This window comes from Xanthomarina sp., from assembly GCF_035306605.1.
Lineage (GTDB): Bacteria > Bacteroidota > Bacteroidia > Flavobacteriales > Flavobacteriaceae > Xanthomarina.
Genome location: NZ_DATGNR010000027.1, coordinates 1 through 57,671 on the forward strand (window position 1 = coordinate 1; position 57,671 = coordinate 57,671).

A 57,671-nucleotide genomic window follows, 5' to 3' on the forward strand; every position below is an offset into this window, starting at 1 on the left:
TTAAAAAGAAAATTGAAATCACAGATGAGTAATTTCGTTTGAGTTATCTATCCAATATTTCGATAAATGAATCGAAAATTAAGTAGAATTTAGCACCTTCATAGTATAGAACTAAGGGTTGCTAAGGCTTCAGCGGGTCTATTCCCTCCACCTTTCTTGATAACATTTCAGTAAGTTTTTGAACTTTGTGAGCACAAATATTGCGTTAGAAAAAGTTATAATCCAAATTTTATGCTAAAAAAAATAAAAACAATTTGCATTCGATTTAATTTTTCTACATTTGCAATTCAATATAAAGAGGAAAAATTTGTCTGATTGCAACCTCTTCAAACGATGGGATTTAAAAAAAAAAAAATCTCAATCAAGTTTGGAATTAAATGCTAAAGCAGTAACACTCTACTCCTCTAGCAGCTCGCAATCAAACGACTTTTTCGTATTTTAACAGTTTAAAAAACAAGTAATTATGCCTTATTTATTTACTTCTGAAAGTGTTTCAGAAGGACATCCAGATAAAATAGCAGACCAAATTAGCGACGCTCTAATAGACCATTTTTTAGCTTTCGACAAAGATGCAAAGGTAGCCTGCGAAACATTAGTTACTACAGGACAAGTTGTATTAGCTGGGGAAGTTAAATCGAACACCTATTTAGATGTTCAGAAAATTGCAAGAGATACCATAAACAAAATTGGCTACACAAAAAGCGCCTATATGTTTGATGGAAATTCTTGTGGGGTTTTTTCTGCCATTCATGAGCAATCCGAAGATATTAATCGCGGTGTAGACAAAGCAAATAAAGAAGAACAAGGTGCAGGAGACCAAGGAATGATGTTTGGTTACGCCACTAATGAAACAGAAAACTACATGCCTTTGGCTTTAGATCTGTCTCATAAAATTATGATTGAACTTGCTGCTTTACGAAGAGAAAACAAGGACATTACCTATTTACGCCCAGACTCAAAAAGTCAGGTAACAATAGAATATAGCGATGACAATGTACCGCAACGTATAGAAGCCATTGTTATTTCTACACAGCACGATGATTTTATAAAACCAAAGTCAAATTCTAAAAAAGATATAACTGCTGCTGACGATGCTATGTTAGCAAAAATTAGAAAAGATATTGTAGAGATTTTAATTCCAAGAGTTATCGCCTCATTACCTGAAAACATACAGGAGTTATTTACAGACAATATTAAATATCACATCAATCCAACAGGGAAATTTGTTATTGGTGGTCCACATGGAGATACCGGACTAACTGGTAGAAAAATTATTGTAGACACTTATGGTGGAAAAGGTGCACATGGTGGAGGTGCTTTCTCAGGAAAAGACCCGAGTAAAGTAGATAGAAGTGCTGCTTACGCAACAAGACATATTGCAAAAAACCTAGTGGCAGCAGGTGTGTGTACCGAAGTTTTAGTCCAAGTGAGTTATGCTATTGGAGTAGCTAAACCAACATCAATTTATATTGACACATTTGGCACTTGTGAATTTAATATGACAGATGGCGAGATTGCTGAAAAAATAACAGAAATTTTCGATATGCGTCCAGCTGCTATTGAAGAGAGATTAAAACTGCGTAACCCTATTTATAGTGAAACAGCTGCTTATGGACATATGGGTAGAGAAAATAAAGTAGTTACAAAAACATTTGAGCAAATTAACGGAAGAAAGAAAAAAGTAGAAGTAGAATTATTTACTTGGGAAAAACTAGATTACGTTGATAAAGTAAAAGCTGCCTTTGGATTATAATCCTTAGCAAGTTATGTAATATTTAAAGCTCTATAATTAATTTTATAGAGCTTTTTTTGTTTGGATTTTTAAAAAATACAAACAAATCCTTTTATTCGTTTTACAAATAATAGAATTTACTAAGCAACCATATTAGTTTTATAAACCTTCAATTCAATGCTTATAATATTAATATGTTCTGAATGATGTTTATTTAAACTTGAAAATTAGAACTACAATACTTCAGCATTTATACTTGACTAGAAAAGATAATAAGTACTAAAACAAAAAATCCACACGTCTGTGTGGATTTTCCTAGTTAAAGTGGGGAGAGCAGGATTCGAACCTGCGAAGACGTAGTCAGCAGATTTACAGTCTGCCCTCGTTGGCCGCTTGAGTATCTCCCCAAAACCGAGTGCAAATATATTATAGTTTTTATTCTTTTGTAAATAAAAAGAGAAAAATTTCACTCTTAAAATTAAAAAAACTCATAATAACATGTTTATCAATGTCATTATGAGTTTTAAATAAATTGATTTTTTTACAAATCAGTTAAGTTTTTAAACCTAATTCATAAAAAAATTGTTTCTATTTAGTTTAATCCACCCTTTCTTTCTGGTGAACGTGGTTCTGGCCAAGTACGCGGCTCTCCTGTTCTAGAATCTATTGGTAAAACTATTTTCTCAGTAGATGTTCTATTTGGATCTTCACAAGCCATATACACTAAAATAGCTGTTAAAATAGCATTGCTTCTTACATCGTCAAAAACAATTTTATCGTATGTGTCTCTGTTTGTATGCCAAGTATAGTTCCAATATGACCAATTTAACGAACTCAAGTTAAATGCTGGTGCTCCTGCAGCCAAAAATGAGGCATTATCCGATCCTCCTCCACTTGGCGAACCCGGGAATTTTGTTTCAATATGTTTGGTAATATCTTCTGGGACTGCTGATAACCATCTTGATAAATAATCATAAGAATGTAAGAATCCTGCTCCTGAAAGGTTTACTACTCGTCCAGTACCATTGTCTTGATTAAATACAGCTTGGATATTTTTTACTATGTCTGGATTATCTTCAACAAAAGCTCTAGAACCGTTTAATCCTTGTTCCTCACTTCCCCAGTGACCAACTAATATAGTACGTTTTGGATTTGGGTATACTTTCTTAAGAATTCTCATAGCTTCCATCATAACTAAAGTTCCAGTACCATTATCTGTTGCTCCTGTACCTCCATCCCAAGAATCAAAATGTGCTGAAAGTATCACGTACTCCTCTGGCTTTTCACTTCCTTTAATCTCTGCAATAGTATTTAAACTTGGTGCAACACCTAAATCCTTAGATTCAGCAACAATTCTTACTACTGGCTTATTTCCAGATTCCACTAATCTGTATAACATTCCGTAATCTTCTAATTCAATATCAACCGTAGGAATTTTTTTTGTTCTTGCAGCAAAAATTTTATTTGACCCAAAACCTTTCGACCAATATGATGAAATAATTCCTGCAGCTCCAGCTTCTTCTAAAGCTTGATCAATTTCTCTTGGACCAAACCCAGTTCTACTTATATTAGCACGCCATTCTTTGGTTAAAGTATCTCGCTCCCTTTTCATTTTTTCAAAAGACTCTTCTGTGGCAAACTCTTCCCAGTTGTAATCTGGGCGTCCTGTTGGCTGATACATCGAGGTCATTACAAATTTACCCTTAATGGTTTTCATCCATCTCTTAAATTCTTCAGCATCTTTTACAGTAGGTATTGTAACTACTTCAGCTGTTACTCCTTTAGATTTTGTACTTGGACTCCATGCCAACTGCATCCCACTTAAAGTTTGAACTCTTGGTTCTAACATGTCGATATGTGAGATTCCTCGTTCCCAAGATTTCCACTCTCCCCATTGTTCGTTTCTGGCCGAAATTCCCCATTTAGAATATTTTGCAACCGCCCAATCGTTTGCTTGCTGCATTTGTGGCGTACCAACCAATCTTGGCCCAATAACATCCATTAATTCATGACCTAAATTTTCTAATTGTGAATTGTTTGTAGCTTCTTCAATAATATTTTTTACAACTACATCCGTTTCTTGTGCTTGTAAATGAACTGTAAAGAGCGACAAAAAAAAGATTAATAATAAACGATTGACTGTTCTCATAATAAGTTTTTAAAAGTTAATTTTGAAGGAAACAAAATACAATTATTTAACTAAACCCTCTCTGATTTTAAGAGGACTTTCACAAATTAAAAGTTAAAAGGAATTTTGTACATTTCAATTTACAATGAAAGCATTTTTTTACATTTTAATTCTTATTTCCTTTTCCACTGTTGGACAAGAAACTATAGAAACCACTTTTGTCTCGAAAAACCCTTTTGAAGCCGATTCGGTTATAGGTATTGACAATTTTGGAACATTTTATTTTATTAAGAAAAACACGCTTTACAAAATAGAAGATAAAGGGAACTACTCGTACAGTAATGTGCAGTTCGGAAAGATTACATCAGCAAACAGTTTTAACCCTTTAAAGGTAACCGTTTTTTATAAAGACTTCAATACTGCTTTTATATTGGACAATCGTTTTACTGAAATTCTTAAAATAGACTTCAGCACTTTAGAATATTACAAAAATGTATCCTTTGTTTCCACGGCAAACGACAATGCCTTATGGGTTTTTAATGAAGACATTCAACAATTGGAACTTTTTGATTATAAAACCAATAAAACCAAGGCTACAACCCTACCAACCCAGTCTAAAGTTTTAGATTTAAAAAGCAATTATAATTATGCTTGGTTACTTACAGAAAAGTTTCTGTACAAGTACAATTACTTCGGAAGCATGATATACAAGACAGAAAACACAGGATATACATCTCTAGTTGAAAGCAATAATAAAATTTTCCTCGTAAAAAATAACAGCCTTTCTATTTTTGATGAAACTGAGAAAGTTTACCAAATAATTGAAACCCCAGAATTGTTGACAAAACAGTTTTTAGTAACCAATGAAACCTTGTATATTTACGATTCTAAATTTTTACATAAATTCCAACTTAACAATAATTAATTATGCACGTTGCTATAGCCGGAAACATTGGTGCTGGTAAAACCACCCTTACAAAATTGCTTGCTAAACATTACAATTGGGAATCGCAATTAGAAGATGTGGTGGACAACCCATATCTAGATGATTTTTACAACCAAATGGAGCGTTGGAGTTTTAATTTACAGGTATACTTTTTAAATAGTAGATTCCGCCAAGTATCTCAAATTCGTGAAAGCGGAAAAGATATTATTCAAGACAGAACAATCTATGAAGATGCGCATATTTTTGCACCAAACCTTCATGCTATGGGCTTAATGACTAATCGCGATTATGAAAACTATCGTTCCTTATTCGATTTAATGGAGTCCTTTGTTCAAGGTCCAGATTTATTAATTTATTTAAGAAGTTCCATTTCTAATTTGGTATCTCAAATCCATAAACGAGGTCGTGATTACGAAAACTCTATTAGCATTGATTATTTAAGTAGATTGAATGAACGCTACGAAGCTTGGATTCATGGGTACGACAAAGGAAACCTTTTGATTATTGATGTTGACAACATAGATTTTGTGGCTAATCCAGAAGATTTAGGAGAAATAATAAATAGAATTGACGCCGAAATACACGGTTTATTCTAGATTACTATTTAATAAAACCATGTTTTCTAGCATGTACTATGGCGTCCTCGGTTTTTTCAACCAATAAAACTGGAGTTTTTTTATAATTTTTAAATAAGTCTTTTACACGTAACATTTTCTTTTTGTGATTTACACTTCTTAAGTAGATAGTTAAAATACGGTTAGGATATGTATTAGCTATTTCAATGTAAATATCGGCATCATATTCACCACAATCTCCAAGAAGAATGAATTTAAAATCGGGGTAAGCGTTTAAAATATGGATGATTTCCTTTTGCTTTTGAGGTTTTTCATCTTGACTTTTCTTTTTGAAAATAGCGTTCATGCTTCGTAATAAAATGGGACCTTTTGGAAAATCATTTTTCTTTAGGAAGTATTCCAAGTAACGATACATGTTCCACGGACTATGACTTACATAAAATATGGGATTTGCCTTTTCACCCGATTTTCCACGGTGTAACATATGATAGAATTTAGCTGTCCCTTCAAGAGGGGTCCGGCTAAAAGCTCCTTTAAAAAAGGTATTGAATAACACACGCCATTTTAATCTAGAAACTACTCCTGTGTGTAGAATTGTGTCATCTATGTCACTTATTACTCCAAATTCAGAATCATTTGCGGGAATTAATATTTCTGCCGGAAACCGATTACTATTAATTATATTTCGTTTAATAGAAACATCGCTATAGGAAGCTACCACAGGCAACCAACCCTCTTCATTGGTAAGAGTAGTTAAATCATCCAAATACTCTTCACATTTAAAATAGCCATGCTCATCGGTTTTTGCTTTTAAAACTTTATCATTTGGAAGTCTAAAGTTTATTTCTACATTCTTGACCTCATCACTCTCAAATCGTTTAAAGGCATTTACCAACAATTTAAACCACCCCTTATCTTCCAAATTTATGGAATCGTCCTCAAGAGCCCTACCACGTATGTAAAAATGACGATTACTTCCATAGCTATGAAAGGCAATAATTTGTAAAGGATCTTTTTTTAACATTTTTAAAACTAGGAAAGATTTAACTAATAAAAAAACCACGTACCCTTCAAATTAACAAAGGAATTACGTGGTTTTTATTCTACTTACTAATTAGTAAGATTTTTATTTTATAATCTCAACAGAAAATTCTTCTTCAAGTTCCGCTCTATTTGATTTTATTTTAATTGCCGAAGCTCCTTTTTTCATCTCATCGACCTTCGCTTTTACTTGATCAAAATTACCCGTAATTACACGTTCTTCAACGTTAACCTTATCATCAACCATTGTTGTGATGCTTATCACAGCTTTTGTATGACCATCATCTCCTACTTCAATTTCAGCAAACACTTTTTTAAGATCTTGTTGAATTGATAAACTAGTTTCTGTTGAAGAAGTTTTACTAGTAATAGCATGGCCTCCTAAAATTGGAGCTATTACAAGACCAATTAAACAAGTTAACTTAATTAAAATATTCATTGATGGTCCAGAAGTGTCTTTAAACGGATCACCAACTGTGTCTCCAGTTACTGCCGCCTTATGAGCTTCAGAGCCTTTATAAGTCATTTCACCATTAATCATAACACCTGCTTCAAAAGATTTCTTGGCATTGTCCCAAGCTCCACCTGCATTATTTTGGAAAATTGCCCAAAGAACTCCTGAAACAGTTACTCCAGCCATATAACCGCCTAACATTTCGGCAATGGCCAAGTTATTCATTCCAAAAATCATAGGCACAAAAGCAATTACTATAGGAAACCCGATAGTTAATAAGCCTGGAAGCATCATTTCTCTTAAAGAAGCTTCGGTTGAAATAGCTACACATTTGTCGTATTCTGGCTTTCCTGTTCCTTCCATAATTCCTGGAATATCTCTAAACTGACGACGAACTTCCTCAACCATTTGCATAGCTGCTTTTCCAACCGCATTCATAGCTAAAGCGGAAAACACAACTGGAACCATTCCACCCACAAATAGCATGGCTAAAACAGGAGCTTTAAAGATGTTAATTCCATCAATTCCTGTAAACGTTACGTAGGCCGCAAATAATGCTAACGACGTTAAGGCAGCTGAAGCTATGGCAAATCCTTTTCCAGTTGCAGCGGTAGTGTTTCCTACAGAATCTAATATATCTGTACGTTCTCTTACAATAGGATCTTGTTCGCTCATTTCAGCAATACCACCAGCATTATCAGAAATAGGTCCAAAAGCATCAATAGCTAATTGCATAGCAGTTGTTGCCATCATTGCAGAAGCAGCTAATGCAACACCATAAAATCCTGCAAATGCATAAGATGCCCAAATTGCTCCAGCAAATAAAAGAACTGAAGGGAATGTAGAAATCATACCTGTAGCTAAACCAGCAATGATGTTAGTTCCTGCTCCTGTACTAGATTGTTGAACAATTTTTAAAATAGGTTTTTTACCTAATCCGGTATAATATTCGGTTACTGAAGAAATACCCGCTCCCACAACTAAACCTACTAAAGTAGCATAGAATACTCGAAGTGAAGAAATTTCTTGTAAACCTTCACCAAAGAAGTTCATTTGCATAGTTTCAGGCAGCATCCAAGTTACTAAAGCAAAGCAAGACACAGCTACCAAACCAATGGAAGTCCAGTTACCTACGTTTAACGCTCCCATAACTTGACCTTCCTTAGCTTCGTTACTATTTATTTTTACTAGCATCGTTCCAATTACCGAGATAATGATTCCTACACCAGCAATTGCCATTGGCAGTAAGATAGGTCCTATTCCGCCAAATCCATGACTAGAAATATCTCCGCCCATATCTTTTATTACATAATTTCCAAGAACCATAGCAGCCAAAACTGTGGCTACGTACGAACCAAATAAATCGGCTCCCATTCCTGCAACATCACCTACATTATCTCCAACATTATCAGCAATCGTGGCTGGATTTCTTGGGTCATCTTCTGGGATTCCTGCTTCCACTTTACCAACTAAATCTGCACCAACATCGGCTGCTTTTGTATAGATACCTCCACCCACACGAGCAAATAAAGCAATAGATTCTGCTCCTAAAGAGAATCCCGCTAGGGTTTCAAGTACAATGGTCATGTCCATAGTGTTAGTCCAAGCACTATCCATAAATACCCAGAAAAATATTATAAAGAATAAAGTTAAACCTAAAACGGCTAAACCTGCTACTCCTAATCCCATAACGGTACCACCTCCAAAAGAGACCTTAAGTGCATTTGGCAAACTTGTTTTAGCAGCTTGGGTAGTTCTTACGTTCGTTTTAGTTGCTATTTTCATTCCAATATTTCCAGCATAAGCTGAAAATACAGCTCCGAAAATAAAAGCAATAGCTATTAACCAATGTGTAGTTGGTACTATAAAAGAAACTGCAGTTAAAGCCACACTTACTACAACCACAAAAATGGCCAAGAGTTTGTATTCTGCAGTTAAAAATGCCAAGGCACCTTCGTAAATATGATCTGAAATTTCTTTCATTTTGCCATCTCCGGCATCTTGTTTCATTACCCAAGATTTCTTATAGACCATATAAATAAGTCCTAAGAGCGCCATTGCAATTGGCATATAAATCATTATTGAATCCATACTGTTTTGTTATTTGGTTAGTTTTTAATAAAAGCTAATGTAACAAAATCAGTTTACAATTAAAAACCCTTCTACATGTAATGCAGAAGGGTTTTAAAATATTGATTTCAAGCAGTAATTAGATAGTAAAATCACCGTTGGTTTTATGTTCACTACTTTCGTAACGATCTACACATTTATTTAGAATTTCATAGGCTTCTTTAGCATCTCCCCAACCACCAACATCAACTTTCTTCTTTTCTAAATCTTTATATACTTGGAAGAAATGTTCAATTTCTTTTATTTGATGAGGATTCATATCGGATAAATCTTCAAGTATATTCCAAATTGGATCAGAAACTGGCACACAAATTATTTTCTCATCTGGCCCCTTTTCATCAGCCATATGGAATACACCAATAGGTTTCACCTCTACAACACACATAGGGAAAGTTGGCTCACCTCCTAGTACTAATACATCTAACGGATCTCCATCTAGAGCTAAAGTTTCAGGGATGAAACCATAATCTGCTGGATACATCATAGATGAAAACAACATTCTATCAAAACGGATTTTCTTTAATTCAAAATCGTATTCGTATTTATTTCTACTACCTTTTGGTATTTCAATCAGTACATCGAAAGTTTTTTTTCCTTTTGGACTCATATTTTTATTTCTTATATATTATATGTAATTTATTTCTTTAAAAAAGCAATGGCCTAAAACTGCAACCTGCAATTTTTAAAGGGCTGCAAAGATACATAAGTCTTTGGGTTTAGGCAACTAAAATTAATTTTGTTGTAAAAAGGATGGCTACTGGGTTTTAATATACCCATGTACGTAATAGGTTAAAACTGGAATCCAAAACTACCTGTAACTCCAAAATTCCTTGCATCTGGATTATCAAAGTAGTTTCCTCTAAAATTGAAATCTATTCTAAACACTCTAAAAATATTCCCAACACCAATACTGTATTCGTAATAAATTTCATTTGTTGGTGCAATTAAAGGAATGCTAGATGGTGCGCTTATATCTATATTATCTTGCCCTAAATCGCCCCAAACTGCTCTAAAACCAATAATTTCACGCCAATTAAGTTTTCTTAAAAAAGGAATTCTTGAAAACAATCGTCCGTTAAAGTTATGTTCTAAATGCATAGCTGCATAAGTATCGGTTACAAACTCGTAATAATTTAATTGTGAAAATGAATTATATATAGAGAAATATGATTGGTTTCCTGGAACGACACTTAACAATCCAAGCGGCACTGCTCCGAAGGTTTTCCCTGCCTCCAAAGTAGATTTAAGCCTCCCTATACCGCCTAACTGCCATGGTTGTATGTATGACAGTTGTAGTTTGGTGTAATTAAAATCACTATTAAAAATATCTTTATCACCAATACTAAATTGTGCAAAAATAGAGGCATAAGTATCATTTGCATTTGTACGCTCTACGCCATGTCCTGTCATTTTTCTTCCAGGAAAATACGATACTGCAAAAGTGCTTTCAAATTGTTTTAAATCGGATGAGACACCAGTTGATGATTCCGGATCTATATAATCCAAGCTAAAAGCATCTGAAGCCGAAGATAAAGTTCTATAATCTCCACCAAGCCTAAAAAGCACATTTTTAATTGGCTCTAGTTCTATTGCTAAAGCAGTTAATTTGATATTTGTTAGTTTATCGTTAGGAGCTGTAGTAAAAACAGCACTTGATGCTAAACTTCTTCCAAGCACATCGGTTGAATTGGTTAAACTAGCTCCTATTTGCTCAATGTCTCGCCTATGTCCCGCAGAAATAATAAGTCTGTTTTTTTTATTCAACAGCCATTTTACCGAAAACCCATATTTAAATTTATCATCTTTAAGTCCATAAGCCAAAAACCCCTGCATACGCCACAGGTCATTTGGTCCAAAATAGGTTCGTCCCCCCGCTCTTAATCGTAATCCTTCAACATCATTATAGCCAAAGCTTGAAAAGATAGGTCCATAATCTAAATTCAATTTATCTATTTCAATATAACCTGAGGCTAAAATACTTCCAATGTTATAAAGTCTTTTAAATTTACCTACCGTTTTTAGGGTGTCCAACATTTTATACACTCCTTTTTCATCTTTACTAAGAGCTTCCATTCTATTTTCTTCCCAAAAGGCATCTTCACGATTGTATGCATCTTTATTATAATCGAAAACTTGATCTTTATAGAATTTTTCGTCTTTCACTTCATTAAAGACATAGTTGTCATAAAGTGTTGTTCGTTTTCCGTAAATACCGCGAGATTTCTCCTTTTTATTAAAGGTGAAGTCAGACATGAAATAATCACGTTTTACTAGAAACACGGAATCGTTTAATACATCGAATTCCTGTTCAATATAAATTTCTTTAACCCAGTTTATGTTGGCACTTTTGGAGGCTTGCATATTAATATCCTTAATAGCATAAGTGGTATCTGCTACCCAAAAATCGCCTTTAAAGGTGAGTTCGTTTTTTCGTCTCGGGTAATAAATAATATTATAACACCATTTATTATCTATATAAGCACTGTCTGACAACACGTAATTATAAGTATTAATTCCAGTTGTAGAAATGGGACTAACAAAACTTTTATCGAAGAATTTTAAGTAATTATTATAAATATCATATTCCGAATACAAGTCTTTTATAAAGTCTATAATAGATTGGTTGTTACTAAAACCGGAGTTTTTATTTCCTTTTAGTTCAACTTTTTCTTTTTTAAGAATATTATCTCCATATACTCTTGCAACTTCTTCATTTATAAAAATGGGCAAGTATGTTTTTCCTGTAACTTTTGATGTGTCCACATGCTCAAAAACAAACTCCATACCTTTAAATAAATTACTATTCATTAAAGCACTGTCAACAGTATTTATGTCGAATTCTACTTTTTCGTACCTGTCGTATTTATATTGCTTAAATTTTCTGAGTCCGTTTTTACGTTTATGTTCCCAAATTTTCTGCATGATGGCAATAGCAGGGTTCTCTTCAGCTTTTTTAGATTGTTTTCCAGAAACTATAAGCACTTCGTTTAAAGCCGAGGCCGACTCTATTAGGTTAAATCTTAAATTATAGTTAACCCTTTTATCTAATGGGTATTCTATGGTTTCATAACCTATAAAAGAAACTATTAAGGTTTCCCAGGTAGTTGGGGATTCTAGATAAAAAGTCCCGTTTTCATCCGTGATAGTACCTTCAGAAGAACTTTTGAATATAATATTTGCGTAAGCAACGGGTTGATTGTTCTCGTCATACACATGACCACTAACCTTTGTTTGGGAAAACAAGAAACAACTGTTGAGGAAAAAAAATAAGGTTAGGAAGTTATATTTCATGTACTTTTATTTAAACATTGCTATAAAACAAATCTCGTTAATGACATTCTTGCAATTGCAGATGGGTAAGAAATTTTTCAAATAAATAAAAAAACTTCATCAACAATATTGCCAATGAAGTTAATTAAGTAAGTTAAAATATGAAAATTTTATTTGTATAAAACTTTTTTAACCGCTTTTACCACATCATCACTATTTGGCAACCAATGTTCAAATAAAACTGGTGAATATGGCGCAGGGGTATCTGCTGTATTAATCTTTATAATTGGAGCATCTAAATAATCAAATGCTTCAGATTGAATTATATAAGTTATTTCAGTAGCTACATTTCCAAAAGGCCAAGCTTCTTCTAACACAACCAATCTATTAGTCTTTTTAACCGATTGTAAGATGGTTTCCTTATCTAACGGACGAACTGTTCTAAGGTCGATAATTTCACAAGAAATCCCTTCTTTTTCTAACTCGTCAGCTGCTTTGTAAGCTTCCTTGATAATTTTTCCAAAAGAAACAATAGTTACATCTTTCCCTTCTCTTTTAATATCTGCAACCCCTAATGGAATAGTATATTCTCCTTCTGGCACTTCACCTTTATCACCATACATTTGCTCGCTTTCCATGAAAATAACTGGATCATTATCACGAATAGCCGATTTTAAAAGCCCTTTTGCATCGTATGGATTTGATGGGACAACTACTTTTAAACCAGGTGTATTTGCAAACCAGCTTTCAAAAGCTTGTGAGTGCGTTGCTGCTAACTGCCCAGCAGAAGCTGTAGGCCCACGAAAAACTATAGGACAAGAAAATTGTCCACCAGACATTTGTCTAATTTTTGCTGCGTTGTTTATAATTTGATCAATTCCAACCAAGGAGAAGTTAAAGGTCATAAACTCTACAATAGGTCTGTTTCCTGTCATGGTAGAGCCAATAGCTATACCAGCAAAACCTAGCTCTGCAATTGGCGTATCTATAACACGTTTTGGACCAAATTCATCCAACATTCCTTTAGATGCTTTATAAGCACCATTATATTCTGCTACTTCTTCTCCCATTAAGTAAATGCTTTCATCTCTGCGCATTTCTTCACTCATGGCTTCACATATAGCTTCTCTAAATTGAATTGTTTTCATTCCGGTTTCATGTCTTTCAAACTGAAAGAACTTTTTAATTAATACTTATTATAAAGGAGGACAAAAATAGGAATTATTCATAATTAAATCGACATATAACAATACTAAAAATAAAACCCTGAAAAATATTTTAATACATAAAACAACGCACGCCTCAAAATATTTTGTTTTTTTCAAATTTATTATGCGTGCATAGCAAATATTTTGAATAAAATAAGTAACTTCGTCACCTCAATCTAGTTGGCAGTATTTAGTGTGCTATTTTTAGCCTGAATTTCAAATTTTACTAACTAGTTAAAATAGAAATATAAACATATAAATTATTCAAAAAATGAAAATATTAGTATGTATTAGTCATGTACCTGATACGACTTCAAAAATTAATTTTACTGAAGGAGATACCAAGTTTGACACTAATGGCGTGCAGTTTGTAATTAACCCAAATGACGAATTTGGTTTAACTAGAGCTATGTGGTTTAAAGAAAAACAAGGCGCTAGTGTAGATGTAGTGAATGTTGGAGGTCCAGAAACAGAGCCAACTTTACGTAAAGCATTAGCTATAGGTGCAGACAGTGCTATTAGAGTAAATACCGAAGCAACAGATGGTTTTGCTGTAGCACAACAATTAGCTAAAGTTGTTCAAGATGGAGGTTACGATTTAGTAATTGCTGGACGTGAATCTATTGATTATAATGGTGGAATGGTTCCAGGAATGCTTGCTGGTTTAATTAAGGCAAACTTTGTAACTAACTGTATTAGCTTAGAGGTTGACGGAACAAATGCCAAAGCTGTAAGAGAAATTGATGGTGGAAAAGAAACTGTTTCTACATCTTTACCTTTAGTTATTGGTGGACAAAAAGGTTTGGTTGACGAAAGTGATTTACGTATTCCAAACATGAGAGGAATTATGATGGCTCGTCAAAAACCTTTAAAAGTGGTTGAGCCTGTAGATGCAAACACAGAAACGGCATCTGTAAAATTTGAAAAACCTGCTCCAAAGGGTGCTATCAAATTAATCGATCCAGATAATATAGACGAATTAATAAACTTACTTCATAACGAAGCAAAAGTCATTTAATAACCAAATTTCGAACACAATTCCAAGATTTTAAAATTTGGAATATGTTTTTTGAAATTTATATTTTGAAAAAATTATGTCAGTTTTAGTATATACAGAATCCGATAAAGGAACCTTTAAAAAAACAGCTTTAGAAGTTGCTTCTTATGCAAAAACAGTTGCAGACCAAATGGGAACAACCGTTACTGCAATTACTTTTAATGCAGACGACACATCTATTCTTGCTAATTACGGGGTAGATAAAGTTTTGAAAGTAAACAACTCGCAACTAGAATCTTTTAATGCTACTGCTTACGCAAGTGCTATTGCTCAAGCAGCTAAGCAAGAAGGAACAAAAGTAATTGTAGTAAGTTCAAGCGCTGATAGTAAATATTTAGCTCCGCTTTTAGCTATAGACTTAAACGCTGGTTATGCGTCTAACGTAGTTGAAGCACCTACAAGTACCTCACCTTTTACAGTAAAACGTACTGCTTTTACAAACAAAGCATTTAATATGACTGCTATTAATACAGATGTAAAAATAGTTGGAGTATCTAAAAATGCATTTGGAGTTAAAGAAAATTCAGCAAGTGCAACTGCTGAAGATTTTTCACCTTCAATTCCAGAATTAGGAGTAAAAGTTGAATCTGTAGATAAAGTTACCGGACAAGTAACCATTGCAGACGCAGAAATAGTTGTTTCTGGTGGACGTGGTCTTAAAGGTCCTGAAAACTGGGGAATGATTGAAGAACTTGCTCAGGTTTTAGGCGCAGCAACAGCTTGCTCTAAGCCAGTAAGTGATTTAGGTTGGAGACCTCATAGCGAACACGTAGGACAAACAGGAAAACCTGTAGCTGCAAATCTATATATTGCTATAGGGATTTCTGGTGCTATTCAACATCTTGCAGGTGTAAGTGCAAGTAAAGTGAAAGTAGTTATCAATACAGATCCTGAAGCACCTTTCTTTAAGGCTGCTGATTATGGAATTGTAGGGGATGCTTTTGAAGTAGTACCTAAATTAATCGAAAAATTAAAAGCTTTTAAAGCACAACAATAGAATTATTTTTATAACTTGTATTGTTAATAAGAACTGTTTAAATAGCATTATTACTATAGCTATAGCTACTTAGATTTTGTAAATCATAAAAACAAAATCATTAAATATGCTTTACGCAGTTGGTAAAGTCCTAATTTAAACAGTTCTTTGTTTTTTAAAAATTTATGAGTTTAGTACGTCTTAATATCAAAGGAATATCCTACAGTCAAACCCAAAATGGTGCTTACGCACTTATTTTAAACGAAATTGATGGCGAACGGAAATTACCTATTGTTATTGGCGCTTTTGAAGCGCAATCCATTGCTATTGCCCTTGAAAAAGAAATAAGACCTCCAAGACCGCTAACCCACGATCTCTTTAAAAATTTTGCAGACAGATATGAAATTGTCGTGAAGCAAGTAATTATCCACAAATTGGTGGATGGGGTTTTTTACTCTAGCTTAATTTGCGAACGAGATGGTGTTGAAGAGATTATTGACGCTAGAACTAGCGATGCCATTGCCTTGGCTCTTCGCTTTAACGCTCCTATTTTTACCTACAAAAACATTTTAGATAAAGCAGGTATTTACCTGAAAGTAGATCCTAAGATGGAAGGCAGAACTGAACAGGACAGCGTTTTAGTAGACGATCTTCTTGCTGACGAATTAGAGCCTAGCTCACCTAAAGATGTCTACACAAATAAAACATTGGACGAATTGCACAACCTTTTAAACGAAGCAGTGAGTAACGAAGATTATGAAAAAGCTGCAAAAATTCGTGACGAAATTTCTAAAAGATAACCAACCCAAAACTTACAAATGAAACAATTTCTATTAGCCATTGTAGCTATTTTTTTTGGACTAAATTTAAGTACCCAAGCACAAGAACTAGATAAAAAATGGCAACTAGAAAGCATTCAAGACCAAAACGGTACACATATATCTACTAATAAAAACATAGATGCCTTAGAACTTCATGAAGGGATTTTTAATTTTACTGTCAGTAGCGATTCCCTGAATGCTTTTGGAGATTATCTCCACCAAAATAATTTATTGGTTTTTTATTTCAATAAACCGTATGATTCTATTAGAAGGTATCGAATAAACACCCTCACCGATTCCACCTTAGTACTTACAGAAAAAGAAAACGCCTATCACTTTACTAGTGTACAGACTACTGAAAGCGAAGCTGTGGTTGCCCTTAATATTGATGATAAGATTAAACCTAGTGAAGGTTTCTCATTTAACAGTTTATGGCGAGGTGTCTTAGGAATGATTTCCTTAGTTTTTATTGCTTTTCTTTTTAGCTCCAATAAAAGAGCTATCAGTTGGAGAACGGTTATCCTTGGATTAGCTTTTCAATTATTAATTGCAATTGGGGTTTTAAAAGTACCTTTTATACAAAGCGGATTTGAGTCTGTTGGACAGGTTTTTATAAGTATTTTAGATTTTACTCGAGCTGGAAGTAAATTCCTATTCGAAGGCCTTGTGGTAGATATGGATACTTTTGGTTTTATTTTTGCTTTTCAAGTATTGCCAACCATCATCTTCTTTTCAGCATTAACTTCTGTTTTATTCTATTTAGGAATCATTCAAAAAGTAGTAAAATTAATGGCTCTGCTATTAAGTAAGTTATTAAAAATTTCTGGAGCAGAAAGTTTAAGTGTTGCTGGAAACATTTTCTTAGGCCAAACAGAAGCGCCTCTTTTAATAAAGGCGTATTTGGAAAAAATGACCAAAAGTGAAATGCTATTGGTTATGATTGGTGGTATGGCAACAGTAGCTGGAGCAGTACTTGCTGCTTATATTGGTTTTCTTGGAGGAGACGACCCTGCCTTACGACTAGTGTACGCAAAACATTTATTAGCTGCATCAGTTATGGCTGCACCGGGTGCTATTGTTATTTCAAAAATACTATATCCTCAAACCGAGAAAATAAATTATGAAATAGAAGTTTCTTCAGAAAAAATAGGTTCGAATATTCTTGATGCTATTGCAAACGGAACAACTGAAGGTTTAAGATTAGCTGTAAACGTTGGTGCTATGCTATTGGTTTTTGTTGCTTTTATTGCCATGATAAATGGTATTTTGAGCTGGGTTGGAGATTTTTCTACCATAAACACTTGGATGGCCGAAAACACACCATATCCTACACTTTCACTTGAAGCTATTTTAGGAACTATTTTTGCTCCTTTAATGTGGTTAATTGGTGTAGCAAAGGAAGATATTATGATGATGGGCCAACTATTAGGTATTAAATTAGTGGCTAGTGAATTTGTTGGATACATCCAGCTAGCCGATTTAAAAAACGTAGCTAATACAGTACATTTAAATTATAATAAATCTATTATAATGGCTACTTACATGCTATGTGGATTTGCTAACTTTGCTTCAATAGGAATTCAAATTGGAGGAATTGGTTCTCTAGCCCCAGGACAGCGAAAAACCTTGTCTGAATTTGGTATAAAAGCCTTAATTGGTGGAACTATTGCTTCTTTAATTTCTGCTACTATTGCAGGAATGATAATTGGATAACAACAAATCGTCACAAATAAATTATTACGGTTTGTACATTTTACAATTAGTTAAATAGAAGCTTTTATCTATTTTTATATTTTATAAAATTTAGTTGAATTTTAAAAACCAATCCCACTTTTTGGGATAGTGATTATGAAACAATATTTAGATTTAGTAAAACACGTATTAGAAAACGGAAACGAAAAAGGAGATAGAACAGGAACTGGAACTAAAAGTGTTTTTGGTTATCAAATGCGTTTCGATTTAAGTGAAGGTTTCCCAATGGTAACCACAAAAAAATTACACTTAAAATCTATAATTTACGAATTACTTTGGTTTTTAAAAGGCGACACGAATATTAAATATCTAACAGAAAACGGTGTTCGAATCTGGAACGAATGGGCCGATGAGAATGGAGATTTAGGTCCGGTTTACGGACATCAATGGAGAAACTGGAATAGTGATGAAATTGACCAAATTAAAGATATAGTAGAAACTTTAAAAACGAATCCAAATAGCCGTCGTATGTTGGTTTCCGCATGGAATCCTTCAGTTTTACCAGACACTTCAAAAAGTTTTAGTGAAAATGTAGCTAACGGAAAAGCTGCCCTTCCTCCTTGCCATGCTTTTTTTCAATTTTATGTGGCCGACGGAAAATTATCATGTCAGTTATACCAACGAAGTGCAGACATCTTTTTAGGCGTACCATTTAACATTGGTTCTTATGCATTATTTACTATGATGATGGCTCAGGTATGCGGTTACGAGGCTGGTGAATTTATCCACACTTTTGGCGATGCTCACATTTACAACAATCATAAAGAACAATTAGAATTACAACTATCAAGAGATCCTAAACCGCTTCCAAAAATGCGCATAAACCCTAAAGTGAAAGACATTTTTGCTTTTAAGTTTGAAGACTTTACTTTGGAAGATTATAATCCACATCCACATATAAAAGGGAAGGTTGCCATTTAATAAAACTCGTTTTACGTCTATTTATCAATAGCCTAATATATCAGTTATTGGGCTAATAGGGTGTTTTCAACAATATTTAAAGCTTGACACTATTTAATTAAAAACACAATTCCTGAAATACCACCAACTCTGCTTTTCTTCACTACTAGCCTATTCTTATTTTTCAACCACAAATGTCAGTGAAAACATAAATAATACAAAGGAGGTTCTATTAATAAAATTAAAGACTATTTAGCCGCTTGTATTGATTAAGCATTGGTAGAATAACACTTTCCCCTTGATAAATCTACCCAATTCATAGTAAACTTCATCATAAACAAAAAGGTGAAGTAAAAAACATCACAGCTTAGCTCCAAAAAAGCAATCGCAGTAAAAATGATATATATTAAAGCGTTTGCTAAAACTAAATGAACCTGGATTTAAAAATGACCAACTAGTAGCTACCTCAATGGAAATTTTAATGACCATCTGCTTCTAAAAATTCATGAAAAATACACTAAATTTACACAAACAATTTAAACCATGTTTGGAAAGAAAAAAGAGACTCCTCAAATAGATAAGGAGCAATTAGAATTAATTAAAACTGCCCAAAAACGTATTAAGCAAAAACGAAGACTATACATTCATTTTGTATTGTTTTTAATTGGATCCCTTGCTTTCATAGTTGCTAATTTAGGTTTTAATGTGGGCGAAGCAGTCAATCCTTTTGGAATTAACTGGTTTGTATATGCCATTATTGCTTGGTTTTTAATATTACTATATCACGCTTTCAATGTATATTTTACAAATAAGTTTTTAGGTGAAACTTGGGAAAAAGAACAGCTTAACAAATTAGTAGCTTTACAAAAGGAACGAATTGCCAAATTAAAGCAAAAAATAGAAAAAGAAAATCCGCTTCCAACTGAAAACACAATAAAACTGCCCAAACCTAAGAATTCTGAAATAACATTAATAGTTGCTGCAGGAGAAAACGACGCCATTGGTAAAGACAACCAATTAATTTGGCATTTAAGTGATGACCTAAAACGTTTCAAAACTCTTACTAACGGCCATCATATTATTATGGGAAGAAAAACATTTGAGAGTTTTCCTAAACCATTACCAAATAGAACACATATAGTTATTTCTAGGCAAGCAGATTATCAAGTTCCTGCAGGAGTTATTGTAGTAAGTAATTTAGAAGATGCCTTCGATGCCTCTAAATCAGACAAACAGCCATTTGTAATTGGTGGAGGAGAAATTTACAAACAAGCCATGGCTTTCGCAGATAAAATAGAACTTACTAGAGTTCATGAAAGTTTCGATGCTGACACATTTTTCCCTAAAATAGACCCAACTATTTGGAAGGAAGTTAGCAAAACCAGTCATACAAAAGACGAAAAACACCCCCATGATTTCTCGTTTATAACTTATGTAAGAGCATAAAATTCAATTATAAAACAACTAAAAGTGAAACTAAAAAGGAAAAGGCAATTAGTTACATACTTAAACCTTTTAGATCAACCTATTCGATTTAATCCTTTTGTTTTTAGTAGAAAGTTTCTACTATGGGCTTTACTGGGGCTGTTTGGTGGAATTATTGCTGGTTTATATTGGATAACCTTAGAGTTTATTACTCATCAACTTGCTTACTTTCAAGGCTGGTTGGTAATTCCAACTATGGCTATTTCCGGGCTATTAGTCGGTTTAATTATTCATTTTATTGGAGATCCAGGAGAAATTCAATTAATAGTAAACAACATCCGTTTCAAGAAAGGAAAATTAGATCCTAAAAATAATCCATCCATGCTTTTGTCTTCCTTACTATGTATTGGTTCTGGAGGAAGTCTGGGTCCAGAAGCCCCATTAGTTCAGGTAATAGGGTCATCTGGAACGTGGCTTGGGAAAATTTTTAGATTGAAAGGCGAAGACTTGAGGTCTATGAGTATTGCCGGAATGGCATCTGGATTTACAGCCATGTTTGGCGCACCTTTAGGAGGCAGCTTGTTTGCTCTAGAGATTTTACATCACGAACACGCTGTGGAATATTACAAAGCTATTATGCCAGCATTTGTTGCTAGTTGTTTTAGTTATTTAGTTTTCGCATTAATAACACAGTTAGATCTTGGAGCACTTTGGGTTTTACCAACATATGAAATGCTAAATAAGTTCGATTTTTTATATGCCGTATTTTTTGCGGTTATTGCCACTTGTTTTGGATGGATTTTTATTTTCTGCACTAAGTTTCTCAAAAATACTTTTGAAAAACTACAAGTTCCAATTTATATAAAAACCTTAATTGGCGGTATTTTACTTGGTATAATCGTTTTTTATGTACCAATTACTAGGTATTTTAGTCATTACGAACTTTCTACTCTATTATCAAGCGATTTTACTATCCAAATGTTGGTTGCTATTTTATTTTTAAAAATATTAGCTATTTCTATTACCGTTACATCCGGATGGCGAGGAGGGTTTATAATTCCGTTATTTTTTACAGGAGCTACTTTAGGCTTAATAATACATCATTTTATTCCCTCTATAAGTTTATCACTTACCATAGTTAGTTGTATGGCCGCCATAAATGCTTGCGTAACTAGAACACCCATGAGTACAACCATTTTATTAGCAACTTTAACTGGATTTTCATATTTTATTCCTATTCTATTTGCTAGTTTAACTGGGTACTTTTTGGCTCCGAAAATTCCATTTATTTCAACACAGTTGAAGAGTGAGGACGAAGAATAGTAATGAATGTTTAAAAAATAGAATGAACGGATTGTATTGTTATATAAACAGAAACTTTTTAAGACTAGTATTTTAATGGATTTGGAATTATCAACCTTACAACAAAACAACTTTACAAGAACATACTAGCATCTCCTATTTTTTCCTAATTTTACAGCATGATAAAAGAGCTTCAGCTACGCATTAGTTTAAAAGAAGAAGAAATTCCTAATATTCTTTTAATAAAATCTGCCGAAAATTTAGGCATGTCCAGGGATAAAATCTCTGGAGTAAAAGTTCTCCGTAAGTCTATCGATGCCCGAAAACCTAAAATAATTTTAAATTATAAGGTAGCTGTTTATATAAATGAACCGGTTCCAAAAACTTCTGAATACACTTTCGATTATAAAGATGTTTCAAAAGCAAAACCTGTTCATATTATAGGTTTTGGACCAGCTGGCATGTATGCGGCATTACGATGTATTGAGTTGGGGTTTAAACCTATTGTTCTAGAACGCGGAAAAAATGTTCAAGACAGGCGTAGAGATTTAAAAGCTATCAACCAAAACCATTTTGTAAACGAGGACTCAAATTATTGTTTTGGTGAAGGTGGGGCTGGAACGTATAGCGATGGGAAATTATACACAAGAAGTTTAAAACGTGGTGATGTTAGGAGAATTTTTGAAAACCTAGTATTTCATGGTGCCACAGATCAGATTTTAGTTGATGCACACCCACATATTGGAACTAACAAACTTCCAAAAGTAGTTACTAATGTTCGTGAAACCATTATAAAACATGGTGGTGAAGTCCATTTTGAAACTCGTGTTACCGATTTTAAAATCAAGAACAATAAAATATACGCCATCCAATTATTAAATGGTGATGAACTAGCTGCAGATCGTGTAATTCTTGCAACAGGTCATTCGGCTAGAGACATTTTCTACTTATTACACAAAAAAAATATTGCCATAGAAGCAAAGTCGTTTGCTATGGGAGTCCGTGTGGAACATCCACAGCACATAATAGATTCTATTCAATATCATTGTTCTGGAAAAAGAGATGAACTACTTCCAGCAGCCTCTTATAGCTTAGTGCAACAAGTAAATAACAGAGGTGTTTATTCATTCTGCATGTGTCCAGGAGGATTTATTGTACCAGCAGCTACTGCCAATGGAGAAGTTGTTGTAAATGGAATGTCGCCATCAAAACGAAACAATCTTTTTGCAAATTCGGGTATCATTGTAGAACTGAATGTAGAAAAGGACTTTCCTTCCTACGAACATTTTGGCGTATTAAAAGGCTTAGAATATCAAAAGGATTTAGAGCGATTAGCCTTCACTGCTGGAGGTAGAACACAAACTGCACCAGCGCAACGATTAACAGATTTTGTTGAAGGAAAATTATCAACAGATTTAAATCCAACATCGTATCAGCCAGGACTAAAGTCAGCCCCTTTACATTCACTTCTACCAAAACTAATTGGTGGTAGTTTACGTCAAGGATTTAAAGCTTTTGGTGACAAAATGAAAGGTTATTACACTTCCGAAGCCAACATAGTTGGTGTAGAAAGCAGAACCTCATCCCCTATTAGTATTCCTAGAAATGAAAATCTAGAACATCCAGAAATAGAAGGTCTATTCCCTTGTGGTGAAGGTGCTGGTTATGCGGGAGGTATTGTTTCTGCAGCCATGGATGGAGAAAGATGTGCCGAAGCTGCGTGTAAGTAAAGTTTCAATAGAAAATAAGAATTTACTTTTCCACAAACAAAATAATAGATGGATCAGAGCCACTTTTATTACCGCATCTATGGAATACTGAAAACTAATATTTAATTCCTATTTTTGCAGCACTAAAATTAAAAATACATGAACGCATTTATATTTCCAGGTCAGGGCGCACAGTTTTCAGGTATGGGTTTAGACCTTTACGAGAATTCTACTTTAGCACAAGAATTGTTTGAACAAGCCAACAGTATTTTAGGCTTTTCAATTACAGATGTGATGTTTCAAGGATCGGCTGAAGATTTAAAAGAAACAAAAGTAACTCAGCCTGCAATCTTCTTACATTCAGTAATTTTATCTAAAACTTTAGGAGATAGTTTTAAACCAGATATGGTGGCTGGACATTCTCTTGGAGAGTTTTCTGCATTAGTAGCAAATGGTACATTAACCTTTGAAGACGGATTAAAACTAGTTTCAAAACGTGCTATAGCCATGCAAAAAGCTTGCGAACTTCAACCAAGCACAATGGCTGCTGTTTTAGGTTTAGAAGACAATATAGTTGAAAAAATATGCGCCAATACTGAAGGAGTTGTTGTAGCTGCAAATTACAACTGTCCTGGACAACTAGTTATTTCAGGAGAAGTAGAAGCTGTCAACAAAGCGTGTGAAGCCTTGAAAGAAGCAGGAGCTAGACGTGCTCTAGTACTTCCTGTAGGTGGTGCGTTTCATTCGCCTTTAATGGAACCTGCTAGAGAGGAATTGGCTGCAGCAATAGAAAACACGTTTTTCAACAAACCAAACTGCCCAATTTATCAAAATGTAACAGCTTCTGCAGTAGTAGATGCGGTAGCAATTAAAACCAACTTAATTTCGCAATTGACTGCTCCTGTAAAATGGACACAATCTGTACAGCAAATGATTACCGATGGAGCTACTTTATTTACTGAAGTTGGTCCAGGAAATGTTTTGCAAGGCTTGGTGAAAAAAATTAATAGAGAAGCACAAACAGCTGCGGCTAATTATACAAAAGAAGCTTAATGAAATTATCTCGAAATACATTCATTGTTCTTCTTATTATAGTAAATATTGCTCTAGATCAAATTACTAAGGTTTTAACACGTCTTTATGTTGTTCCTGGAAGCGAAACTCCTATAATTGGAAATTTATTTACATTACATAATGTAGAGAATGCAGGTGCATTTCTTGGTATGGGAAGTGATTTAAATCCTACTTTAAGAATTGTCTTTCTCTTGCTTTTACCAATACTAGTATTAGGATATGTAACAGTTCATATAATTAGAAACAAGGAACTAGACAAACTATCTTTAATAGGATTCTGCTGTATAGTTGGAGGAGGAATTGCTAACGTTTACGATAGAATAGTATATGGATCTGTAACAGATTTCTTCCACATTGATTTAGGAGGAGTTTTTAGAACTGGAATTTTCAATTTTGCTGATATGTCAGTCATGCTAGGACTTGGACTTCTTTTATATGCTGGATTTAAAACACGAAAAGAAACAAAAACTACATAAAAAAAGCCTCTATTTTTAGAGGCTTTATTTTTTTATCTTGCTAGATTACAAGCTTCGCAATCTTTAACTTCACCATAATAGGTTTCTCGATATTTGTGAATTGTTTTGATTGGAATGCTCAAAAACGTTTTCCGAATATAAGTTACTTTTGTAAGTAACTCTCCCATTTTAGGTGTATACCTTTTCTCTTCTTTTGTTTCTCTTTGTACTGTAATCAATTTCATGTTTTCCGTTATCATTTTGCACAAAGTAACGAATTTTATTGGCCAATTCCAAATAAAACAACCTAAAGCATTGATAATCAATATCGATTCCTCAATCCACTAATAGATGGCTTGATTTATTATCAGATTACTACTTTTGTAGTCTATTTCTTAAAGAATCCTCATTTTTTAGGAATTAGCAATTTTTTGTTCCCACTTCCATGCAGAACGCATAGCATCTTCAAGCGTTAATTGAGACATCCAACCTAATTCTTCGTTTGCCTTTTGGGTATCAGCATAAACTGAAACCACGTCGCCTTCTCTTCTTTCAGCTATTCGATAATTTAATTTTTCACCAGAAACACGTTCAAATGCCTGAATAACTTCCAACACAGAACTTCCTGTTCCTGTTCCTAAATTAAAGACTTCATAATTGGTCTTATTATTTTTATCTAAAAGTCTTCCTAGAGCAATTACATGGGCTTTTGCTAAATCTACAACATGAATATAGTCTCGAATACACGTACCATCAATAGTTGGATAATCATCACCAAAAACAGATAACTGTTCTCTTTTTCCAATTGCAGTTTGAGTAATAAATGGAACTAAGTTTTGAGGAATTCCTAAAGGCAATTCACCAATTAAAGCTGTTTCATGAGCTCCAATAGGGTTAAAATATCTTAAAGAAATAGCGTTAAAATTAGTCGAAATTTTGCAAAGGTCCTTAATAATCTCTTCTCCTATTTGTTTAGAGTTTCCATAAGGTGAAATGGCTGGTTTTATAGGTGCCGATTCATTAATAGGTAAGGAATCCGGCTCTCCATAAACCGTACACGATGAACTAAATATAAAGTTTGTCGTCTCTAATTTATTATATTCCCGAAGTAAATAAACTAATGTATTGACATTGTTTTCATAATACATTAAAGGCTCATTAACACTTTCATTTACAGCTTTACTTGCAGCAAAGTGTATAACACCATCTATATTATTGTGTTTCTGAAAAAAGTCTTGAACTAGATTTCTCTCTTTTAAGTCTATGTTTAAAAACTCAGGTTTTTTTCCGGTAATTGACGAAATTCCATCTAAAACTTCTATAGAAGAGTTGGAAAGATTATCAATAATTACTACATCAAAACCTTTATTTTGAAGTTCAACAACGGTGTGAGAGCCTATAAAACCAAGACCTCCTGTAACTAAAATTTTAGCCATTTATATATTCTATAATTTTAGATGCAATAAATTCAATTTGTTCATCATCTAGTTCAGTATGCATTGGTAACGAGATTACATCCTTTACTAATTGGTTTGTAACTACAAAATCAGATTCATTGTAACGAGAATCCTGATAAGCTTTTTGTTTGTGCAGTGGAATTGGGTAATATACTCCACAAGGAATATCGTTTTCGTTTAAAAACTTTACTAGCCCATCCCTATCAACTCCATTTAACTTCAATGTGTATTGATGAAACACGTGGTTATCTGGAGTACCATACTCAAATGGTGTAGATATTTTATCTATATTTTTAAAAGCGGCGTTATATTTATTTGCAGCCTCTCTCCTAGCTTTATTGTAGTTATCCAAATGTTTTAATTTAACATCTAAAACTGCTGCTTGAATAGAATCTAATCTAGAATTCACACCAACCACATCATGATGATAGCGCTCGTACATACCATGATTAACAATTCCTCTAATCATATGTGCTAGATCATCGTCGTTGGTAAAAATGGCTCCTCCATCTCCATAACAACCTAGGTTTTTAGAAGGAAAGAAGGAAGTTGAAGCTACGTGACCAATAGTTCCCGATTTGGCTTTTTTACCATTACTAAATGTATAAGTTGCGCCAATTGCCTGAGCATTATCTTCAATAACATATAAATTATGCTCTTTAGCTAAATCCATAATTTCCTCCATATTGGCACACTGTCCGAATAAATGTACAGGAACAATAGCCTTAGTCTTTGGCGTTATGGCATTTTTTATAGCCTCAATATTTATATTAAAATCATCCGGATTAACATCAACTAAAACCGGAGTTAATTGCAACAACGCGATAACCTCAACAGTTGCTGCGAAGGTAAAATCGGCAGTTATAACCTCATCCCCTGGTTTTAAACCTAGTCCCATCATGGCAATTTGCAATGCATCTGTACCATTAGCACATGGAATAACGTGCTTAACGCCTAAATAGTTTTCAAGATTTTTTTGAAACTCATGAACCTTTGGTCCATTAATGAAAGATGTGTTTTCAATTACTTCTTGAATATCAAGATTAACAGCATCTTTTATAGCCTTATACTGACCTTTAAGGTCAACCATTTGAATTTTTTTCATACCGTGCAAAATTACAAAATTAGTATACGTTAACCAATGAAATTTTATCAAAGAAGTGTATTTTAGCAATAAAGATTTAAAATTGCAACCAATTTATAATTTAGGTATTTACGTAGCTAACATAGCGTTAAAAGCAATCTCTATCTTCAACCACAAAATTAAATTAGGAGTTGAAGGAAGAAAAAGCACTTTTGACATATTAAAATCTAAGATTTCAGAAACCGACAAAACTTTATGGTTCCATTGCGCATCTTTAGGTGAATATGAACAAGGACTTCCTGTTTTCAAGGAATTACGAAAAAATTATCCTAACCATAAAATAGTCTTATCTTTCTTTTCTCCTTCTGGATACGAAATCAGAAAAAATACTGAAATCGCCGATATAGTTGTATACCTGCCATTAGACACAAAAAAGAATTCGAAAACGTTTTTGGACCTAGTTCATCCTGAATTAACCATATTTATAAAGTATGATATTTGGCCTAATATTTTAAATGAATTAAAGCAAAGAGGTTTAAAAGCTATTCTAATTTCCGCATTGTTTAGAGAAAATCAGATTTACTTTAAATTTTATGGAAAATTCATGAGAAACGCCTTGTTTGCCTTTCAGCATGTTTTCACTCAAGATAAAAATTCAAAAAACTTATTAGAAAAAATTGGTTATTCAGAAGTTAGTGTTTCAGGAGACACCAGATTTGATCGTGTTTACAGTCAATTAGAACAAGACAATCAGTTAGATTTTATTGAACAATTTAAAGGCAATAAACTTTGCATTGTTGCGGGAAGCACTTGGCCTGAAGACGAAGCTTTTATAATTCCGTACATAAATTCCTTAGAAACGGACGATGTGAAATTTATAATTGCTCCACACAACATAAAAACTTCTCAAATTGGAAAATTAAAACAAGGCATTAACAAAAAAACAGTACTCTTTTCTGAGAAAGAAAAAAGTAATATTTCTCACGCTCAAGTCCTCATATTAGACACAATTGGATTATTAACTAAGGTTTATAACTATGCAAATCTGGCTTATGTAGGTGGTGCGGTAGGCAAAACAGGTCTCCATAACACGCTTGAACCGGCAGTTTTTGGTGTTCCAATTATTATAGGTGAACATTTTAATAATTTTCCTGAGGCTAAATTTATGATAAAAAATCAAGGTATGTTTTCGGTTAATTCAAAAGAAGATCTCGCTCAGACAATTGATAATCTGATACATAGTGAAAATTTAAGAATTTCATCGGGACAAATTAATTTAAATTATATTAAAAATAATCGAGGAGCTGTAATCCAAATCATGTCTTATTTACGTATATACAATGATTAATTTACGACCGAAATAATTTATGTTAAAAATTGTTAACAAAATTTGTTAAAGTTATTAAATAAGTTATTAAATTCGTACCATTAATTTTTAACACTAAAACTATAACTAATGAACAAATTATTTTTAAGTACAGTACTATTATTATGTCTAAGTTTAACATTCACTTCTTGTAGAGATACAAAAGAAGAAAATGCTGCTGATGCAATTGAAAACGCTGCTGAAGCTGCTGAAGAAACTGCTGCTGATGCTGCTGACACTGTTGGTGATGCAATGGAAGAAGCTGGAGACGCTATCGAAGATGCAGTTGATGCAACTGGTAATGTAATCGAAAATGCTGCTGACGCAACAGGTGAAGCTATTGACAATGCTGCTGACGCAACAGGTAAAGCTGCTCAAGATGCTGCTAATGCAACAGAAAAAGCTGCTAAAGATGCTGCTGATGCAGTAAAAGGTAAATAATTACAACTTACTTTCTTAAAACATAAAGACTCTCAACAACTTGAGGGTCTTTTTTTTTATTTAAAAAATCATATATCAATTTCTTTAACTGGTGAAGATTTGTTAATAAACAAACCGTGACTTTAGATATTATACTATTGAAAAAACCAATAAAAATTCTGAAATTGAAAATACTGATTAAGAAAACATCCTAAAAACTTTTCTCAAACCTATCATTTACAAAAAAACATTGCACTTCACCAATTAGTCAACCTACATTTGAAAACACCTAAATAGCATTTGCCAGTCTTACTTTTTCATAAAGAAACCTACTTTGAACACTTTTTAACCCCATCTGAAACAAAAATATAAGCAAAAATCAAAAACACCCTTACTTATTATCCATAGCTGTTAGTAACTCCAAAAAACTGTTTTTCAGCGGCTGTCTTTATTTTTCTAATCAGTTTTAATAACGCCTTTCAAATAGTTATACATCTCTGTTTTTAACAAATAACTTTCGATAATAAAATCGTAAATATTTTTTTCAAGGTTATTTTGAGCACTAATAAAATAATTATCACAAGCCAACTCGTCGCATTCTATTTTTTGGGTTATTTGGCTGGCCTGAAAATTTGCTTCAGTAATTAACATATCACATTTATTGAAAGCTTTTAAAATTTCCTTTTTAAATCGTTCAAGATTTTCAAAAAGATCCCTCATGTTTTCCTTGTATATAGAGGTATTCACCAAGAAATTCAAAAAGTCTAAATCTTCTTTTAAAAACTGAAGATTAGCCCGAAACCGCTGCATATTATATTGCAGTTCCGCAATTGTTTTTTCGTTATTAAAGCTCTTATATTCTTGACTTGTTTTCATAAAAAAATTCTTAATAAATTATAGTACAATTGTTACGGTGTCTTGAAGCTTTGGAATACTAGCTTCCCAATTATATTTATCTTTAATTTTAACCCTAAATGCATCTAAGGCCATAGGTTCTCCATGGATTAAATAAATCTTTTCTGGAATATTTTTAATATTTCCCATCCAATCTATAAGTCCTTCTTGATCGGCATGAGCCGATAGGCTTTCCATATGCTTAACGGTTGCTTTTACTGGATAATATTTTCCAAAAAATTTGATTTCATGAACACCTTCTAACAGCTGTCTTCCTCTTGTTCCTTCCGCTTGAAACCCCACTATTAAAACAGTTGTTGATGGTTCATCTATAAGTTGTTGTAAATAAGTCAAAACTCTTCCTCCTGTTACCATTCCGCTTCCCGCAATAACTATTTTTGCTCGTTTATCATCAATGGTTTCCCAGGTTTCTTTATAGGATTGAATTATATTAAAATGGCTACACATAGCGTTATATTCTTCTTTTGAAAGCTTGTGCCACTCTGGAAAATGATTAAACACATCCAGAACATTATTTCCCATTGGACTATCTACAAAAATTGGGATGTTTGGGATTTTGTTTTTTTTATATAATTTCCAAAGAATATACATTAATGCCTGAAGCCTCTCTACAGCAAAACTCGGGATAATTAGGTTGCCTTTTTTATGGATTGTATCTGTAATTATTTCTGACAATATTCCATCTACATCTTCTTTTGGGTGGAGTTTATTTCCATATGTACTTTCAATAAATAAAACATCTGCCCACTCTGGTTTTTTAGGTTTATCCAATAAATAATCTTTGATTCTACCAATATCTCCCGAAAACACAAAACGTTTTCCATGAATATCTAATTCGATAAATGTGGCCCCAATAATATGCCCGTTGTATTGAAATCTATACAATATGTTTTCTGTTAATTCAATCCATTTATCTTCTTGTTCCATTTGGAACATATCTATGGTTTTTTCAGCTTCGCTAGTAGTGTAAAAAGGTAATGCAGGAGCATGTTTACTATACTTTTCTTCATTGGCTTTTTTAGCTTCTTCCTCATGAATTCTAGCGCTATCCTTCAAAATAATTTCAGCAATAGCTAAGGTTGGGGCTGTTCCAATTATTTTACCATGAAACCCTTGTTTAACAAGTCTAGGTAAATAACCTACATGATCTAAATGTCCATGTGTTAGCAAAACCAAATCTATATCCTCAACATCAACAGATAAATCTTCCCAATTCAACTCTCTTAATTCTTTAAGACCTTGAAACATGCCGCAATCTATCATTATATTTTTCTCGGGTGTCTCTAAAAGGTATTTAGAACCTGTTACAACACCGGCTGCTCCTAAAAAATGAATTTTAACTACGTTTTTCATGGGTTAACTATTACAAAGTTCTTTTATCTCTTTTAGAATTTTCTCTTTTCTAACTTCAGAAATACCCAAGTGATCTAAGAAAAAAGAATCTCCAATTAAATCTCTACATAAAACTAAATCTCTACTTAATAAAAACTGTTTTTCTCTTTTAGTCAATAAGTTTGAAACCGTAATTGGATACAAACCTAATCTAACTATCTTATCCTTTAATCCATCTTCTTTTGGATAATCCCAACTCAACAGTTTTAATCCTATACATTTTCCATATTGCAACGCATCATCGGTAAAACGAGTATTAGTTACTACATAACCTTCGTTTAGTTTTGTTTTATGCGACTTGGTATCCCAATGAGTTTTAACATCATTAAACCTAGAAGCTATGTAAAGTGGCACTTTTACGTTGCAATTCCTACCTTCTTCACTATGAAACTTACATTCAACCATAGTCATTTCATCGTTTTTGGTAGCAACTACATCTATTTCATGAGGCACACAAGAGCCTTGTAATATTTTACCAACCTGTACTTTATATCCTGAATATTTAAACACAGCGGCTATAAAATTTTCAAACGGAAAACCAGTTGGCCCAAGTTCATAAATGGCTTTTTTTAATTTGTATTTAGAAGCATAACAACTACTCTTCTTTTTTAACAAAGCAAAAGCTCTATTATAAATTTCCTTTGTTGAAATGCCTTGATATAATTCGTCTCGAACCTTATTGATTATCTGGTCTACCAATTCTTTGTCTGCTCCTGAATGACTTAAAGAACCACGTAATTTTTCGATCGAAAATCTCACTTTTTCTCCTGAAGATTTAATAATTTCTATGTTAGGATCCATATTCATGAAGTTAAAGCTAATCAGAAAAGTTAAGAATTCCCGATTTTTGTTTAGTTACTTTTTTGTTTTTGAAGGAATTACCAAAAATGGAATATTCAAATGAAATCCAATCTGACTAATAGTGGATTTAAAAAATAAATTTTCAAAAAATGAATGTTTGTTATTAATCATTATTAACAAATCGGTTGGTGTTGTCGTTTGGAAGTCGCTTATTGCTTGAGTTACTTCTTGACTTTTAACACTAAAAAACTCGTGTTTTAAGTCTTTAAATTTCGTGAACAAGGTAACTTTATTCTTTTTTTGGTCTGAAGTCAACTCCCTACCATAAGACACATTTAAAACATTAATCTTAGCTTCATTGTATTTAGATATTTCAACAAGCGGTTTTATCTGGTTATCATCATAATCGATTTCGTAGTCTGTTGGAAATAAGATATGACTTGGAGTTTGATAATTAAAACCATCAGGAACGGCTAATACAGGACATTTTGCTTGTTTAAAAACATGAACCGTATTCGAGCCAAACAATACTTCTTTTGCTCCTGTAGCCCCTTTAGTCCCCATAATAACATAATCTATTTGGTGTTCTTTTACTTGATCTGCCACTTCTAAAGTAAGTGTATTAAAAACCACTTGACTTATAAAAGTATGATTTGGATTACTAAACTCCTCTATCATTCTCTGTTCAAGCTTCTTCATAGATATTATAGCTTGTTGTTTTACAACATCTTCCAAACCTATTTGTGAAGGACTTAACATAACGTATTCAACGTGATATACAATGGGAGTGTAAGTATTCAACAAATGAAAAGTACACACTTCATCTTTAAACAATTGGAGTGCGTAAGAAATAGCATTCCATGAGTTTTCTGAAAAATCTGTTGGCAGGAGTATTTGTTTCATAGTTTGAATGTTTAAATATTTTCATTTTGCATAGATATTACTATATACCTATTACACACGCTTTATATTTTGCAAAGCCAAAAACGGGATATCCAGATTTAAACTAAGTTTTGAAATGGTAGACGGGTACAAAATATCTTCTAGGAAGGAATGCCTAGAATTCACCATAACCAACATATCTACCTTTTCCGATTTTATGTAATTATTAATAGTTTCTAATATATTTGATTCGTTTTTTACAACTAATTCTATTTGATTTTTACAAACGGTTTCTTTTAAAAAAGCTAAATTATCTTCTTGGCGTAACGATAGTTTTTCACTTCTAGAAACGTACAGTAAATCTATAACAGCTCTGTATGGAGAAGCTAAATCGCATAAAAACTTTAATTCGCGACGTTTATATGGAATCATAAAATTGGTTGGAAAAAGAATATGTTTGGGTTGAGTGTAGGTATAATTTTCTGGTATGGCCAGTACAGGACACTGCACATATTTTAATACTTGTAAGGTATGACTTCCGAAAGTTATCTTCTTATCATTTGTTTCGCCTCGAGTTCCCATTACAATAACATCTATATTTTCTTTATCAACCACCTCATCAGCACCATCAACCAAAAGACTCTTTGAAGAAACTATGTGAAACGTATGTCTAGGATTGGGAGATATTTCTAGAATTTGTTGAAGGATTTTATCTAAATTTTCCAAAGACTTTTTTTCAATCTTTTTTGTAACAACTTCTAACTCTTCACGTGTGATTACATCATTAGTTGCATAAATTTCTTCTTGATAAGTGTGTAAAATATAAAATTGACTAACCTCATACTTAAAAAGCGATAAGGCATATTTTATAGCATTCATGGAATTGACTGAAAAGTCCGTAGGTATCAAAATTTTTCTCATAGTAAAAGTTTTAAGCTCGTCTTATAAACTTAAAGTTTTACCAATCCTTAAACTATGATATATATCAGACAAACAGACTTTTAAGAAAAAAAAATGGGAACTTGTATTAATTCTAATTTAATTAAGATTCCTGAATTTCAATTAACCTCTATTATAAATTTTAATCTCATTTTTATACTTAAAAAAACACTAGACCTTTTAATTTTAGTAATTTATAACGACACAAACGACTTCTTGAAAACCTCAACTATATTAAAAAACCAATACAATTTTTGGCTGTTTCAATCATGACATTATTTGGTTAAATCTGAAGTTTTACTCGCTTTAATATGGCACAATATTGTAAGCTATGTTCAATAAGAAAACTCCAATTAGAAACAGTAACATATAAATTACCTGAACAAACTTCACGTTTATATAATTAATTCTTTTAACTGTTTGTTTTGGAAAAGTGAACAAGGCTAAGCCTATAAATAAGGCAAACCAACCTATTAGAGTGATAATTAATGTCCAATTAGGCTCCCAAATATTATGAACCAAGATATTGAGCAAACCAACAATAATAGCAATGAATGAAGTAACTATTAAAAACTTCTCGTCTCGTAAAAACGAAAATATTTCTTTAATACGCTTGGGATAAAAACTTAATATGACAAAAAACACAAGTAAATACCAACCCCAAAATTTAGCTAAGAAAATAGACATGTCCATAAGTTATTTGTTTTTAGATTAATCAATGGTTTATATAAAACCATATTTAGCCACTGCTAATTATGCAAGACTAAAAACGGAATATTTATATGATAGCTGATTTCCTCAACTTTTGAATGAAATAAAATCTGCTGAAAATAATTCAGATTCTTAGCTACCATGGTAATCATATCTACATCTCTACTTTCAACAAACCCCTGAACAGCCGCTTCAACATCCTTATTGATTAAAAATTGAAAACTATGAGGTTGTTCTTGAAAATAATTTTTTAAGAATTCTTTATTTTTTATTTGATCGCTATTTAATTCGGCTGTTTTTCTACTAATATGAACCACACTAAGAGTGGCACTGTTTTTTTGAAGAATCTGCAATATATAATCTAAAGTATTTAGATTGTATTCCATGGCGAAGTCTGTTGGAAAGGCCAACTCTTTAATTTTTTTATATCTAGCATTTTCCGGAACTATCAAGGTAGTGCAAGCTACTTTAGTGATTATATCACCCGTATTGCTGCCAATAATAGTTGTTTTAAGACCTGAAGCCCCTTTAGTACCCAATACAATTAGTTCAATGTTTTTATTTTTAACCTGATCGCGAATAGACTGTACTAAAAAGTTCTGATCTGCAATAGTGAAAAACTGATGTTTTAGGCTTGAAGGAATTTCCTTGAAAATCCTTTCTTTAAATTGATGTAATTGGGTTTTAGCCGATTTGGTATATACATTTTCCACCACATCCTGAGTAGGCAAATAAGGCACTTCGTTTAGAAGTAGATGGCTTAATCTGTTAACGTGAAGTAGAAAAAAATTACAAGTAGTTTCCTCGTGAAAATCTATAGCATATTTAATAGCATTCCACGAGTTTTCAGAAAAATCTGTTGGCAATAATACATTTTTCATTTCACTGTAACTTAAAACTCAAATGTAAGTCGAGGAAGTTCAAAACAAAATGATATCCATCATATTGCCAATAAGACGATGCTTAATAAATTTCTTTTAATCCTTCTAGATCTAAAATTTTTATATTTCTACCTTCAATTTCAATAAGCCCTTGTTTTTTAAAATGAGTCATAGTTCTAATCAAGGTTTCCGTTGCAATTCCTGCAACACTTGCTAAGTCGCTTCTAGAAATTCTTATGGCATCGTCAGGGTTTCTGTTCAATTTTTCTGCAAATTTAATAATGGTTTGAGCTGTTTTCTGGTTTACAGAACCATAGGCCATTTGAAGTAATTGCTCTTTAACATTAAAAAGATTATCGGTGAGTAATTGAATAAGCTCTAAAGTTACTTGATGATTATTTTCCAAAACTTCTTTTAAAACCGTTTTAGAAATGCTTACTACAGTGGTCTTTTTTATTGCGGTGGCAGATTCTTGATAAGGTTTATTATGAATAAATGAAATATAACCAAATAAATCATCTTCCTTATAAAGTGCCGTTATAAGTTCTTTTCCTTTTTCATCCAATTTATGGCATTTTACTATGCCTTTACTAATTAAATAAACCGCATTAGAATGCTCTCCTTCCAAATAAATACTGTCTCCTTCAGAAAAATGAATGGTTTCACCATTATCATCAAGAAAATTTTTAAGGTCATTTAAGGTTTTTAATTCATCCTCTTGAGAGTTTGGAATAGCATTACTTTGCCTAGTTTCTTTTAAAATTAAAGCCTTTGCTAATCTGCTTTCTATAGCACTAATTAAATCTAACTCATTAAAAGGCTTGGTTAAATAGTCGTCTGCGCCTAAGTTCATACCTTTTCTAACATCTTGAGTTTCGGTTTTTGCCGATAGATAAATAAAAGGGATACTTTGAGTTTCTGGATGTTTTGACAGCTCTTCTAAAACACCATATCCATCTAATTCCGGCATCATTATATCACAAACTATTATATCTGGTAAACTTTGTTTTGCCATCACAACTCCAACTTTTCCATTAGGAGCAGCAAGAACCTTGTAATTGGACAGTTCCAATAACTCTGTTGTGTTTTCTCTTAAAACAATATCGTCTTCAATTAATAATATGGTTTTCATTGATTTTAGTTTAGTGTTTCCCATACAGTATTTAGGGTCTTCACCCTTTAATTATTTACTTATTAATCCTGAATAAGGTTTTCATTATTTGCTTTGTTTGGCAAAGTCAGGATAAATGTACTGCCTACATGTTCTTTACTTGTAAACGAAATGCTTCCTCCCAAATTCTCTACATGGCTTTTCACTATGTTGAGTCCAATTCCTGTTCCTTGTGTTGTTAGTACGTTTTCTGCTCTAAAATATCGGTTGAAAATATTTTTTTGATCAATTTCGGGAATCCCAACACCTTCATCTATGACTTTAAAATAAGTTGATTTATCGTCTTGAGTGATTTCAATAGCTATGTTTGAATTTTCTGAAGAATACTTAATGGCATTATGAATAATATTGGACAAACTTAAGTCGAGAACTCGTTCATCTTGATGCATTGAAAGCTCATCTATATTCTCTGGATACTTAATTTTTTGACCATCCTTTAGCAACATGTTTGAATTATAAACAACCTCGTTTAACACTTTACTTAGTTTAAAGGTTTTGAAACTATAACTAACTTTTCCGGATTCAAGCTTTTCAACCGAAAGGAAGTCGTTTAAAATATTATTTAAGTTATTTACAATATTTGTAATGGTGTTAATATGCTTATCGCGCTTCTCCTGTTGGACTTCCAATGTGTATTTTTTCAAAAGCATGGCCGAAGTTAAAATCCCACTCAATGGCGTTTTAAATTCATGAGAAACTAGCGACAAAAACTTTGTTTTTAACTCATTAAGCTCTTTTTCTTTTTTAAGAGCTTCCTGTAACTCATGGGTTTGCTCATCTACCTGTTCCTTTAAATTTTTAGCATGATTTTCAAGCTGTTTTTGAGTATTCTCAATATATTTATTAGTTAGATGTTTTTCTATAGCAATTCCCGCTAACTTATTCCCAACATTTAATACCTGCTTATTTAAATCGCTAAAATCTTGTTTTTCTTTTCTGTAAATAGCAAAAACACCTAATATTTGGTTTTTAGAAGATACAACAGGAATGGTCCAACACGATTTTAATCCAAGTGGTAAAATTAAATGTTTGTAACTTTTCCATAAGTCGTGCTTTTCTATATCTGAAACCACAACTTCTTCTTTTAAGAAATTTGAAGATTTATTGTAATCAATATGCTTTGTGTTTAATAATTCCTCTATGTTTTTATGATAACTTGGAGGCAAACTTGGAGCAATCAAAGAATGTGAACTTTGCATTTCTTCATTTAACAAGAGTAAAGAAATAAATGCATCTTTTGATTGCTCCTCAATTAAACAAACAACATCTTTTAAAATAGTTTGGAGTGGCTCATCTAAAGCTATGGATTCCAAAATATGATTTTGCTTTAACTTAAAGTCCTCTTGTTTTTTCCTTTCAGTGATATCTAAAATTACTGCAACAAAAACCTCCTTATCCTCAAAATTAGACATTTGCAAGTGGACTTCTATCGGATAAATAGTGCCGTTTTTTCTAACATGCTTTGTTTCAAATTCTAGTTTTTCAACCTTTCGTTTTAATAAACCATCAATTCGTTTTTTAAACTGACTTAGGGTGACATCAGGCTTTATATCAACAGGAGTCATGGTTTTCAGTTCTTCTAAAGAGTAATCTAAATTCTTTAGGGCAACATAATTGGCACTTAAAAACTTCAGGGATTTTGAATCAAAAACATATATTTCATTTAAAGATTCGTCTAATATAGTTGCTAAGTGCTCCTGAGTTTCCTTGGCTAACTTACTTTCAGTAATGTCATTTTGAATTCCCACAAAATGAGTTACAACCCCTAGGTCGTTTTTAATTGGGGTAATATGCAGTTCATTCCAAAACAAAGTACCGTCTTTTCTGTAGTTACGCAAAACAACGTGACAATTAGTTCCGTTTTTTAAGGCTGTATTAATTTTATTTACACTTTCCTGATCTGTATCATCTGCTTGTAAAAACCTAATATCTTGGTTTAAAATTTCTTCTTGAGAGTAACCAGAAAGTTTTTCGAAAGCTGTATTTGCATAAATTATGGGATGATTCTTTTGCAAAGCATCTGTAATTACAATACCATTGCTTGCAGATTTTAAAGCTTGACTTTTTATATGCAACGATTTTTCTATATCTAACCGATTAGAAATATCTATAATCAAGGCCATTACATAGGCTTCTCCTTTAATAGTGAACGGATTTAGTCCAACCTCAATAGGAAAGGTGCTACCATCTTTTCTAAGTCCATAAAGTACCCTATCTCCGCCCATGGTACGTTTTTCTCCATTCTTAAAGAATGCCTTAGAATATTTTACATGATTCTTGTGAAAATGCGTAGGGACCAAACAGTTTAAAGGCTGACTTAAAAGCTCGTTCTTGAGGTATCCGAACATGCCTTCTGAAGTTGAGTTTAATGCTACTATTTTTTGTTGTTTATCAACAATAACAATCCCTTCCGAAATAGCTTCTGAAAGAATCTCAAAAACATCATGATTGCTTTCTAGCATATTAGTTTTTTGAAATATAAATTAATCTTTAAAGTTACTTAATTTTATAGAAATGATAGGAAATTATACTGAAACAAATGTTAGATTTTAATTAAAACCTGAGTCTGAGGGATATCATTTTATATTTTCATATCTATCTTTAAATTGTTTTCATAATTAATTCCTTTATATTATGAAAAACAAAAAAAACTTAAACATTCAGTTTTATGAAGTTTTGGGAAAACTATTTTACGCCATTGCAGTTGCCGATGGAATGGTAGAAGTTTCTGAAGTAAATAAGTTAAAGGAAATTGTAAAAAAGGATTGGTTGTTGGTTGATAAAACCGAAGATGCCTTTCAAACAGATGCTGCGTATCAAATTGAAGTGGTTTTCGATTGGTTGCACTCTCAAAACAATTTAAATAGTGACAGCTTATTTAACGAATTTGTAACTTACAAGAATGAACACAGCCATTTTTTTACCTCAACTATAAAACAATTGATAATTAAAACGGCTCATGCCATTGCTGGTAGCTTCTCTAGAAAAAACAAATCGGAATTAATCTTGCTTGCAAAACTAGACATGGAATTAAAAAAAATATAATTTACAAAACATAAATGACCCAACTAAAAGACTGGATTTTAGAAAACCCAACAATTTACAGCATAGCCAAATTCGCTTTGATTGTAACTCTTGTTGTACTTATTATTCAGTTTTTAAGGCGCTACTTAAAAAAGAATATACCCGACACTTCTGCTCGTTATAAATCGCAAAAAACTGTAGAGTTTATAGGATATGTCTTGTTAGTTATCTTATCCTTTTCATATTTTACTGGCAACATTAAAGACCTAACTCTTGCCATAGGATTGTTTTCGGCAGGTATTGCCTTTACTCTTCAAGAATTAATTTTAAGTATTGTAGGTTCCATCTACATTTTTGTTGTTAATGTTTATAAACCAGGAGATAGAATTGAAATTAATGGTATTAAGGGAGACGTTATAGATGTAGATAGCATGTACACCACCATGATGGAAATTGGACAATGGGTATCTAGCGACAACTATAGTGGAAGAATTGTAAAATTAAGCAATGCCTTTGTTTTTAAAGGCCCGATTTACAACTACTCACAAGATTTTCCATTTATTTAGGATGAATTTAATTTACCTATAAGATATGGTTCGGACATAGAGTTAGCTAAGTCTATAGTTATTGATATAGCTTCAAAAGCATTAACCCAACACACAGTAAGTTCCAAAGCACAATGGAAAGAAGTAGTAAATAAATATTATATTGAGGACGCCGTAGTGGAACCTACATTAGCCATTAGCTTAACAGATAATTGGATTCAATTTAACTTAAGATATATTGTAGATTACAAAAAGCGAAGAATGACAAAGCATGGATTACACGATAGTATACTGAAAGCCTTTGAAGCCACTAACGGCAAAATTATTCTAGCCTCAACCACTATAGAGCTTATTAAAATACCTGAATTAAAAGTTGATGTTACCAAGTAAAAGAACCTATTCTAAATAATGAAAAGCTACTCGCTATTTACCATCCTACTTTTGTGTTTAGCCATTTTTTTGGTCGATTTCCTGGCATTTTACTGGTTTAAATCTATTACCAGTTTAATACCTTCAACTATTCTAAGGAATAGTATTCACATTCTTTTTTGGTTTTTTACATTAGGACTTATAGGAGCTATTATAACCTTAAAAATAAGACTGGATCATATTCAACCTAGAAGAAAACAATTGCTTATTTCTTCCCTATATGGCTTAACTATTTCATCCTTTATTCCAAAAATCATTTTTGTAATTGTGATGGCTGTTTTCTTTTTTACCAGTTATGTAATTTCAGAAAACAAATCTTTAATAGTCATTCCTCTTATTGGGTTATTTGCTGGTTTTCTACCTTTTTTTGCAATTGTTTACGGAATCTTTAAAGCTAGATATAATTTTAAGGTACACAAAGTTGAACTTTCATTTTCACATGTTCCAAAATCTTTTAATGGTTTAAAAATAGTTCAGATTTCCGATTTACATCTAGGAAGTTTTAATTACAGCTTTCATATTTTAGAAGGTGCCATAAAAAAAATCAATCAATTAGAACCAGATTTCCTATTCTTCACGGGAGATCTTGTTAATAATTATGCTTGGGAATTACGGGGTTGGCAGAAAGCTTTCAGGCACTTTTCACCCGAAATAAAAAAATACGCAATTTTAGGAAACCACGATTATGGCGACTACAGCAAATGGAATACTATTAAAGAAAAACAAGAAAATTTTGAAGCCATTAAAAAGTTTTACAAAGAAAACGATTTTAAATTGCTTCTTAACGAGGCTGAATTAATTGAAAATGAAAATGAAAAAATAGCTATAATTGGTGTAGAAAATTGGGGACATCCGCCCTTTAAAAAATATGGCGATTTGCAAAAAGCCATAGAAAACGCAGAAGATATTCCGTTTAAAATACTTTTATCCCACGACCCATCGCATTGGGACAGCGAAGTGATAGATCAAACCAATATCGCCTTAACACTTTCTGGACACACACATGGTATGCAAGCAGGCTTTAAATTAAAGAATATGGAATGGAGCCCCATAAAATACAAATACAAACAGTGGGCTGGATTATACAAGCATAACCAACAGTACTTATATGTAAACAGAGGTTTAGGCTGGCTTGGATTTCCTGGAAGACTAGGAATGAGACCCGAAATTACACTTATAGAAATAACAAAAGAATGAAGTTTTTAAACTGACATACGTCATATTCCTTCCAAAAAAATTAAACTAAGTTCGCATATACTTTAATAGCATTCTAAAAAGATAAATCACTTAAAAAAAGCAATGTCTTTTTTTTAACTTTTAATCTATGGAAGACCAATTACTAATACAAACCGAGAATTTTGAATTAACTCAATTAGATTTTTTAAAAAGAGTTTTAGTTGCTTTAGGTATTGGCCTAGTTTTAGGATTAGAAAGAGAGTTTTCGAACTTAAAAAAAGATGAAATTTTTGCAGGGTTACGCACACTTTCAATTGTTTCTCTTTTAGGTTTTGTTTGCGCTTTATTAAACTACATTATCAATCCATGGTTCTTTAGCCTTGGATTTTTAGGAGTCATTACCCTTGTTTCAATATCGTATTGGGTAACTTCACACAAAGGAGATATTGGCAGCACAACAGAATTCACCTCCATTTTCACCTATTTATTAGGTGGCTTAACATTTTTTGGACATATTGAGTTAAGCTTAGCCTTTACAGTAATTATTGTTGTTTTACTATCCTTAAAAATGAAATTCAAATCAATAGTTGGACAACTAACACAAACAGAACTGTCTGCATTTATTCGTTTTGTAATTATTGCTTTACTTATTTTACCATTTCTACCTGACACAAATTTTGGCCCTTACAACGTAATAAATCCAAGTGAAATTGGTTGGATAGTTGTATTAACCTCTGGAATCGGGTTTATTGGTTATATTTTAATGAAATTTCTAGACTCTAAAATAGGACTTCTTCTAACAGGGGTTTTTGGAGGTATGGTTTCCAGCACTGTAGTTTCTTGGGTGTTTTCCAAAAGAAGTGCTGAACACCCAGCCTTATCAAGCAGCTACGCCATTGCTGTTTTTGCAGCTGCAACGGTAATGATTGGCAGAGTTTTAGTTTGGGTCTTCGTGTTCAATCCTTCTATGGTAAACGGCTTGATTCTTCCTGTTCTAATAATGATTTTAACCGCTATTGGAGTTACATTTTATTTTTATAAGAAACATAATTTAATTCAATCTGAAACTGAAAAAATTCCATTAGGAGAGCCTTTAAATATCAGGGATGCTGTATTTTTTGGATTTATCTATACCGCTATATTAATTCTAGTTAGCTATGCAAGTACCAATTATGGCGACAGTGGAATTTATATTTCTAGTGCTATTAGTGCTTTAACAGACATTGATGCCATAACCATTTCCATGTCTAAATTAGGAGGAGACAGCATTCAATTTCTTACCGCTCAAAACGCCATTTTACTCGCCACACTTACTAATACTATAGTTAAAATAGGACTATCGTTGTGGTTTGGCAGCAAAGAACTAAAAAAATATGTATTAATAGGTTATGGACTTATTTTTATTGCTGGAATCGTTGGTTTTTTCATTTTAAACAACGGATAACTCCTTTTAACAAGCAGTGAATCAAGTAAGCCAAAGTTGTAATTTTAGATTCAAAACTTAAGCACACAAAACTCGTCTCTTCTGTAAACTGATCAATATCATAGGCTTTCTACTTAAATCCCATTAAGTTAGTAGTATAACTTATCCTTAAAAATATGTCCAACAGTACTAAAATAATTTATATCCTTATCAGCTTTGCTGCTCTTTTCTCTTTATTTTATGGATGGTATAAATTCACATATTCCATGGAAGAAGCTGCTTCTTTTGAGGTCAACTCCAAAGAAAACCAAACAAGTTTATTAATTGCCACACAAGGAAGTGAATTTAAAAACGGCCTAACAAATAACATTGTAAATTATTATAAAGAAAAAACTGTTTTTATTAAAGTAATTGACATCTCGAAATTAAAAAACATAGATATTAAAGACTTTAATGGTATACTTTTAATTCATACTTGGGAAAATACAAAACCTCCTATTTCCATTAAAAAATTTATAAACAACAATTCTCAGATTAAAGCCAAAACCATAGTGTATACAACATCAGGAGCTGGCACTAAAAAAATGAAAGATGTTGATGCCCTAACGGGAGAATCTAAAATTAATGATATAGACAAGGCTAGTAAGCAAATTATTGAGAAGTTAACACCTATTTTAAAAACGGAAAATATAAAAATATGATTGCAGACTTAGAGCATAGAGAATGTCAGTTTATCCTTGAAAATAATTTCATAGGACATTTAGGATACATTTCAGAAAACAAACCTTATGTGGTCCCTATTACTTATTTTTTTGACAAAGACGAAAACCATATAATTTGTTATTCAGGCGAAGGGCACAAAATACAAGCCATGCGGAAAAACAAACAAATTTCCTTACAAGTGGCAGATATAAAATCCGTTAACCATTGGAAATCTGTTTTAGTAAATGGGAATTTTCAACTCTATTTTGGCACCGAAGCAAGAGCTTATCTTCACACTTTTTCGCTAGGTATTAAGAATGTAATTACAGATACTAAACACAAAAAAGTTGATTTTATAAGTGAGTTTTCAAGTAAAATAGAATCTGATGAAGCTGCTTTTGTTTTTTTAATTAAAATTAAAAGTCTTATAGGCAAAAAAAGAAACTAATAACAAATATAATATGGCATACATCGATTATTATAAAATTTTGGGAGTTTCTAAAAGTGCTACGGAACAAGAAATTAAAAAAGCATATAGAAAATTAGCCCGCAAATATCATCCAGATTTAAATCCTAACGATAAAGAAGCTGAAATAAAATTCAAGGAAATTAATGAAGCGAACGAAGTTTTAAGCCATCCAGAAAATCGTAAAAAATACGACGAACACGGTAAAGATTGGAAGCACGCTGAAGAATTTGAAAGAACCAGACAGCAACAACAGGAAAGTAGGCATCAACAATATTCAGGCGGGTTTGATGACAGCGATTTTTCTGATTTCTTCGAGTCCATGTTTGGTGGAGCACGACAAAGAACAAGTAGTGCCATGTTTCGCGGACAGGATTATAATGCCGAGTTACAATTGGATTTAAGTGAGGTTTATACTAGTCATAAACGCACTTTAACTGTCAATAACAAAAACATTCGAATAAAAATCCCTGCTGGTATCGAAAATGGTCAGGTAATAAAAATTCCAGGTTATGGTGGCAAAGGCGTTAACAAAGGTCCTAACGGCGATTTATATATAAAATTTAATATTGTAAACAATACCAACTTCAAAAGAAACCATGATAATCTATACACTACTGTAGATTTAGATCTTTACAAATCTCTTTTAGGTGGAGACGTTACAGTAAACACCTTTGATGGCAAGGTTAAACTAAAAGTAAAACCCGAAACCCAAAATGGAACTCAGGTAAAACTAAAAGGCAAAGGTTTTCCTGTTTATAAAAAAGATGGTCAGTTTGGCGATTTATATATAACGTACAACATAAAAACACCAACAAACCTTACTACCAAGGAAAAAGAATTATTTACTGAATTAGCAAAATTAAGATGATTATGGACACAGAAAACTTAATAACCATACAAGAGTTTTGCTCGATTTATAAGGTTCCAAAAACATTTATAACCTCCTTATACGAATTTGAGTTAATTGAAATTACAACAAAAGAAAATACACCATGTGTTCGTGTAACACAAATAAAGGAAATTGAAAAGCTTATTAGATTCCATTATGAAATGGATATTAATTTAGAAGGAATTCATGCTATTGCAAATTTGTTAAATAAGGTGGAAACCTTACAGAATGAAATAAAAAATCTCCATAACAAATTAGATTTCTACGAAAGGGAATAAATTCAGATATTGCTGCCAAATCAAATGTTGAATAATCAAATAGTACATCATGCTAATTAGAAGAGCTAAAGTAGAGGAATCAAAAGCAATTGCGCCATTTATGATGCTTGCCATGAACGACATTGTATTTCAATTTATTGGAGAGAATTCCACGGAAAAAGCTACTCAGTTTTTAGAACATCTTATTAGTAAAATTGGAAATCAATATTCTTATGAAAATTGTTGGGTTGTAGAAAATGAAGGTCAAATTATTGCTGCAGCAAATGTTTATGATGGAGGAAAGCTTTATGAACTTAGAGCACCTGTAGCCGAAACAATTAAAGAGATGTTTAACAGAGATTTTAACCCAGAAGATGAAACGCAAGAAGGAGAGTTTTATATTGATTGCGTAGGTGTGGATCCTAGTCAACAAGCCAAAGGAATTGGCTCTAAAATTTTTCAGTTTTTAATTGAAGAGTATGTTGCTAATAGAAATGAAACATTGGGTTTATTAGTAGATAAAGACAACCCAAACGCTAAAAAACTATACTTAAAATTAGGGTTTGAAGTTATGGGAGAAAAAACTTTAGCTGGGAAGAAATTGGATCACCTTCAAATAAAAAACAATAACCATTCATAGGTAAAACCGCTTTTTCTTATTCCTTCTGATTTTCAGCCTTCCTCTCTTCTTTTTCTAACTTTCTAAAATAACCACGAGTTAAGATGTTATGTTTTAAAGCTTCCATATTTTGATTAAACTTATCCGTCCCCTCATTAATATGTTTAACAGATTCTTCAAGTTGTTTTACTAATACGGAATCATTAAACAAATAATTAACGGCACCTTCACCCTCTTTAAAATTGGTAATGGTTTCGTTTAAGTTGGAGATTACAGATTGGATTTCTACACTTGAAGTTTCTAGATTAGAAATAATATGTCTTACTTTATTTCCTTCGGTAGTATCAGTCAATAAAACACCAGCAACACTTTCATTTAAATCAATTTGACTTATAAGAGAATTAAGTTGCAACATGGTTCTATTGGCTTCTTGACTTGTAAGTTTTAAATTATTTAGAGTTTGCTTGATGTCGTTGGTTGCAATGGTGTCGTTAATTAACATTCCCAAAGTTCCTTTACCTTTTGTTATATCATTTACAATATCCAATAATTTTGAAGTTAATAAAGCTGCATTTTCATTGGTCGTGTTTAAAGTGTTTAGCATTTCACCTGTTCCAATTTTTGTATACGTTTTAATCACATCTCCTTGACTTATTGGCTCAGCAGAACCTTCGCCTGGGATAATATTTACAATCATATTTCCAACTAAACCATCAGAACCTATTGTAGCTATAGCATTTTTTTTTATATGCCTAACCATCTTTTCATTAATAATCAATTCTACATTTATGGTAGAATCATTTCTTATGGCTATGTTTTTTACTATTCCAACATTAATTCCAGAATAACGCACATTATTGCCTTGCATAAGGCCATTCACATTATTAAAATTAGCGCTTATGGTAAAAGTTTTATCGAACATATTTTTCTGGTCGCCAATAAAATAGATAGCCGTTATAAAAATAACCAAGCCAATAATTACAAAAAGACCTAGATTAAAAGTTTCCTTTTTAGTTTTTTTCATCGAGTTATTTTTAAATCATTTAAAAAACGCTTTTACTTGTTCTTCTTCCGAAGAAGCTAATTCTGCGAAAGTACCTTCGGCATAATTAGTACCATCCACCAATAAGATCATACGTTCACTAACTACTCTAGCACAATCCACATCGTGTGTAATAATTAACGAAGAAGTTTTATACTGTTTTTGCACACGCCTCATTAACTCAATAATTTCTTTTGACGTTATGGGGTCCAATCCACTAGTAGGCTCATCGTATAGAATAATTTTAGGTTTTAAAATAAGTGCTCTTGCCAAAGCAATCCGTTTTTTCATTCCTCCAGAAAGCTCAGAAGGCATTAAATTAATAGTATGTGCCAAACCTACACTTTCCAGAGCTTCCATTACTAAGGCTGTGGTATCGGTTATATCTCCGAACTTCTTTTTATGTCTACGCAATGGAAATTCTAAGTTTTCTCTAACGGTCATGGAATCATAAAGTGCGTTTCCTTGAAACAGAAACCCTATTTCTGTACGGATTTCGTCCAACTCTACACGACTAAGCTTAGTAATATCCCTTCCCATAACCTTTATACTTCCCGAGTCTACTTCCATTAAGCCAACCAGACATTTAATCATAACTGATTTACCTGAGCCAGACTTTCCCATAATGACGAGATTTTCACCTTCATAAAGCTCAAGGTTAAATCCGTTTAAAACATGATTGTTTCCAAAGGATTTTCTTAATTCAACAATTTCAAGCATTAGATTTCTTGATTCTACCTTCTTAAATATATCTGGTATGTTTTCAGTTTGATTCATTTATTAAAGTTCAATAAATATGTCGGTTACAAAAACAGCAATAAAATCTAAAATAAATAAAAGCATAGAGGCATAAACTACAGCAGAATTTGCTGCCTGCCCGACCCCTACAGTTCCCTTTTCACATGTATAACCTTTATAGCACCCTACAAGTCCAATAGCAAATCCAAAGAAATAGGTTTTAATTACTGCCGGAATAAGATCGCTAAACTCAAGAGTACTGAAGACCTTGTTAAAGTACAAAACAAAGGACACACTGCCCTTGGAATTTTCAATTAAATACGATCCAAATAGCGCAATAGCATCTCCAAAAATAACCAATATAGGAAGCATTAATGTTGCTGCTAGAATTCTTGTAACCACTAAAAACTTAAACGGATTTGTCCCAGAAACCTCCATGGCATCAATCTGCTCTGTAACTTTCATCGAGCCTAATTCTGCGCCAATTCCTGAGGCTATTCTTCCTGCAAATGTCAACGCTATAATTACTGGGCCAATTTCTCGAATTATAGAAATTCCAACCATAGAAGGCATCCAAGATTCAGCTCCAAATTCTTGTAAGGTCGGCCTTGTTTGCAAGGTTAAAACCAAACCTATTATAAACCCTGTTACACCAACCAATAAAACAGACCGGTTTCCAATACTATAACATTGCCTTAAAAGTTCTTTAAATTCAAAAGGTTTTGTAAAAACCTCTTTAAAGAAACGACCTGAAAAATATGTTAACTCGCCAACTTCAATAAAAAAAGATTTAAAACTGCTTTTAGATTCTTGCATGACTGGCCAATATAAGTCTATCAAAGATACGCGTTGTTACCTGATACTAAAATGATTAAAATCACTTTAAAAAGTTGTAATTTTGTAAAGCCAAAAGAAAAACAATGAATATAGGATTAGTATTATCAGGTGGAGGAATGAGAGGGGCTGCGCATATTGGAGCAATAAAAGCTCTTGAAGAGCATAATATTTACCCAACACATATTGCGGGAACTAGCGCAGGAGCCATTGTAGGCGCACTTTATGCTTACGGCTGTAGTTGGGAGGAAATTTTAAAGTTTTTTAAAGCAACTTCCATTCTAGATATTACCAAATACGCCATTAGCAAACCCGGTATTTTAGATGCCGACAAATTCTATAATAGTTTTAAAAAATATTTTCCTGAAGATAATTTCAGTATATTAAAAAAAGATCTTCAAATTACAGCTACCAATATTTTAAATGGTGATTTAATGGTTTTCAACCAGGGAGAGCTTATAAAACCAATTTTAGCGTCAGCTGCTTTTCCTGGCGTATTTTCACCTGTAAAAATTGATGACTCCTATTATGTAGATGGCGGAACATTAAATAATTTCCCAGTAGAGCTTGTAAAAAAACTATGCGATAAAACCATTGGAGTTTACGTAAACGGTTTTGACCATATTGATATTAAGGAACTAATGCACTCCCATCATGTAGCCGAAAGAGCTTTTAAATTGAAATCCGTAAGAGAAGATTACATGAAATTCAGAAAATGCGATTTACTTATTTGTCCGAAAGGCTTAGATCAATATGGAACTTTCGACAAAAAAAATCTGAAACATATTTTCGATCTTGGATATAGCACAACTATAGAGGTGTTAAAAAATTTTGATATTACTAAAAACAAAGAACTAAAAACAGTTTAAAACTGATTGTTATCATATTTAATTCAAGAATTTCCCCGTAATTTTAGTTAAACTATTTTCTAAAATGAAAACAACCTTGCGTATCCAAAATATTAATTGTGGGGGCTGCTTAACCACGATAGCTACAAGACTTTCAGAAATTAATAACATTTCCGATATTTTTGTAAGTATAGAAAATAAAACTGTTTCATTTGAATATAACACCCATCACGAATTGGAAAAAACAAAACATGTGCTTTCAATGATAGGATATCCAGTAATCGGGATGGATAATCATTAATTATATTCCAAAAAACACTTTACACAGCTGTCACTAGCTATCAAAAAAACACGATATGTTTTAAAAACTATATATTCTAGTTTTAACATTATTATTTTTAACAATCTGAGGTAACCTAAAACCTAATAACAAAGCTGTTGCCATTGAAAGTTGCATACAGACCCAAGAAATTCCAGAAGAAACCAAAATACTAATAGATTGCTCCCAAACAGTTTTGTTACTAAAACTATTCAAATAAAAAATAACTTTCAATTTTTAAATTCCATTGCTACCCATTTTAACTCTTAACCTTCTTATTCAATTTCAAGAGCTTATTTTAGTTAGGCACAATCCATGGATTATAGATTCGTTAACCCATGCGGATTACTATACCATGAAAGAAACTCCTTTGTTAACAATCAGAAATATTTAATTATACTAAAAGAAGGAAGTCAAATAAACATTCCTGATTCAATAGAAACTCTAAAATTATTGAACACTCAAATAAGGATTATTTCCGATTTGAATATTATAAACAAGTTCGAAGATAAAATGCTTTTAAAAGACATTAATAAAAGTAATAAATAAGCTTAAAGCCAAGGATGGTGTTTATAAATCATGCTTGAATTTTCTCTATTAGAATACAAATTACTTATAGATAATTCAATATCTTGTAAAAATATTGAAAAAACATAATATAAAACATGAATTCAAATTTAGCAGTTCTTATAGATGGAGACAATATTCCTTCGGCACACGTGAAGGAAATGATGGAAGAAATCGCAAAATATGGCAATCCAACCATTAAAAGAATTTATGGAGATTGGACCAAACCACATCTTTCTAAATGGAAAGATCTTTTACTACAAAACGCCATTACTCCCATTCAACAATACGCGTATACCACCGGAAAAAATGCTACAGATTCTGCCATGATTATAGATGCCATGGATATTCTTTATTCCAATAAAGTAAATGGTTTTTGTTTAGTTTCCAGCGATAGTGATTTTACTAGATTAGCAACAAGGTTAAGAGAAGCCGGTATGCAAGTTATTGGTATTGGCGAAAAAAAGACTCCAACCCCTTTTATAGTAGCCTGCGACAGATTTATTTATGTTGAAATATTAAGAACACAATCTGAAAAGAAAGACGAAACTAGTAGCAAGGATAAAAACAAAGACACTATTGATAAAATTACCCCACAGGTTATTAAATTAATTTCCACAACAATTGATGATTTGTCAGACGAGGAAGGATGGGCGTTTTTAGGAGATGTTGGTAGTTTACTTCAGAAAAAACAACCAAATTTCGATTCTAGAAATTACGGTTTCGAAAAACTAACACCTTTGATTAAATCCACCGAATATTTTGAGGTAGAACAAAGAGAAACTCCAAAAAGTAAACACAAACTTATCTATGTAAAAAACATAGATAAGTCGAAAAAACGATCAAAAAAATAAAAATTCCACATGAAACAATTAATATTTACGGTATTCATGTGCATAACATTTATATGCTCAACAACTGCGCAAAGCAAGCCAGCCTACCAACTTTTTAAAAACAATGGAAAACAGGCTGATTATGAAAAAATGATTATAGATTTAGCCAAAAGCGACATGGTTTTTTTTGGCGAATACCATAACAACCCTATTTCGCATTGGTTACAGTTTGAAATGAGTAAAAGTTTCTTCGAAATTAAAGGAGATAAATTATTTTTTGGAGCGGAAATGTTTGAAAATGGTAATCAATTAGTGATAAACGAATACCTTCAAGGGTTTTACCCTGAAGATAAAATGCTTCCAGAAATCACACAATTATGGAGCAATTACAAAACAGATTACAGTCCTTTAGTAGAATTTGCCAAAGAAAACAAATTACGTTTTATAGCCACTAACATACCTAGAAGATATGCTTCTATGCTATATAAAAAAGGAATGGATGCTTTAAAAGAATTAAGCCCAGAAGCCCTTGCTATGATTGGCCCAGACTTAGAAATGTATTTTGATCCAACGGAAAAAGCGTATGCTGAAATGGCCGATAAAATGGGTGGACACATCCCACAAAACATGTTAAACATTCAAATTGCTCAAGCCGCTAAAGATGCAACTATGGCGCACTTTTCCCTTAAAAACTTTAGCCCTGGAGATTTCCTATTTCACTTCGAAGGTTCCTATCATTCCAATTACAACCAAGGTATTATATGGTGGATAAACAAAATCCAACCTGGATTAACCATTAAATCCATTACTACGGTTATGCAATCGGAATGGGATGAAATGAGCAAAGAAGATAAAGCTGAAATAGCCAATTATATTGTTGTAGTGGCTGATAGCATGACACAGACCAATGGATAACTCATGAAATAATCTATAAAAAAAGCCTTTATCTGTTGATAAAGGCTTTTTTTATTTGAATCGGAAACTATCCTTCTAACTGATCATAGTTAATTTCAAAATAAGAAAGAATAATTATACAAATCACGTACAAATAATGTACAATAAAAAAGAAAAGCCTTGAAAATCAAACGATTAACAAGGCTTTAAGTACTGAAGGCGGGACTTGAACCCGCACGTCCTAATGGACATTGGATTTTAAGTCCAACGTGTCTACCGATTCCACCACTTCAGCTTGGTATATTTTTAATAGAGTATAGAGCGAAAGACGGGATTTGAACCCGCGACCTCCACCTTGGCAAGGTGATGCTCTACCCCTGAGCTACTTTCGCAGTTTTTAATGAACTTACCAGTCTTAAAACCGGCCTACAATCTCTCGATTGCGGTTGCAAATTTAGAATATTTAAATGAATAGCAAAGCTTTTTTTGAAAAAATATTCAAATTATTTTTAGGCCATCTTTTTCTTCACCAACATTCGCTTAATTTCGTTGAGTTTCATAAGCGCCTCAACGGGCGTAAGTGTATCAATATCAATATGCAATATTTCTTCTTTAATGTTTTCCAGCAAAGGATCATCTAAATTGAAAAAACTTAGCTGCATATCATTATCGAGGCTTTTAACTTTTTCGGTTAACTCTTCACTTGAATGCGATTGTTCTAATTTTTTTAATATTTTATTAGCACGATGCAATACCTGCTGCGGCATTCCTGCCATTTTTGCCACGTGAATTCCGAAACTATGAGCAGATCCTCCTGGAACCAACTTTCTTAAAAAAAGCACATTGTCCTTTAGTTCTTTTACCGAAACATTAAAGTTCTTAATCCGATCGAAGGTTTCGGTCATTTCATTTAATTCATGATAATGTGTAGCAAAAAGAGTTTTAGCTTTCGAAGGATGTTCGTGCAAATACTCGCTTATTGCCCAAGCTATCGAAATTCCATCGTAAGTACTAGTCCCTCTTCCTATTTCGTCAAGTAAAACCAAACTTCTTTCTGACAAATTATTTAGAATGGAGGCTGTTTCGTTCATTTCCACCATAAAAGTAGATTCCCCCATAGAAATATTGTCGCTAGCTCCTACTCTAGTGAATATTTTATCCACTAAACCTATTCTGGCTTCACGTGCTGGCACAAAACATCCTGTTTGAGCCAAGAGCACAATTAATGCTGTTTGACGCAAAATAGCCGATTTACCAGACATATTTGGCCCGGTAATCATAATAATTTGTTGAGCTTCCCGATTTAACAAGACATCATTAGCAATATATGCTTCACTTGGCGGCAATTGTTTTTCAATAACTGGGTGCCTTCCGTCTTTAATATCTAAGTCGGTTGAATTATCAATAATTGGATATACGTAATTATTCTCGCTAGCCAATTGAGCAAATCCACATAAACAGTCTAACTGCCCAATAAGGTTGGCATTTTGCTGAACTGGTTTAATGTATTGCATCATCCAACCAATCAATTCAGAAAACAATTGTTGTTCTATGGCTAAAATGCGTTCTTCTGCCCCAAGTATTTTGGATTCATATTCTTTTAGTTCTTCGGTAATATAGCGCTCAGCATTAACCAAAGTTTGCTTTCTAATCCATTCGGCAGGAACTTTATCCTTATGAGTATTTCTAACTTCTATATAGTAGCCATAAACATTATTTGAACCTATTTTTAATGATGATATTCCTGTACGTTCGCTTTCGCGCTTTATCATATTGTCCAGATAGGTTTTCCCTGAATGAGACAAACCTCGTAATTCGTCTAATTCTGAAGAAAACCCTTCTGCAATAGTAAATCCTTTTAATACGTTTACAGGCGCATCTTCAAATAAGGTTTCCTTAATTTTTTCACGAAGTACTTGACATCCTTGAAGCGTATCTCCAATAACTTTTAAAGACTCGTTATTGCAGTTGGTAGCCAATGCTTTTATAGGCACAATAGCCTCTAATGAGTTTTTAAGTTGAATTACCTCTCTTGGATTTACCTTCGAGGTTGCCACCTTAGAAATTAATCGTTCTATATCGCCAATATGCTTAATATGATTTTGGATTTTCAGAAGCTCATTGGGGTTTTTAGTCAAATAATCAACTACTTCATGGCGTTGTTTTATTTGCTTCAAATCTTTCAATGGAAGCGCTAACCAACGTTTCAGTAAACGTCCTCCCATTGGCGAAATGGTTTTATCAATAACATTTAGGAGTGTTACAGCATTATTATTAGTTGAATAGTAAAGCTCCAAATTTCTAATTGTAAACCTATCCATCCACACATAATCATCTTCAGCAATTCTAGCAATAGCCGTAATGTGCTGTAGCTTGTTGTGTTGAGTTTCTGCCAAATAATGAAGTATAGAACCTGATGCAATTATTCCTTCATTCAAATCTTCAATTCCAAACCCTTTTAATGTTTTTGTATCGAAATGCTTGATTAAAGTTTCTTTAGAATAATCAATTTGATAAACCCAATCCTCTAAATAAAACGTATGAAAGTCGTCGCCAAAAGCAGTTTTAAAATTGTTTCGCTTTTGTTTAGACACCAACACTTCACTTGGTTTAAAATTTTGAAGTAATTTATCTATATATTCCTCATTACCTTGAGATGTTAAAAACTCTCCTGTTGTAATGTCCAAAAATGAAATTCCTATATTGGTTTTCCCGAAGTAAACCGAACACAAGAAGTTATTGGATTTAGATTTAAGCACCTCATCATTAAAAGCTACACCGGGTGTTACAAGTTCCGTAACCCCTCGTTTTACAATGTTTTTAGTAAGTTTGGGATCTTCAAGCTGATCGCAAATAGCAACCCGCTCTCCGGCCTTCACCAGTTTTGGCAAATAAGTATTTAACGAGTGATGAGGAAATCCTGCCAATTCTGTTTCACTTTCGCTTCCTGCACCTCGTTTTGTCAGAATAATGTCTAAAATCTTAGCTGTCTTGATTGCGTCTTCACCAAAAGTTTCATAAAAATCTCCCACGCGAAATAATAGCAATGCATCAGGATACTTAACCTTAATAGCATTGTACTGTTTCATTAAAGGCGTTACTTTTTTAGTCTTTTTCGTCATCTTGTGTTTTTCATTCCATGAAGTAGTTATTCCTTCAATGGATAAATGATTTTTATGTGTTACTTTTGTGCTAAATTTAGAGTTGCTAAAGTAACCAATATTTCATGTGTTATAAAGCCTGAACGGCAGAAATTATTTTCAATAATTGATAATTTTGAGTTAAAATTACCACGAAACTGACTGCTATCGAGCAGATATGCAAAGTAAGTTTAAAAAGCTGAATCTTATAAAATTGTTAGAAACCTTACATTCATTTTTAAAATTAATTCGATTTGGTAATAAAAAAAAACAATCTATCAATTCGTGGCAAAAAAAATTAAATTTTTAAATTAAACAAAAAGACTTCGGTTTTCAAGGAATATAAATATGCGCAAACTAAAAAACAGCGAACTAGACAGATTAAGTATTGAAGATTTTAAGGAAGTTGCTAAAACACCCTTAATTATTATACTTGACAATATAAGAAGCCTTAATAATATTGGCTCTGTTTTTAGAACAAGTGACGCTTTTTTAATTGAAAAAATTTATCTCTGCGGAATTACTGCTACTCCCCCACATAAAGACATTCATAAAACTGCCTTAGGAAGCACCGAAACTGTAGAGTGGGAATACGTTGAAAACACTTTGGATTTAGTTGAAAAATTAAAAAATGATAGTATTAAAATAATATCTATTGAACAAGCTGAGAACGCTACTATGCTGAACGACTTCATACCTCAACCACAAACCAAATACGCACTTGTTTTTGGAAATGAAGTAAAAGGTGTGGCCCAGAACATTGTTAGCAATAGCGATGTAGTTGTAGAAATTCCTCAATTTGGAACCAAACATTCTTTAAATATTTCCGTGAGTGCCGGCGTAGTTATCTGGGACTTATTTTCTAAGTTATCAGTTTTAAAAAGTTAACTCTTTAATTAAAACTAAGTTTTAAACAGGATCTTTTTCCCGACAGATTTCACCTAAAACCCAAAAATAGTCCTCTCGGTTTTCAACAAAATCTTTATCAGAAACATCTATAATCTTCACATTCAATTCTGATTGATTTTTTAGAAATTCTAGATATCCAGAGTTTATTTTTTCTAAATAATCATTAGCAATATTTTGCTCGTATTCACGTCCTCTTTTTCTAATATTTGCTTGCAAACGTTCTGTGTTTTGATACAAATACACATACAAATCTGGTTTTGCAATGTCCTTATACATTAGGTAAAAAAGTTTTCTATAAAGATTAAACTCGTCTTCCGGCAAGGTGATTTTAGAAAATATCAACGATTTATAGATATCGTAATCACTGATAATAAAATCCTTGAACAAATCGTATTGAGATAAGTCGTCACTAATTTGTTGATATCTATCTGCTAGAAAAGACATCTCTAAAGTAAAGGCATAGCGTTTTGCATCTTCATAGAATTTAGGTAAAAACGGATTTTCCGCGAAACGTTCTAGAATTAGTTTCGCATTAAAATCGTTCGAAATCATAGTAGATAAGCTAGTTTTACCTGCTCCTATATTACCTTCAATTGCTATATAATTATAATTTGATAACTGAAACTGTTTGCCAGGATTCTTTAACCAGATATTTATTGAGTTTAATTCACTAGTATCTTCACATTCAACTAATAATTCCGAAATAGTTTTATAAAATTTTGGGTGATTTAATTTAGGTGCAATCTCCAACAAAGGTTTTAAAACAAATTTTCGCTTATGAAGCTCCGGATGTGGCACTTGCAGAATTTTTGTGTCTATTATTTTTTCATCCACAAACAAGATGTCCAAATCAATGGTTCTAGACTGGTAGCCTTGTTGTTCTCCCCTAATTCTTCCCAACGAAGTTTCAATATCCAGTAATTTCTGCATAACTATTTCTGGGGAGACTTCTGTTTCTAAAATAACACAGCAGTTTAGAAAATCGTCGCCTTCAAAACCAACAGCAGGCGTGTTGTAAACTTTCGAAATGATGTTTATTT

54 protein-coding genes, 3 tRNA genes and 1 riboswitch (1 of these 58 running past the window's edge) are annotated in these 57,671 nt (G+C 32.7%); of the genes, 31 read left to right on the forward strand and 26 right to left on the reverse strand.

Annotation, left to right across the window (positions count from 1 at the left end; all coding sequences use genetic code 11):
• Window positions 1-40 precede the first annotated feature (40 nt).
• Window positions 41-166: riboswitch (SAM riboswitch) on the reverse strand.
• Window positions 167-463: 297 nt separating this feature from the next.
• Window positions 464-1,753 carry a methionine adenosyltransferase gene (gene metK / locus VKY41_RS03620; protein WP_500813074.1) on the forward strand — a complete coding sequence of 430 codons (1,290 nt, stop codon included), beginning with the start codon at window positions 464-466 and terminating at the stop codon, window positions 1,751-1,753.
• A gap of 304 nt (window positions 1,754-2,057) precedes the next feature.
• On the opposite strand, the gene VKY41_RS03625 is transcribed toward metK, so the two are convergent.
• Together VKY41_RS03625 and VKY41_RS03630 are read right to left on the reverse strand one after the other, a co-directional pair.
• A tRNA-Tyr gene (locus tag VKY41_RS03625) sits at window positions 2,058-2,139 on the reverse strand.
• Between the two features lie 185 nt (window positions 2,140-2,324).
• Window positions 2,325-3,881, reverse strand: a complete 1,557-nt coding sequence (locus VKY41_RS03630; protein ID WP_500813075.1) for a M20/M25/M40 family metallo-hydrolase — start codon at window positions 3,879-3,881, stop codon at window positions 2,325-2,327.
• 124 nt (window positions 3,882-4,005) lie between these two features.
• Here VKY41_RS03630 and VKY41_RS03635 point away from each other — a divergent pair, with 124 nt between their 5' ends.
• Both VKY41_RS03635 and VKY41_RS03640 read left to right on the forward strand, forming a co-directional pair.
• Entirely contained in the window at window positions 4,006-4,785 is a 780-nt protein-coding gene (locus tag VKY41_RS03635) for a hypothetical protein (protein ID WP_500813076.1), read from the forward strand.
• 2 nt (window positions 4,786-4,787) lie between these two features.
• Complete coding sequence (locus tag VKY41_RS03640; RefSeq protein ID WP_500813077.1) at window positions 4,788-5,402, forward strand: deoxynucleoside kinase; 615 nt, start codon at window positions 4,788-4,790, stop codon at window positions 5,400-5,402.
• A gap of 4 nt (window positions 5,403-5,406) precedes the next feature.
• Here VKY41_RS03640 and VKY41_RS03645 read toward each other — a convergent pair whose 3' ends face one another.
• The 5 genes from VKY41_RS03645 to VKY41_RS03665 all read right to left on the reverse strand — a co-directional run bounded on the left by VKY41_RS03645 (window position 5,407) and on the right by VKY41_RS03665 (window position 13,424).
• Window positions 5,407-6,405, reverse strand: a complete 999-nt coding sequence (locus VKY41_RS03645; protein ID WP_500813078.1) for an App1 family protein phosphatidate phosphatase — start codon at window positions 6,403-6,405, stop codon at window positions 5,407-5,409.
• Window positions 6,406-6,507: 102 nt separating this feature from the next.
• Entirely contained in the window at window positions 6,508-8,967 is a 2,460-nt protein-coding gene (locus VKY41_RS03650; protein WP_500813079.1) for a sodium-translocating pyrophosphatase, read from the reverse strand.
• A 118-nt stretch (window positions 8,968-9,085) separates the two neighbouring features.
• Window positions 9,086-9,613, reverse strand: a complete 528-nt coding sequence (locus VKY41_RS03655; protein ID WP_500813080.1) for an inorganic diphosphatase — start codon at window positions 9,611-9,613, stop codon at window positions 9,086-9,088.
• 182 nt (window positions 9,614-9,795) lie between these two features.
• Window positions 9,796-12,297 (reverse strand): DUF5686 and carboxypeptidase-like regulatory domain-containing protein, encoded by a 2,502-nt coding sequence (locus VKY41_RS03660; RefSeq protein WP_500813081.1) that lies wholly within the window; start codon window positions 12,295-12,297, stop codon window positions 9,796-9,798.
• Window positions 12,298-12,446: 149 nt separating this feature from the next.
• Complete coding sequence (locus tag VKY41_RS03665; protein ID WP_500813082.1) at window positions 12,447-13,424, reverse strand: pyruvate dehydrogenase complex E1 component subunit beta; 978 nt, start codon at window positions 13,422-13,424, stop codon at window positions 12,447-12,449.
• Between the two features lie 331 nt (window positions 13,425-13,755).
• Between VKY41_RS03665 and VKY41_RS03670 the strand changes: the two genes are divergently transcribed.
• The 10 genes from VKY41_RS03670 (at window position 13,756) to lspA (ending at window position 24,976) form a co-directional block, all read left to right on the forward strand.
• Window positions 13,756-14,502, forward strand: a complete 747-nt coding sequence (locus VKY41_RS03670) for an electron transfer flavoprotein subunit beta/FixA family protein (RefSeq protein ID WP_500813083.1) — start codon at window positions 13,756-13,758, stop codon at window positions 14,500-14,502.
• Window positions 14,503-14,578: 76 nt separating this feature from the next.
• Window positions 14,579-15,538 carry an electron transfer flavoprotein subunit alpha/FixB family protein gene (locus VKY41_RS03675; RefSeq protein ID WP_500813084.1) on the forward strand — a complete coding sequence of 320 codons (960 nt, stop codon included), beginning with the start codon at window positions 14,579-14,581 and terminating at the stop codon, window positions 15,536-15,538.
• Between the two features lie 164 nt (window positions 15,539-15,702).
• On the forward strand, window positions 15,703-16,317 hold the full coding sequence (locus VKY41_RS03680; protein ID WP_500813085.1) for a bifunctional nuclease family protein: 615 nt from the start codon (window positions 15,703-15,705) through the stop codon (window positions 16,315-16,317).
• A gap of 18 nt (window positions 16,318-16,335) precedes the next feature.
• Entirely contained in the window at window positions 16,336-18,051 is a 1,716-nt protein-coding gene (locus VKY41_RS03685) for a NupC/NupG family nucleoside CNT transporter (RefSeq protein WP_500813086.1), read from the forward strand.
• Window positions 18,052-18,186: 135 nt separating this feature from the next.
• Complete coding sequence (locus VKY41_RS03690) at window positions 18,187-19,011, forward strand: thymidylate synthase (protein ID WP_500813087.1); 825 nt, start codon at window positions 18,187-18,189, stop codon at window positions 19,009-19,011.
• A gap of 522 nt (window positions 19,012-19,533) precedes the next feature.
• A complete protein-coding gene (locus VKY41_RS03695) occupies window positions 19,534-20,436 on the forward strand; it encodes a dihydrofolate reductase (RefSeq protein ID WP_500813088.1) in 903 nt (300 codons plus the stop codon).
• A gap of 24 nt (window positions 20,437-20,460) precedes the next feature.
• Window positions 20,461-21,738, forward strand: coding sequence for a chloride channel protein (locus VKY41_RS03700; protein WP_500813089.1), 1,278 nt, complete (start codon window positions 20,461-20,463; stop codon window positions 21,736-21,738).
• Window positions 21,739-21,896: 158 nt separating this feature from the next.
• On the forward strand, window positions 21,897-23,447 hold the full coding sequence (locus VKY41_RS03705; protein ID WP_500813090.1) for an NAD(P)/FAD-dependent oxidoreductase: 1,551 nt from the start codon (window positions 21,897-21,899) through the stop codon (window positions 23,445-23,447).
• A 138-nt stretch (window positions 23,448-23,585) separates the two neighbouring features.
• Entirely contained in the window at window positions 23,586-24,479 is an 894-nt protein-coding gene (fabD, locus tag VKY41_RS03710; RefSeq protein ID WP_500813091.1) for an ACP S-malonyltransferase, read from the forward strand.
• Window positions 24,479-24,976 (forward strand): signal peptidase II, encoded by a 498-nt coding sequence (gene lspA / locus VKY41_RS03715; RefSeq protein ID WP_500813092.1) that lies wholly within the window; start codon window positions 24,479-24,481, stop codon window positions 24,974-24,976. The genes fabD and lspA overlap by 1 nt, the downstream gene beginning before the upstream one ends.
• Window positions 24,977-25,008: 32 nt before the next feature.
• Here lspA and VKY41_RS03720 read toward each other — a convergent pair whose 3' ends face one another.
• The 3 genes from VKY41_RS03720 to VKY41_RS03730 all read right to left on the reverse strand — a co-directional run bounded on the left by VKY41_RS03720 (window position 25,009) and on the right by VKY41_RS03730 (window position 27,517).
• Window positions 25,009-25,200, reverse strand: a complete 192-nt coding sequence (locus tag VKY41_RS03720; RefSeq protein WP_500813093.1) for a hypothetical protein — start codon at window positions 25,198-25,200, stop codon at window positions 25,009-25,011.
• 168 nt (window positions 25,201-25,368) lie between these two features.
• Window positions 25,369-26,391 (reverse strand): UDP-glucose 4-epimerase GalE, encoded by a 1,023-nt coding sequence (galE, locus tag VKY41_RS03725; protein ID WP_500813094.1) that lies wholly within the window; start codon window positions 26,389-26,391, stop codon window positions 25,369-25,371.
• Window positions 26,384-27,517: a DegT/DnrJ/EryC1/StrS family aminotransferase gene (locus VKY41_RS03730; RefSeq protein ID WP_500813095.1), complete on the reverse strand. Its 1,134-nt coding sequence runs from the start codon at window positions 27,515-27,517 to the stop codon at window positions 26,384-26,386. The genes galE and VKY41_RS03730 overlap by 8 nt, the downstream gene beginning before the upstream one ends.
• Window positions 27,518-27,599: 82 nt before the next feature.
• Here VKY41_RS03730 and VKY41_RS03735 point away from each other — a divergent pair, with 82 nt between their 5' ends.
• Both VKY41_RS03735 and VKY41_RS03740 read left to right on the forward strand, forming a co-directional pair.
• Complete coding sequence (locus tag VKY41_RS03735; protein ID WP_500813096.1) at window positions 27,600-28,844, forward strand: 3-deoxy-D-manno-octulosonic acid transferase; 1,245 nt, start codon at window positions 27,600-27,602, stop codon at window positions 28,842-28,844.
• Between the two features lie 108 nt (window positions 28,845-28,952).
• Window positions 28,953-29,303, forward strand: coding sequence for a hypothetical protein (locus VKY41_RS03740; protein ID WP_500813097.1), 351 nt, complete (start codon window positions 28,953-28,955; stop codon window positions 29,301-29,303).
• Between the two features lie 435 nt (window positions 29,304-29,738).
• On the opposite strand, the gene VKY41_RS03745 is transcribed toward VKY41_RS03740, so the two are convergent.
• The 9 genes from VKY41_RS03745 to VKY41_RS03785 form a co-directional block, all read right to left on the reverse strand.
• On the reverse strand, window positions 29,739-30,158 hold the full coding sequence (locus tag VKY41_RS03745; protein WP_500813098.1) for a hypothetical protein: 420 nt from the start codon (window positions 30,156-30,158) through the stop codon (window positions 29,739-29,741).
• An 18-nt stretch (window positions 30,159-30,176) separates the two neighbouring features.
• On the reverse strand, window positions 30,177-31,550 hold the full coding sequence (locus VKY41_RS03750; RefSeq protein ID WP_500813099.1) for an MBL fold metallo-hydrolase RNA specificity domain-containing protein: 1,374 nt from the start codon (window positions 31,548-31,550) through the stop codon (window positions 30,177-30,179).
• Window positions 31,551-31,553: 3 nt separating this feature from the next.
• On the reverse strand, window positions 31,554-32,390 hold the full coding sequence (locus VKY41_RS03755; RefSeq protein WP_500813100.1) for a restriction endonuclease: 837 nt from the start codon (window positions 32,388-32,390) through the stop codon (window positions 31,554-31,556).
• A gap of 54 nt (window positions 32,391-32,444) precedes the next feature.
• A complete protein-coding gene (locus VKY41_RS03760) occupies window positions 32,445-33,293 on the reverse strand; it encodes a universal stress protein (RefSeq protein ID WP_500813101.1) in 849 nt (282 codons plus the stop codon).
• Between the two features lie 51 nt (window positions 33,294-33,344).
• Complete coding sequence (locus tag VKY41_RS03765; RefSeq protein WP_500813102.1) at window positions 33,345-34,193, reverse strand: universal stress protein; 849 nt, start codon at window positions 34,191-34,193, stop codon at window positions 33,345-33,347.
• A gap of 324 nt (window positions 34,194-34,517) precedes the next feature.
• Window positions 34,518-34,904 carry a hypothetical protein gene (locus tag VKY41_RS03770; protein ID WP_500813103.1) on the reverse strand — a complete coding sequence of 129 codons (387 nt, stop codon included), beginning with the start codon at window positions 34,902-34,904 and terminating at the stop codon, window positions 34,518-34,520.
• A gap of 56 nt (window positions 34,905-34,960) precedes the next feature.
• On the reverse strand, window positions 34,961-35,803 hold the full coding sequence (locus tag VKY41_RS03775) for a universal stress protein (RefSeq protein WP_500813104.1): 843 nt from the start codon (window positions 35,801-35,803) through the stop codon (window positions 34,961-34,963).
• A gap of 82 nt (window positions 35,804-35,885) precedes the next feature.
• The gene (locus VKY41_RS03780) at window positions 35,886-36,935 is read right to left on the reverse strand and encodes a response regulator (protein ID WP_500813105.1); all 1,050 of its coding nucleotides are present in this window, start codon (window positions 36,933-36,935) and stop codon (window positions 35,886-35,888) included.
• Between the two features lie 62 nt (window positions 36,936-36,997).
• Window positions 36,998-39,436, reverse strand: a complete 2,439-nt coding sequence (locus VKY41_RS03785; protein WP_500813106.1) for a PAS domain S-box protein — start codon at window positions 39,434-39,436, stop codon at window positions 36,998-37,000.
• 172 nt (window positions 39,437-39,608) lie between these two features.
• On the opposite strand from VKY41_RS03785, the gene VKY41_RS03790 reads away from it, so the two are divergent.
• The 10 genes from VKY41_RS03790 to VKY41_RS03835 all read left to right on the forward strand — a co-directional run bounded on the left by VKY41_RS03790 (window position 39,609) and on the right by VKY41_RS03835 (window position 46,528).
• The gene (locus tag VKY41_RS03790; protein WP_500813107.1) at window positions 39,609-40,019 is read left to right on the forward strand and encodes a hypothetical protein; all 411 of its coding nucleotides are present in this window, start codon (window positions 39,609-39,611) and stop codon (window positions 40,017-40,019) included.
• A gap of 14 nt (window positions 40,020-40,033) precedes the next feature.
• Window positions 40,034-40,564: a mechanosensitive ion channel domain-containing protein gene (locus tag VKY41_RS03795; RefSeq protein ID WP_500813108.1), complete on the forward strand. Its 531-nt coding sequence runs from the start codon at window positions 40,034-40,036 to the stop codon at window positions 40,562-40,564.
• A gap of 156 nt (window positions 40,565-40,720) precedes the next feature.
• Window positions 40,721-40,933: a hypothetical protein gene (locus VKY41_RS03800; protein WP_500813109.1), complete on the forward strand. Its 213-nt coding sequence runs from the start codon at window positions 40,721-40,723 to the stop codon at window positions 40,931-40,933.
• 18 nt (window positions 40,934-40,951) lie between these two features.
• Window positions 40,952-42,169, forward strand: a complete 1,218-nt coding sequence (locus VKY41_RS03805; protein WP_500813110.1) for a metallophosphoesterase — start codon at window positions 40,952-40,954, stop codon at window positions 42,167-42,169.
• A 127-nt stretch (window positions 42,170-42,296) separates the two neighbouring features.
• Window positions 42,297-43,592 (forward strand): MgtC/SapB family protein, encoded by a 1,296-nt coding sequence (locus VKY41_RS03810; protein ID WP_500813111.1) that lies wholly within the window; start codon window positions 42,297-42,299, stop codon window positions 43,590-43,592.
• A gap of 155 nt (window positions 43,593-43,747) precedes the next feature.
• Window positions 43,748-44,272 (forward strand): hypothetical protein, encoded by a 525-nt coding sequence (locus VKY41_RS03815; RefSeq protein WP_500813112.1) that lies wholly within the window; start codon window positions 43,748-43,750, stop codon window positions 44,270-44,272.
• Entirely contained in the window at window positions 44,269-44,721 is a 453-nt protein-coding gene (locus VKY41_RS03820) for a pyridoxamine 5'-phosphate oxidase family protein (RefSeq protein ID WP_500813113.1), read from the forward strand. Before VKY41_RS03815 ends, VKY41_RS03820 begins: the two co-directional genes overlap by 4 nt.
• Window positions 44,722-44,734: 13 nt before the next feature.
• On the forward strand, window positions 44,735-45,610 hold the full coding sequence (locus VKY41_RS03825; RefSeq protein ID WP_500813114.1) for a DnaJ C-terminal domain-containing protein: 876 nt from the start codon (window positions 44,735-44,737) through the stop codon (window positions 45,608-45,610).
• Window positions 45,611-45,612: 2 nt separating this feature from the next.
• Entirely contained in the window at window positions 45,613-45,909 is a 297-nt protein-coding gene (locus VKY41_RS03830; protein ID WP_500813115.1) for a chaperone modulator CbpM, read from the forward strand.
• Window positions 45,910-45,958: 49 nt separating this feature from the next.
• Window positions 45,959-46,528: a GNAT family N-acetyltransferase gene (locus VKY41_RS03835; protein WP_500813116.1), complete on the forward strand. Its 570-nt coding sequence runs from the start codon at window positions 45,959-45,961 to the stop codon at window positions 46,526-46,528.
• 16 nt (window positions 46,529-46,544) lie between these two features.
• Here VKY41_RS03835 and VKY41_RS03840 read toward each other — a convergent pair whose 3' ends face one another.
• From VKY41_RS03840 to VKY41_RS03850, 3 genes are read right to left on the reverse strand one after another with little or no spacing between them, the layout of a single operon-like run.
• A complete protein-coding gene (locus VKY41_RS03840; RefSeq protein ID WP_500813117.1) occupies window positions 46,545-47,531 on the reverse strand; it encodes an MlaD family protein in 987 nt (328 codons plus the stop codon).
• A gap of 15 nt (window positions 47,532-47,546) precedes the next feature.
• A complete protein-coding gene (locus VKY41_RS03845; protein WP_500813118.1) occupies window positions 47,547-48,326 on the reverse strand; it encodes an ABC transporter ATP-binding protein in 780 nt (259 codons plus the stop codon).
• A gap of 3 nt (window positions 48,327-48,329) precedes the next feature.
• Window positions 48,330-49,103, reverse strand: a complete 774-nt coding sequence (locus tag VKY41_RS03850; protein ID WP_500813119.1) for an MlaE family ABC transporter permease — start codon at window positions 49,101-49,103, stop codon at window positions 48,330-48,332.
• Window positions 49,104-49,207: 104 nt separating this feature from the next.
• On the opposite strand from VKY41_RS03850, the gene VKY41_RS03855 reads away from it, so the two are divergent.
• The 5 genes from VKY41_RS03855 (at window position 49,208) to VKY41_RS03875 (ending at window position 52,603) form a co-directional block, all read left to right on the forward strand.
• Window positions 49,208-49,990 carry a patatin-like phospholipase family protein gene (locus tag VKY41_RS03855; RefSeq protein ID WP_500813120.1) on the forward strand — a complete coding sequence of 261 codons (783 nt, stop codon included), beginning with the start codon at window positions 49,208-49,210 and terminating at the stop codon, window positions 49,988-49,990.
• 64 nt (window positions 49,991-50,054) lie between these two features.
• Window positions 50,055-50,270, forward strand: coding sequence for a heavy-metal-associated domain-containing protein (locus tag VKY41_RS03860; protein WP_500813121.1), 216 nt, complete (start codon window positions 50,055-50,057; stop codon window positions 50,268-50,270).
• 333 nt (window positions 50,271-50,603) lie between these two features.
• Window positions 50,604-50,837: a hypothetical protein gene (locus tag VKY41_RS03865; protein WP_500813122.1), complete on the forward strand. Its 234-nt coding sequence runs from the start codon at window positions 50,604-50,606 to the stop codon at window positions 50,835-50,837.
• A 116-nt stretch (window positions 50,838-50,953) separates the two neighbouring features.
• Window positions 50,954-51,709, forward strand: coding sequence for an NYN domain-containing protein (locus VKY41_RS03870; RefSeq protein ID WP_500813123.1), 756 nt, complete (start codon window positions 50,954-50,956; stop codon window positions 51,707-51,709).
• A 9-nt stretch (window positions 51,710-51,718) separates the two neighbouring features.
• A complete protein-coding gene (locus tag VKY41_RS03875; protein WP_500813124.1) occupies window positions 51,719-52,603 on the forward strand; it encodes a ChaN family lipoprotein in 885 nt (294 codons plus the stop codon).
• A gap of 190 nt (window positions 52,604-52,793) precedes the next feature.
• On the opposite strand, the gene VKY41_RS03880 is transcribed toward VKY41_RS03875, so the two are convergent.
• From VKY41_RS03880 to mutS, 3 genes are all read right to left on the reverse strand, one after another.
• A tRNA-Leu gene (locus tag VKY41_RS03880) sits at window positions 52,794-52,877 on the reverse strand.
• Window positions 52,878-52,902: 25 nt separating this feature from the next.
• Window positions 52,903-52,974: transfer RNA gene (locus tag VKY41_RS03885), tRNA-Gly, on the reverse strand.
• A 117-nt stretch (window positions 52,975-53,091) separates the two neighbouring features.
• Window positions 53,092-55,704 (reverse strand): DNA mismatch repair protein MutS, encoded by a 2,613-nt coding sequence (gene mutS / locus VKY41_RS03890; RefSeq protein ID WP_500813125.1) that lies wholly within the window; start codon window positions 55,702-55,704, stop codon window positions 53,092-53,094.
• 366 nt (window positions 55,705-56,070) lie between these two features.
• On the opposite strand from mutS, the gene VKY41_RS03895 reads away from it, so the two are divergent.
• Window positions 56,071-56,610 carry an RNA methyltransferase gene (locus VKY41_RS03895; RefSeq protein WP_500813126.1) on the forward strand — a complete coding sequence of 180 codons (540 nt, stop codon included), beginning with the start codon at window positions 56,071-56,073 and terminating at the stop codon, window positions 56,608-56,610.
• Window positions 56,611-56,631: 21 nt separating this feature from the next.
• Here VKY41_RS03895 and folK read toward each other — a convergent pair whose 3' ends face one another.
• Window positions 56,632-57,671, reverse strand: the 3' portion of a protein-coding gene (gene folK / locus VKY41_RS03900) for a 2-amino-4-hydroxy-6-hydroxymethyldihydropteridine diphosphokinase (RefSeq protein ID WP_500813127.1). 103 nt of this gene lie beyond the right edge of the window; the window shows 1,040 of its 1,143 coding nt (coding positions 104-1,143); the start codon falls outside the window, past its right edge — the gene reads right to left on this strand; its stop codon occupies window positions 56,632-56,634.

What these genes read in the sequence shown, in the direction of transcription:
- metK (WP_500813074.1), top strand. Translation starts at nt 464, where the DNA reads ATGCCTTATTTATTTACTTCTGAAAGTGTTTCAGAAGGACATCCAGAT.
- VKY41_RS03630 (WP_500813075.1), bottom strand. Translation starts at nt 3,881, where the DNA reads ATGAGAACAGTCAATCGTTTATTATTAATCTTTTTTTTGTCGCTCTTT.
- VKY41_RS03635 (WP_500813076.1), top strand. Translation starts at nt 4,006, where the DNA reads ATGAAAGCATTTTTTTACATTTTAATTCTTATTTCCTTTTCCACTGTT.
- VKY41_RS03640 (WP_500813077.1), top strand. Translation starts at nt 4,788, where the DNA reads ATGCACGTTGCTATAGCCGGAAACATTGGTGCTGGTAAAACCACCCTT.
- VKY41_RS03645 (WP_500813078.1), bottom strand. Translation starts at nt 6,405, where the DNA reads ATGTTAAAAAAAGATCCTTTACAAATTATTGCCTTTCATAGCTATGGA.
- VKY41_RS03650 (WP_500813079.1), bottom strand. Translation starts at nt 8,967, where the DNA reads ATGGATTCAATAATGATTTATATGCCAATTGCAATGGCGCTCTTAGGA.
- VKY41_RS03655 (WP_500813080.1), bottom strand. Translation starts at nt 9,613, where the DNA reads ATGAGTCCAAAAGGAAAAAAAACTTTCGATGTACTGATTGAAATACCA.
- VKY41_RS03660 (WP_500813081.1), bottom strand. Translation starts at nt 12,297, where the DNA reads ATGAAATATAACTTCCTAACCTTATTTTTTTTCCTCAACAGTTGTTTC.
- VKY41_RS03665 (WP_500813082.1), bottom strand. Translation starts at nt 13,424, where the DNA reads ATGAAAACAATTCAATTTAGAGAAGCTATATGTGAAGCCATGAGTGAA.
- VKY41_RS03670 (WP_500813083.1), top strand. Translation starts at nt 13,756, where the DNA reads ATGAAAATATTAGTATGTATTAGTCATGTACCTGATACGACTTCAAAA.
- VKY41_RS03675 (WP_500813084.1), top strand. Translation starts at nt 14,579, where the DNA reads ATGTCAGTTTTAGTATATACAGAATCCGATAAAGGAACCTTTAAAAAA.
- VKY41_RS03680 (WP_500813085.1), top strand. Translation starts at nt 15,703, where the DNA reads ATGAGTTTAGTACGTCTTAATATCAAAGGAATATCCTACAGTCAAACC.
- VKY41_RS03685 (WP_500813086.1), top strand. Translation starts at nt 16,336, where the DNA reads ATGAAACAATTTCTATTAGCCATTGTAGCTATTTTTTTTGGACTAAAT.
- VKY41_RS03690 (WP_500813087.1), top strand. Translation starts at nt 18,187, where the DNA reads ATGAAACAATATTTAGATTTAGTAAAACACGTATTAGAAAACGGAAAC.
- VKY41_RS03695 (WP_500813088.1), top strand. Translation starts at nt 19,534, where the DNA reads ATGTTTGGAAAGAAAAAAGAGACTCCTCAAATAGATAAGGAGCAATTA.
- VKY41_RS03705 (WP_500813090.1), top strand. Translation starts at nt 21,897, where the DNA reads ATGATAAAAGAGCTTCAGCTACGCATTAGTTTAAAAGAAGAAGAAATT.
- fabD (WP_500813091.1), top strand. Translation starts at nt 23,586, where the DNA reads ATGAACGCATTTATATTTCCAGGTCAGGGCGCACAGTTTTCAGGTATG.
- lspA (WP_500813092.1), top strand. Translation starts at nt 24,479, where the DNA reads ATGAAATTATCTCGAAATACATTCATTGTTCTTCTTATTATAGTAAAT.
- VKY41_RS03720 (WP_500813093.1), bottom strand. Translation starts at nt 25,200, where the DNA reads ATGAAATTGATTACAGTACAAAGAGAAACAAAAGAAGAGAAAAGGTAT.
- galE (WP_500813094.1), bottom strand. Translation starts at nt 26,391, where the DNA reads ATGGCTAAAATTTTAGTTACAGGAGGTCTTGGTTTTATAGGCTCTCAC.
- VKY41_RS03730 (WP_500813095.1), bottom strand. Translation starts at nt 27,517, where the DNA reads ATGAAAAAAATTCAAATGGTTGACCTTAAAGGTCAGTATAAGGCTATA.
- VKY41_RS03740 (WP_500813097.1), top strand. Translation starts at nt 28,953, where the DNA reads ATGAACAAATTATTTTTAAGTACAGTACTATTATTATGTCTAAGTTTA.
- VKY41_RS03745 (WP_500813098.1), bottom strand. Translation starts at nt 30,158, where the DNA reads ATGAAAACAAGTCAAGAATATAAGAGCTTTAATAACGAAAAAACAATT.
- VKY41_RS03750 (WP_500813099.1), bottom strand. Translation starts at nt 31,550, where the DNA reads ATGAAAAACGTAGTTAAAATTCATTTTTTAGGAGCAGCCGGTGTTGTA.
- VKY41_RS03755 (WP_500813100.1), bottom strand. Translation starts at nt 32,390, where the DNA reads ATGGATCCTAACATAGAAATTATTAAATCTTCAGGAGAAAAAGTGAGA.
- VKY41_RS03760 (WP_500813101.1), bottom strand. Translation starts at nt 33,293, where the DNA reads ATGAAACAAATACTCCTGCCAACAGATTTTTCAGAAAACTCATGGAAT.
- VKY41_RS03765 (WP_500813102.1), bottom strand. Translation starts at nt 34,193, where the DNA reads ATGAGAAAAATTTTGATACCTACGGACTTTTCAGTCAATTCCATGAAT.
- VKY41_RS03770 (WP_500813103.1), bottom strand. Translation starts at nt 34,904, where the DNA reads ATGGACATGTCTATTTTCTTAGCTAAATTTTGGGGTTGGTATTTACTT.
- VKY41_RS03775 (WP_500813104.1), bottom strand. Translation starts at nt 35,803, where the DNA reads ATGAAAAATGTATTATTGCCAACAGATTTTTCTGAAAACTCGTGGAAT.
- VKY41_RS03780 (WP_500813105.1), bottom strand. Translation starts at nt 36,935, where the DNA reads ATGAAAACCATATTATTAATTGAAGACGATATTGTTTTAAGAGAAAAC.
- VKY41_RS03785 (WP_500813106.1), bottom strand. Translation starts at nt 39,436, where the DNA reads ATGCTAGAAAGCAATCATGATGTTTTTGAGATTCTTTCAGAAGCTATT.
- VKY41_RS03790 (WP_500813107.1), top strand. Translation starts at nt 39,609, where the DNA reads ATGAAAAACAAAAAAAACTTAAACATTCAGTTTTATGAAGTTTTGGGA.
- VKY41_RS03795 (WP_500813108.1), top strand. Translation starts at nt 40,034, where the DNA reads ATGACCCAACTAAAAGACTGGATTTTAGAAAACCCAACAATTTACAGC.
- VKY41_RS03805 (WP_500813110.1), top strand. Translation starts at nt 40,952, where the DNA reads ATGAAAAGCTACTCGCTATTTACCATCCTACTTTTGTGTTTAGCCATT.
- VKY41_RS03810 (WP_500813111.1), top strand. Translation starts at nt 42,297, where the DNA reads ATGGAAGACCAATTACTAATACAAACCGAGAATTTTGAATTAACTCAA.
- VKY41_RS03815 (WP_500813112.1), top strand. Translation starts at nt 43,748, where the DNA reads ATGTCCAACAGTACTAAAATAATTTATATCCTTATCAGCTTTGCTGCT.
- VKY41_RS03820 (WP_500813113.1), top strand. Translation starts at nt 44,269, where the DNA reads ATGATTGCAGACTTAGAGCATAGAGAATGTCAGTTTATCCTTGAAAAT.
- VKY41_RS03825 (WP_500813114.1), top strand. Translation starts at nt 44,735, where the DNA reads ATGGCATACATCGATTATTATAAAATTTTGGGAGTTTCTAAAAGTGCT.
- VKY41_RS03830 (WP_500813115.1), top strand. Translation starts at nt 45,613, where the DNA reads ATGGACACAGAAAACTTAATAACCATACAAGAGTTTTGCTCGATTTAT.
- VKY41_RS03835 (WP_500813116.1), top strand. Translation starts at nt 45,959, where the DNA reads ATGCTAATTAGAAGAGCTAAAGTAGAGGAATCAAAAGCAATTGCGCCA.
- VKY41_RS03840 (WP_500813117.1), bottom strand. Translation starts at nt 47,531, where the DNA reads ATGAAAAAAACTAAAAAGGAAACTTTTAATCTAGGTCTTTTTGTAATT.
- VKY41_RS03845 (WP_500813118.1), bottom strand. Translation starts at nt 48,326, where the DNA reads ATGAATCAAACTGAAAACATACCAGATATATTTAAGAAGGTAGAATCA.
- VKY41_RS03850 (WP_500813119.1), bottom strand. Translation starts at nt 49,103, where the DNA reads ATGCAAGAATCTAAAAGCAGTTTTAAATCTTTTTTTATTGAAGTTGGC.
- VKY41_RS03855 (WP_500813120.1), top strand. Translation starts at nt 49,208, where the DNA reads ATGAATATAGGATTAGTATTATCAGGTGGAGGAATGAGAGGGGCTGCG.
- VKY41_RS03860 (WP_500813121.1), top strand. Translation starts at nt 50,055, where the DNA reads ATGAAAACAACCTTGCGTATCCAAAATATTAATTGTGGGGGCTGCTTA.
- VKY41_RS03865 (WP_500813122.1), top strand. Translation starts at nt 50,604, where the DNA reads ATGGATTATAGATTCGTTAACCCATGCGGATTACTATACCATGAAAGA.
- VKY41_RS03870 (WP_500813123.1), top strand. Translation starts at nt 50,954, where the DNA reads ATGAATTCAAATTTAGCAGTTCTTATAGATGGAGACAATATTCCTTCG.
- VKY41_RS03875 (WP_500813124.1), top strand. Translation starts at nt 51,719, where the DNA reads ATGAAACAATTAATATTTACGGTATTCATGTGCATAACATTTATATGC.
- mutS (WP_500813125.1), bottom strand. Translation starts at nt 55,704, where the DNA reads ATGACGAAAAAGACTAAAAAAGTAACGCCTTTAATGAAACAGTACAAT.
- VKY41_RS03895 (WP_500813126.1), top strand. Translation starts at nt 56,071, where the DNA reads ATGCGCAAACTAAAAAACAGCGAACTAGACAGATTAAGTATTGAAGAT.